This window comes from Geodermatophilus normandii (genome assembly GCF_003182485.1).
GTDB lineage: Bacteria > Actinomycetota > Actinomycetes > Mycobacteriales > Geodermatophilaceae > Geodermatophilus > Geodermatophilus normandii.
In genome coordinates, this window is record NZ_QGTX01000001.1 from 731,896 (window position 1) to 786,534 (window position 54,639).

The window sequence follows — 54,639 nt, forward strand, 5'->3', positions numbered from 1 at the left end:
CCCGCGTCTCCGCGCTGCGCCTGTGGGCCCGCGGCTGGCTGCTCGCCCGGCCCGCCGTCGACCGGGAGGAGGCCGCCCGGACGGCGACCGCGACACAGCCGACGGTCCCGGTCGCCCGGATCCCGGTCCCGCCGACCGCGCCCCGCTCGGCAGCGCCCGCACCCGCCGCACCCCTGCCGACCGCGGCCACTCCGCGCCCCGCCACGTTCGCCCGTCCGCCCGACTCGGAGACGCCCCGGTGACCTCGACCCTGCACCCCGCACCCGCTCCCCCGTCCGCGGGACGCCACGCCGACACCGACGGCGCCGGCCGCGGAGCCGTGCTCGTCACCGGCGCAGGGGGCCCGGCCGGCGTGGCGGTCATCCGCCGCCTGGTGGCCCTCGGGCACCACGTCGTCGGCGTCGACGCCGACTGGTCGGCCGCCGGCTGCGCCCTGGCCACGGTCGGCGCGATCGTCCCGCGCGCGGACCACGTGCGCTTCGTCGACGCGCTCGTCTCCCTGGCGACGGCGTACGGCGTCGACGCGCTGATCGGCACGGTCGCCGAGGAGCTGCCCGCCCTGGCCGCCGGGGCCGCACAGCTGGCCGAGGCCGGCGTCGCCACCTGGCTGCCGCCGGCGGACAGCGTCGAGGTGTGCTGCGACAAGGCCGCCTTCGCCCGGACGCTGCGCGACGCCGGGGTCCCGCACCCGGCGACCACCGGGACCGCCGCCGGGCTGGCCGCCGTGCCCGGCCCCTGGGTGGTCAAGCCGCGCGCCGGCCGCGGGAGCCGCGGGGTGCGCCTGCTCGACAGCCGGGCCGCGGTCGCCGAGGCCCTGAACGACGACGCCTCGCTCATCGCGCAGACCCGGCTGCAGGGACGCGAGTTCACCGCCGACAGCCTGGTCGGCCGCGACGGGGGCCTGCTCACCGTCGTGCCGCGCTGGCGCGACGACACGAGGGCGGGGATCTCGGTCAAGGGCACCACCTTCGACTCCCCCGCCGTCACCGACGTGGTCGCGGCGGCTCTCGAGGCGGTGCGGCTGACCGGCCCGGCGAACGTGCAGGGCTTCGTCGCCGACGACGGCCGGGCGACCGTCGTGGAGATCAACCCGCGCTTCTCCGGCGGGCTGCCGCTGACGCTGGCCGCGGGCGCCGACGTCGTCAGCGCCTACCTGACCGGCATCCGGGACCCGCGGGCCGCGCTGCCGCACCTGTGGTTCACCCCCGGCGTCCGCATGAGCCGCTACTTCGCCGAGACCTACACCGGACCGGACGGCGCGCCGGTGGCCGACCCCTCCGCCGCACGGGCGGTGTCCGCGTGAGCCGCAGCCGGCACGTCCTCGTCCCCTTCGGCACCCGGCCGGAGGTGGTCAAGCTCGCGCCCGTCGTGGCGGCCCTGACCGCCGCCGGGCACCGGGTCGACGTCGTCGACACCGGGCAGCACACCGACCCGGCGCTCTCCACGCGGCTGCAGGAGACCCTCGGCCTGGCGCCCACCTGGCGCTTCTCCCTCCCGACCGGCGACCCCGCGGCCCGGCACGGCGCCCTGCACGCCGACGCCGCGCGGGCGGTGGCCCGCTCGCGGCCGGACGTCGTGCTGGCCCTCGGTGACACGAACACCGTGCCCGCCTACGCCCTGGCCGCGCGGGGCGCCGGCGTGCCCTTCGCGCACCTCGAGGCCGGGCTGCGCAGCCTCAACCCGCGCAGCGTCGAGGAGGTCAACCGGCGGGTGGCCGCGGCCGTGGCCGCCCTGCACCTCGCCCCGACCCGGCGGGCCGCGGCGTTCCTCGCCGCCGAGGGCGTCCCCGCCGAGCGGGTGTTCGTCGTCGGCAACCCGGTGGTGGACACGCTCGTGGCCCGCGGCGTCCGGCCGGTGCCGGTGGCGCAGCGGCGCGGCGTCCTGGTGACCGCCCACCGCCCCACCAACGTCGACGACCCGGTGCGGCTCAAGCGGCTGGTGGGCGTGGTCCGCGCGCTGGCCGACCAGGTCGGGCCGGTGACCTTCCCGGTGCACCCGCGGACCGCGGCCCGCCTCGCGGCCACCGGCCTCGACGCCGAGCTCGAGCACCCGGCGATCACGCGCAGCGGACCGGTCGACTATGACACCCTGCTGGCCGCGCTAGCCTCCGCCCGGCTGGCGGTCACCGACTCCGGCGGCATCCAGGAGGAGGCCGCCTACCTCGGGGTCCCCGTGGTCGTGTTGCGCGGCTCGACGCCGCGGTGGGAGGGCGTCGAGGCCGGCACCACGACCCTGGCCGGCCTGGCCGACGACTCCGCCGCCGACGCCGTCCTGGCCGCCGCCGCGGCGCACACCGGCGCCGAGGGCCAGGCCCGCGCCGCCGGGCTGCCCTGTCCCTACGGCGACGGCACGACCGGGCCGCAGGTCGCCGCCGTCCTCGCCGACGAGGCGACCGACGCGCTGCTGGCCCTCGACGAGCCCGACTTCACCGACGGCCGGCTCCCGTGGTGAGCGCCGCGCCCTCCTGGGACGGCCCGCCGCCCCTGGCCGTGGTCGTCGACCTCGACGACACGCTGTACCCGCAGGCCGCCCACCTCGCCGCGGCGGCGGCCGACGTCGGTGCCGCCGCCGCGGCGGCCGGCCTGGACGGTCCCGCGGTGCGCGCGGCGCTGGCCGCGGAGCTCGCGGCCGGGTCCGACACCGGCGGCACGATCGACCGCGCGCTGCTCGCCGCCGGCGTGCCGGCCGCCGACCTCCCCCGCTGCGTGCCCCCGCTGGTCGCCGCGTTCACCGCCTGCGCGCCCGACCGGCTCGCGCCCCATCCCGGCGTGCCGGAGGCCCTCGCGACGCTGGCCGCCGCGGTCCCCGTGGGGTGCCTGACCGACGGCAACCCGGTCATCCAGCAGGCGAAGCTCGCCGCGACCGGGCTGGGACCGCTGCTGCGCGAGGTCCTGGTCACCGACGCGCTCGGCGGGCGGGCGGCGCGCAAGCCCGCGCCCGCGGGACTGCTCGTCCTCGCCGCCCGGCTCGGCGTCCCCGCCGACCGGGTGCTGGTGATCGGGGACCGCCCGGGCAAGGACGTCGCCGTCGCGGCCGCGGTGGGCGCCCGGGCGATCCGCGTCCGGCAGGGCGAGTACGCGGCGGCGCCGGACGTCCCGGCGCCGTGGGCGACGACCGCCACGTTCCCCGAGGCCGCCGCGCTGGCCCTGGCCCTCGTGGGCGCCGCCGTCCCCGTGGCCGGCTGAGCGCACCCGTTCCCCCGCCGGGGTGATCCCCCCGGCGGCCACCTGCAGCCGCCCGCCCGGCCCTCCGATGGCCCTTCGGCGGGGCGGCGTGCGCCCCGGTCCGGAGGGGGGTGCACATGACAGGCAGGACGCGGCGGCGCAGGACGCCGCTCGGTGCCCGGCTGGCGGTGGTCGCCGGGATCGCGCTGTCCGTGGTGCTGCTGACACCCGGCCCGGCCAGCGCCCACTACGGCTGGATCCGACCGCTGGTCACCTGCGTGACCCCCGTCCAGGACGGCTCGTGGACGGCGGTCTTCGGCTACACGAACACGACGTCGGCGACGGTCACGGTCGGCCGGGGCAGCCTCAACGACATGACGCCCGACCGGTTCGACGGCGAGCAGGTCACCCGCTTCTCACCGGGGACCCGCCAGGGCGTCTTCTCCGTGCAGGTGCCGGCGTCGATCACGACCGTGCAGTGGCAGGTCCACGGCGTGTACGGCATCGCCCGGCGGGACGGCGGCACCCGCTGCCCGGCCTCGACCGAGCTGCCGGCCGACGGCAACGGCATGGGCGTGGTCATGGCCCTCGCCGCCGCCGGCGCCGTGGGCGGCACGTCGGTGTACGTCTCGCGGCGGCGCCGCGACCGCGGGACCCCGGTCCCGGCCGCGGACTGACCGGTCGTGCACGACCGGATCTCCCCCTCCGGGGGGAGGTCCGGTCGCCGCACTGGAGGACGCCGTGAACGGCGCCGATGGACAGGTGCCGGGCGGGGAGACCGCCCCGGACGAGGAGAGGACGGCGGCCGTGGACGGCGCGACGACGAGGACCCCCGGACGCAACGTCCTGGCCATCGGGGCGCACCCCGACGACGTCGAGCTCGGCTGCGGCGCGGCGCTGATCGCGCACGTGGCCGCCGGCGACACGGTGACCGTCCTGGTCGTGACCGGCGGCGAGAACGGCCCCGGCGACGACCGCCAGGTGGCCGGCCGGCGCGCCGAGCAGCAGCGGGCAGCGGAACTGATCGGCGCCCGGCTGGTGTGGGGCGGCCTGCGCGACTGCGAGGTCGTGGCCGACTCGGCCACCGTCCGCCGCATCGAGGCCGTGCTGCAGGACACCGCCGCCGACCTCGTCTACGTGCACGCCCCCGACGACAGCCACCAGGACCACCGCGCCATCGCTGCCGCCACCCTCGGCGCGGCCCGGCGCCTGCCGCGGGTCCTGCACTACCAGAGCCCCTCGACGCTGACCTTCACGCCGAGCGTCTTCGTCGACGTCACCGCCTTCCTGGCCGGCAAGCTCGACGCCCTCGCCGCGCACGCGTCGCAGGTGGAGCGCTCGGCCATGGTGGAGCCGGACGCCGTCGTCGCCTCCGCCCGGCACTGGGGGGCGCAGGCGCGGATCGGCTACGCCGAGGCCTTCCAGCCCACCCGCATGGTGCTCGACCTCGCGCCCGCCGCCCGGCCGGTGCCCGCCTCGGTCCCGGCCGCGTGGTCGCTGGTGCCGGCGCACACCGCGTCGATGCCGGCCCGCGGCCGCTGACCCCCTTCGGCACACGGGTCGTCACCTGAACACCTGACCTGCGATGCCGATGATCATCGGCGCGATCCCGAGGCACACGAAGGCCGGCAGGAAGCACAGCCCCAGCGGTGCCAGCACCCACACCCCCGCCCGCCGCACGCCCGCCTCGGCGCGGCTGCGGGCCGCCGCACGCGCCTCCGCGGCCAGGGTCCGCAGAGCCGGTGCCGCCGCCGCGCCCGACTCCCCCGCCCGCACCAGGACCCGGCCCAGCCCGGCGAGCTCCGGCGGTGCGTCGTGCCAGGCCGTCCGGGGCGCCGCGCCGAGCCGGAGCCGACCGGCGACGGCGGCCAGTGCGTCCCCCAGCGGCCCGGGCAGCGCGGTGGCGACGGCGGCTAGCGCCCCGCCCACCGTCAGCCCGGCTGCGAGACACACCCCCAGCAGGTCGCAGGCGACCGGCAGCTCCTCGGCCGGGAGCGCACCGGCGGGCCCGCTGCCGGGCACCCGCCGCAGCCACCGGTCGGCCAGCACCCCCACCACCGCCCCGAGCGCCACGCCGGTCCCGCCGCCGACCAGCAGCGCCACGGCCAGGCCGGCGAGGACCGGCAGCACCGGGCGCCGGCCCCGCGCGGCCGGCCGGGTCCTCCGCACCGTCGGCGGCAGGCCCACCGCGCGCAGCCGGGCGCTCCGGCCGGCACCGGGGGACGGCCAGGCGACCAGCGCAGCGGCGACGGCCAGCAGCGCGGCGACCGAGGTCATCGCAGCGCCCGGCGGACCAGCCGGGCCGACCAGGCCAGACCGGCCGCCTCCAGGGCCACCCCGGCGACGAGCAGGACCTGGCCGACGGGAGTCGTGGTGAGCACGGTCCACGGACGGGCACCGATGCCGCCGCCCATGGCGAGCGCCAGCAGCGGCAGGCCCGCCAGAAGGGCGGCGCTCGCCCGCGGCCCGGCGGTCACCGAGCCCAGCTCCTCCCGCTGACGCCTCCGGGCGCGCAGGTCGTCCTCCACCGCGCCGGCCACGGCGGCGAGGGAGCACCCCGTGCGGTTGCTCAGCCGCACGGCCGCCGCGAGCCGCTCGTGGGCCCGCCCCAGCTCGGCCGCAGCCGCCGAGGGGACCGCCTTGGACGGGACGCCCTCCGGAGCCCGCAGGGCGCGCGCGAGGCCGCGGGCCGCGCCGGCGTCGGGGACGACCGCCACGGCCGACGCCGTGGCCGCCGCCAGCGTCCGGCCGCTGCGGAGCTCGGCGGCCAGCGCGGCCAGGGCGTCGGCGAGGACGTCCAGCGACTGCTCCTCCCGGGCGCGCTCGCGCTGCCGGAGCACGGCGCGGGCCGCGACCGCGGCGAGCACGGCCGCGAGGACGGCCACCAGCGGTGGACCGGCCAGCGCGCCGGCGGCCAGCCCCGCGGTGCCCGCCGTGAGGGGCCAGGCGGCCGGGGCGACGGCCGCGGACCACCCGGCGGCTCCCCGGGCTCCGCCGACGAGCCGCCGCAGCCGCGCCCGCCGCCGCGCCGCACCACCCGGCCAGGCGAGCAGCGCGAGGGCGCCGACCACCAGGGCCGCGGTCACGCCGCTCCCCCGTCGAGCAGGTCGGCCAGCCGGGCCGCACCCGGGCACGGGCCGCCGTCGGCGCGCCAGCCGGCGTCGACGGCGACGAGGTCGCCGTCGCGGCGCACCACGCCGATCTCGGCCACCTCCCGCCCGCCCGGACCGCGCCGGAGGTGGACGACGACGGCGAGGGCGGCCGCGGCCTGGCTGTGCACGGCCCGCCGGTCCAGGCCCGCCGCCACACCGAGCGCCTCCAGGCGGGCCGGCACCTCCGCCGGCCGGTTGGCGTGCAGCGTGCCGCAGCCGCCGTCGTGCCCGGTGTTGAGCGCGGCCAGCAGGTCGGTGACCTCCGCGCCGCGCACCTCTCCGACGACCAGGCGGTCGGGCCGCATGCGCAGCGCCTGGCGCACCAGGTCGCGCAGGGTCACCTGACCGGCGCCCTCCACGTTCGGCGGCCGGGTGAGCAGCCGGACGACGTGCGGGTGCGCCGGGGTCAGCTCCGGGGCGTCCTCGCACAGGACCACCCGCTCGCCCGGCGGCACCTCTCCCAGCAGCGCCGAGAGCAGCGTCGTCTTGCCCGACCCGGTGCCGCCGGTGACCAGGAAGGCCAGCCGCCGGCGCACGACCGCCCGCAGCAGGGTGTCGGACTCCCCCGGCAGCGTGCCGCGCGCGGCGAGGCCGGCCAGGTCCAGCGTGCACCGGCGCAGCACCCGCAGCGACAGGCAGGTGCCGCTCCCAGACACCGGCGGCAGCACCGCGTGCAGCCGGGTGCCGTCGGGAAGGCCGGCGTCGACCCACGGCGCGGCGTCGTCGAGCCGGCGGCCGGCGCTGGCGGCCAGCCGCACCGCCAGCCGGCGGACGGCCTCTTCGTCGGGGAAGCGCACCTCCACGGGCTCCAGACCGCTCCCCCGGTCCACCCACACCTCGCCGGGGCCGTTGACCAGCACGTCCGTGACACCGGGCGTTCGCAGCAGCGGCTCCAGCGGCCCGGCGCCTGCCAGCTCGGCCACCGCGTCGCGCACCGCGTCGAGGACGTCGGTCTCGCCGAGCAGACCTGCCTCCTCCCGCACGAGCGCCGCGACCGCCGCCCGGCTCGGCGGCCCAGGCTCCAGCGCCAGCCGGGCGCGTACCCGCTCGACCAGCGGCAGGCCGCTCACGCCGCGCGCCCCGGCCGCGCGAGCTCCCCGAGCAGCAGGCGGGTGAGCGCACCCAGCGGGCTGCGCGGCGCCACGTGGGGCGGCTCCCCGCGCTCGCCGCGGGACGGCGCGCCGCGGTCGTGTCCCAGCTCGGCGAGCACCGGGGAACCCGTCACGGCCGCGACCTCCGCGGCCGACAGGCCGCCCGGCACGGAGCGCAGGACGACCCGGGCCGCCGACCAGGGCCCCCTGGCGACCAGCGACCGCGCGGCCGAGGCGGCCCGCAGCCGGGCCGGCACGACGAGCACGGCGAGGTCGGCCTCGGCCAGCACCGCCTCGGCCACGGCGTCGGGGCCGGTCCCCCGCGGGAGGTCGACGACCACGGGCAGGCCGCAGCCGCGCGCGGCCTCGACCACGGCGGCGAGCGCCTCGGCCGGCACCGGCGCCGGATCGTCGCGGGCGGCGGCGAGGACGTGCACGCCGGCGGCCTCGGGCAGGGCCGCCAGGAGCGCGTCGCCCGCCGGCCTGCCGCGCACCCCTGCCAGCGCGGGCCAGCGCAGGCCCTCGGCGTCCTCGGCGCCGAGGAGCAGGTCCAGCCCGCCGCCCCACGGATCGGCGTCGACCAGCAGGACGCCGTCGCCGCGGGCCGCGGTGGCGACGGCGAGTGCGGTGGCCAGCGTGCTCGCGCCCGCTCCCCCGCACGCGCCCCCGACCACCGCGAGCCAGCCGCGGTCCACCGGCGAGCGCACCGCATCACCGGCCCGGGCGGCCAGCCACGCCTCGTCGTCGGGCAGGACGGCGACCCGCTCGGCCCGAGCTCGACCGCCGCCGCCCACGCCGGTGCCGGCAGCGCGCCCGCCGCGACGACGACCACGCCCGGGCGCCGGGGCAGCGCGCGGACGGCCGGGGCGGCGAGGACGTCGGCGCCCAGCAGCACCAGCCCGGCCTCGCGGTGCGCGCGGCGCAGCGCCGGACCGCCGGTGGCGACCTCGGCCTCGGTGCCGGCGGCGGCGAGGACGCGCAGGACGTCGTCGAGCAGGTCCTCGTCGGTGCTGACGACCAGCGGGCGGGAGGGCGGGGGACGGGACGCGGGTGCACGCGCCGAGCGCAGCGCACCGCGGGGACGCCCGGCCGGCGCGGCGCTGACCTGTGGACGACCCGTACGGGTGTGGACGGCGCGCGGGTGCCCGTCACCCCCCTCGCGTGCCCTTACAGTCGTGAGCTGTGACCCGCGCCGCGGCGTTCTTCGACCTGGACAAGACGGTCATCGCCAAGTCCAGCACCCTGGCCTTCGGCCGCCCCTTCTTCGCGGGCGGGCTGATCAACCGCCGCGCCGTGCTCAAGGGCGCCTACGCCCAGTTCGTCTTCTCCCTGGCCGGTGCCGACGCCACGCAGATGGAGCGGATGCGGGCGCAGATCACCGACATGGCGACCGGGTGGGACGTCGCGACGGTGCACGAGATCGTCTCGGAGACGCTGCACGAGGTCGTCGACCCGCTGGTCTACGCCGAGGCCGCCGACCTCATCGAGTTCCACCGGGCCGCCGGGCGGGAGATCGTCATCGTCTCCAGCAGCGGGGCGGAGATGGTCGAGCCGATCGGCGAGATGCTCGGTGCCGACCGGGTGGTGGCCACCCGCATGGTGACCGCCGAGGGCCACTACACCGGCGAGATCGCGTTCTACGCCTACGGGGAGAACAAGGCCGAGGCGATGCGGCAGGTGGCCGCCGACAGCGGCTACGACCTGGCCGACTGCTACGCCTACAGCGACTCGGTCACCGACCTGCCGATGCTCTCGGCGGTCGGGCACCCGACGGCGGTCAACCCCGACCGGGCGCTGCGCAAGGTGGCCGCCGAGCGCGGCTGGCCGGTGCTGGAGTTCACCCGGCCGGTGTCGATGCGCTCGCGCTTCGCCGTGCCGCCGGCCCCCGTGGTCACCGGCGCCGCGATGGGCGTGGGCGCGGCGGTGGCCGGGCTGGCCTGGTACGCCCGGCGGCGGGCGCTGCGGGCGGTGGCCGCCGCGGCCGCCACCGCGGCCCCGGTGGCGGTCCCGGCCGGCCGGTGGCGGCACCGGGGCGCCTGAGCCCCCGGCCGCAGCCCTGCGGCTCAGACCCCCAGCCGCTCGCGCACGCCGTCGAGCCGCTCCCGCACGCCGTCGGCCAGCGTGCGCACGGCCGACACCGGCGTGAACGCCCGCGCCGCCGAGGTCAGCGCCTGCTGCTCGTCGGGCCGCAGGTCGATGTCGCCGGCCGCGGCGTTGGCCTCCATCTGCTCCACGCCGGAGGCACCGGGGATCACCACCACCTGCGGCAGCGAGACGAGCCAGGCCAGCGCGATCGCGCCCGGCCGGACGCCGTGGGCGTCGGCGACCTCGCGCAGGACGTCGAGCAGCGGCCGGACCCGGCGCAGGTTCTCCGTGCCGAACAGCGGGTTGGCCGCGCGCACCCCGCCGGGCCGGTTGCCGACGTCGTAGCGCCCGCCGAGCAGCCCCTGCGCCAGCGGGCTGTAGGCGATGACGATCCGCCCCTCGCGCTCGGCGAAGGGCACCAGGTCCTCGAGCGCCCCGGGCCGGGCGAGGGAGAACTGCACCTGGTTGCTCAGCACGGGCCGGCCCAGCGCGGCGTCGGCCGCGCGCCAGCGGGCCAGCGAGTAGTTCGAGACACCGGCGGCGCCGATGCGGTCCTCGTCGAGCAGCTGCCGCAGGCCCGGCATGATCACGCTGTCGGGGACCACCGGGTTGGGCTGGTGCACCTGGTAGAGCGGGATCCTCCGCAGCCCGAGCCGCCGGGCGCTGCCCTCCAGCCGGGAGCGGACCACCGGCGGGAACGGCGCCACCGGGAAGACCTTCGAGGCGACGACGACCTCGGTGCGCTCCTCGCCCAGCGCCTCGCCGAGGATCCGCTCGCTGCGGCCGAACCCGTAGACCTCCGCGGTGTCGAACAGCGTCACGCCGAGGTCGCGGGCGCGGCGGACGATGTCGCGCGCGGCGCCCTCGGCGTAGCCCTCGCCGTAGCCCCACTCCCGGGAGCCGAACTGCCAGGTGCCCAGCCCGATCCGGCTGACCCGGCCGATCCCGTCGACGTCGAGGTAGCGCATCACCCCACTCTCCCCCGCACCCCCCCGGAGCGCAGGACGGGCCGGTCAGCCGCGCAGGATCGCCTCGGCGATCGCCAGGCCCTCCCGGGCGCCGAGCTCGGTGGCGCGGCAGCAGTGCACCAGCCACGCCGCGACGCCGTCGGGGCCGCCCGAGGCGTAGCCCGCCAGCCGCTCCCGGTAGGCGTCGACACCGAGCTCGGCGAAGCCGACCTCGGGCACCGAGACGGCCTTGGGGTCCAGCCCGCGGCCGATGGTCGTCAGCCGGCCGGCGGCGCGGGCGACGACGCCGTCGGCGGTGCCGAAGGGCGCCAGCGCCGCGAGCTCCCCGTGCACCAGGCCGGCCACCAGGACCGCCGGGACCGTCGACGTGCCGGTCACCACCTGGAACAGGCCGTTCAGCCGCGGCCCGGCGTGCGGTCCGGGCCGGCCGAGGTCGGCCCGGTCGGCGACGTCGGCGGCGGCGAGCACGTGCAGCCGGGCCAGCACCTGCCCCGGGGCCCTCGCCCACGTGTCGACCATCGCGCCCAGCCCCACCGAGACCCGCAGCGACCCCTGCACCACCGGGTCGTCCACCGAGCCGGCCCGCAGGTCGGCCAGCGGGACGTCGACGCCGTCGAGCGCGGCCGACGCGCGGGCGCCCCGCAGCGCCGACTCGCTGCTGACCTCGGCCGACCGGTTGCGCATGAGCCGGTGCGCCAGCAGCCGGTCGATGCCGGAGCGGGCGGCCTCGGCGGCGTCGCGGACGCCCGGCAGGTCGAGCAGCGGCGCCAGCGGGTCGGGCCCCGCCGACGCGGCGGGACGGGCGGCACCGGGGCGGGCGGCACCAGGACGGACGGGGATGCTCACCCCTGCGACGGTACGAGCACCGGCTCGGGCACCCGCCGTCGCCTGTCCTACGCTCGGCGACCACCATGGCCCGCCCGCTCACCCTCCTCCTCGTCCGCCACGGCCAGAGCGAGTGGAACGCCGCCGGGCTCATGCAGGGCCAGACGGCGCACGTCCCGCTCACCGCCCTGGGGCACGAGCAGGCCGCCGCCGCGGCGCGCGCGCTGGTCCCGCTCCGGCCCGGGGCGGTGCTGTCGTCGGACCTGCTGCGGGCGGTGCAGACCGCCGAGCACTGCGCCGCCACCACCGGACTGCCGTTCACCACGACGCCGGCGCTGCGCGAGCAGGGCTACGGGGTGCTGGAGGGCCGGCCCTCGCGCGAGCTGTGGGACGTCGTCGACTGGACCGATCCGCACTGGGCGGCCGAGGGCGGCGAGAGCCTGTCCGCCCTGCACGCCCGGGTCGCGGCTCTCCTGGCGCGGCTGCGGGAGGACCCGCCGGCCGACGTCGTCGCGCTGGTCACCCACGGCGACACCATCCGCGCCGCGCAGGCGGTGGCGGCCGGGCTGGGCCCGGCGGAGATGCCGGCGGTGACGCCGCACAACGGCACGGTCACCCCGCTGGAGCTCACCGCGGCGGTCGCCCGGTGAGCAGGGTGCTGGTGCTGGGCGGCTCCCGGTCGGGCAAGTCCGCGCACGCCGAGTCGCTGGTCGCCGGCCGGGCCGACGTCGTCTACCTGGCAACGTCCGCGGCCGCGCCGGGGGACGCCGAGTGGTCCCGCCGCGTCGCCGCCCACCGCGCCCGCCGGCCGGCCGCGTGGACGACGCTCGAGACGACGGCGCCCAGCGAGCTGCTGCGCGGCGGGACCGTGCTCGTCGACAGCGTGACCACCTGGGTCGCCGCGCTCATGGACGAGACCGGCGTGTGGACCGGCGAGCCCGGCTCCTCCGACCGGCTGGCCGGGCGGGTCGACGCGCTGGTCAACGCCTGGGCGATGACCCCGGCGCACGTGGTCGCGGTCAGCGACGAGGTGGGGCTGGGCGTGGTGCCGGAGTCCCGGTCGGGCCGGCTGTTCCGCGACACCCTCGGCGAGGTCAACCAGCGGCTGGCCGGGACCGCCGACGAGGTCTGGTTCGTCGTCGCCGGACTGCCCCAGCGGCTGCGGTGAGCGACCGGCGCTCGTGGTGGGCCGGCCCGCTGGAGTCGGTCGCGCTGCTCACCGCGGTCCGCGTGCCCGCCGCCGGGACGACGTCGACGCGCGGCGTGCTGCCGTGGGCGCCGCTGGTCGGGCTGGCGCTGGGCGGGGTGGCGGCCGGCACCGGCGTCCTCGGCGCGCACCTGGTGTCCCCGCTGACCGGTTCGGTCGGTGCCCTGGCCGTCCTCGCGGCGCTCACCCGCGCGCTGCACCTCGACGGGCTCGCCGACACCGCCGACGGCCTGGGGCCGCTGCGCGGCCGGGAGCGGGCGCTGCAGGTGATGCACCAGGGCGACGTCGGCCCGTTCGGGGTGGTGACGCTCGTCCTCACGCTGCTGCTGCAGGCGTCGGCGGGCGCGGCGCTGCTGGCCGGCGATGGCGGCTGGCCGGCGCTGTGGACCGCGGTGGTGGTCGCGCGGCTGTCGATGGCCCGCACGGGGCTGCCCGGGACGCCGACGGCGGAGGGCTCGTCGCTGGGGCGGGCGGTGGCCGGCACCGTGTCGCGGCCGTGGCTGGCCGGGTGGACGGCGCTCACCGCGGCGCTGGCGGCGACCACCGCCTGGCTGAGCACCGGTCCGGCCGCGGCGGCGGTCCTGGTCGGGGCCGCGGCGGCGGGGCTGCTGGCGGCCGAGGCCGTGCGGGCCCGCGCGTCGGCGCGCCTCGGCGGGGTCACCGGGGACGTGATGGGGGCGATGGGCGAGGCGGCGGCGACCGTCGTCCTGCTGGTCGCCGCCGCCTGCGCCGGGATCGTCTAGCGGCGGACCGCCGACCACGCGACCCCGCTGCAGGGACCCGCCTCGAACTGGCGAGGGGGGCAGCGGGGTCCTCGCCTCAGCGGCGGCCGGTCAGCGAGCCGAGCAGCCGGCCCAGCCCGCCGGAGGCGGCGGTCGTCGGCGCACCGCGGCCCATGCGCCGGGTCGGGGTGCCGGCCGACATGCGGGTCCGGCCCGTGCCGGCCGCCATGCCGCGTCCGCTCATGCCCCGTCCGCCCATGCCGCGGCCCATGCCGCGTCCAGTCGTGGCACGTCCTGCGGCGGCGCGGCCTCCGGCGGCGCCCCGACGAGCCGTGGTCTCAGCAGTTCCGAGGAGTCGGTTCAGGATGCCCATGGACGTGGGGTACCCACCCGGCCGGGCCCACGCCCCGGGGACGCGGCCGGACGGCGCGCCGTCACGCAGGACACCCTCGTGATCACGCGGGCGCACCGGACTGCGCCGGGGTCTCGCCGCCCTCCAGGTCACCCTCCGTGTCGAGGTAGGCCTGCTGGAGCTCGGCCAGCAGCGCCGGGTCCGGCTCGGCCCACATGCCCCGGTCGACGGCCTCGAGTAGCCGCTCGGCGATGCCGTGCAGCGCCCACGGGTTGGACCGCTCCATGAACTCCCGGTTCTCCGGGTCGAGCACGTAGGTCTGGGTGAGCTTCTCGTACATCCAGTCGGCCACGACGCCGGTCGTGGCGTCGTAGCCGAACAGGTAGTCGACGGTCGCCGCCAGCTCGAAGGCGCCCTTGTAGCCGTGCCGGCGCATCGCCGAGAGCCACTTGGGGTTGACCACCCGCGCCCGGAAGACGCGCGAGGTCTCCTCGGTCAGCGACCGGGTGCGCACCTGCTCGGGCCGGGTGGAGTCACCGATGTAGGCACGCGGCGCGGAGCCGGTCAGCGCGCGGACCGTCGCCACCATCCCGCCGTGGTACTGGAAGTAGTCGTCGGAGTCGGCGATGTCGTGCTCGCGGGTGTCGACGTTCTTCGCCGCCACCGCGATCCGCCGGTAGGCCGACTCCATGTCGGGCCGGGCCTGCACGCCGTCGAGGTCGCGGCCGTAGGCGTAGCCGCCCCAAACCGCGTACACCTCGGCCAGGTCGGCGTCGCCGCGCCAGTTCCGCGAGTCGATCAGCGACAGCAGGCCCGCGCCGTAGGCCCCGGGCTTGGAGCCGAACACCCGGGTCGTCGCCCGCCGGCGGTCGCCGTGGGAGGCGACATCGGCGTCCACGTGCGCCCTCACGAAGTTCTGCGACGCCGGCTCGTCGAGTCCCGCCACCAGCGTCACCGCGTCGTCGAGCATGGTCACCACGTGCGGGAAGGCGTCCCGGAAGAAGCCGGAGATGCGCACCGTGACGTCGATCCGCGGCCGGCCGAGCTCCTCGAGGGGCACCGGCTCCAGCGACGTCACCCGCCGCGAGGCGTCGTCCCACACCGGCCGGACCCCGAGCAGGGCGAGCACCTCCGCGACGTCGTCACCGGAGGTGCGCATCGCCGAGGTCCCCCACACCGACAGGCCGACGGACGGCGGGTACTCCCCCGTGTCGGCCAGGTAGCGCTCGACCAGCGACTCGGCCATCGCCTGCCCGGTCTCCCACGCCAGCCGCGACGGGACCGCCCGCGGGTCGACCGAGTAGAAGTTGCGCCCGGTCGGCAGCACGTTGACCAGCCCGCGCAGCGGCGAGCCCGACGGACCGGCGGGCACGTAGCCGCCGTCGAGGGCGTGCAGCGTGGCGTCGAGCTCGTCGGTGGTGCGCTCCAGCCGGGGCACCACCTCGTCGACGGCGAACCGCAGCACGTCGGCCACGCCCGCGTCCTCGCGCCCGAGCACCTCCCGCACGACCGGGCCGACGGCGCCGGTCGTCCAGCCGGCCTCCTCCATGCCCGCCACCAGCGCGAGAGCCTGCGCCTCGACGGCGTCGGTGGCCTTCAGCCCCGCGGAGCCGTCCTCGGTCAGGCCGAGCGCCTCCCGGAGGCCCGGCAGCGCCACCGACCCGCCCCAGATCTGCCGCGCCCGCAGCATCGCCAGCACCAGGTCGACCCGGTCGGAGCCCGACGGCGGCGTCCCCAGCACGTGCAGGCCGTCGCGGATCTGCGAGTCCTTGATCTCGCACAGCCAGCCGTCGACGTGGAGGATCATCTCGTCGAAGTGGTCGTCCTCCGGCCGCTCGGCCAGCCCGAGGTCGGAGTCGAGCTTCGCCGCCTGCAGCAGCGTCCAGATCTGCGCCCGCACCGCCGGCAGCTTCGCCGGGTCCATCGCGGCCACGTTGGCGTGCTCGTCGAGCAGCTGCTCCAGCCGCGCGATGTCGCCGTAGGAGTCGGCGCGCGCCATCGGCGGGACCATGTGGTCCACCAGCGTGGCGTGCGCCCGGCGCTTGGCCTGCGAGCCCTCGCCCGGGTCGTTGACCAGGAAGGGGTAGACCAGCGGCAGGTCGCCGATCGCGGCGTCCGGGCCGCAGGAGGCCGACAGTCCCACCGTCTTGCCCGGCAGCCACTCGAGGTTGCCGTGCTTGCCGACGTGCACCAGCGCGTGCGCGCCGAACTCCGACCGGAGCCACCAGTAGGCGGCCAGGTAGTGGTGCGAGGGCGGCAGGTCGGGGTCGTGGTAGATCGCGATCGGGTTCTCGCCGAAGCCGCGCGGCGGCTGCACCATCACGACGACGTTGCCGGCCCGCAGCGCGGCGAACACGACGTCGTCCCCGTCCACGAACAGCGACCCGGGCGCCTCGCCCCAGTGCTCGGTCATCGCCGCGCGGAGGTCGGCCGGCAGCGTGTCGAAGAACCGCCGGTACTCCGCGGCCGGGATGCGCACCGGGTTGCCCGACAGCTGCTCCTCGGTCAGCCAGTCGGCGTCCTGCCCGCCGGCGGCGATGAGCGCGTGGACCAGTGCGTCGCCGTCGAGGTCGGCCAGGCCGGGCAGCGCGTCGGGCCCGTCGAACGGGCCGACGTCGTAGCCCTGCCCCTGCATCGCGGCCAGCAGCCGCACCACCGACGCCGGGGTGTCCAGGCCGACGGCGTTGCCGATCCGCGCGTGCTTGGTCGGGTAGGCGCTCAGCATCACCACGACGCGGCGCTCGGCGGGCGGGGTGGACCGCAGCCGGGCGTGGGCCACCGCGGTCCCGGCCACCCGCGCGGCCCGCTCGGGGTCGGCGACGTACTGCGTCAGGCCGTCGTCGTCGGTCTCCTTGAAGGAGAACGGCACGCTGATCAGCCGGCCGTCGAACTCCGGGATCGCCACCTGGTTGCCGACGTCGAGCGGGGAGAGGCCGTCGTCGTCGGCCAGCCAGTCCGCGCGCGACCGGGTCAGGCACAGCCCCTGGACCACCGGCACGTCGAGCGCGGCGAGCCGGCCGACGTCCCAGGCGCCGTCGTCGCCCCCGGCCGACGCGGTGGCCGGCCGGGAGCCGCCGGCGGCGAGCACGGTGACGACGAGGGCGTCGGCGGTGCGCAGCACGTCGAGGAGCTCGTCGGACACCGAGCGCAGGGAGCTCACGAACACCGGCAGCGCCTGCCCGCCGGCGTCCTCGACCGCGCGGCACAGCGACTCGACGAAGGCGGTGTTCCCGGCCAGGTGGTGCGCCCGGTAGTAGAGGACGGCGACCCGCGGGCCGGCGGCCGTCCGCGCGGCCCGCTCCACGACGCCCCACTCCGGCGCCACCGACGGGGGCTCGAACCCCTCACCCGTGAGCAGCACCGTGTCGGAGAGGAAGCGGTGCAGCTGGACGAGGTTGTCCGGGCCGCCCTGCGCGAGGTAGCCGTGCGCCTCGGTGGCCACGCCCATCGGGACGGTGGACAGCTCCATGAGCTCGGCGTCGGGCACCTGCTCACCGCCCAGGACGACGACCGGCGCCGGTCCGGCGAGCAGGGGAGCGAGCATCTCCTCGTACTGCCGCCGCACACCGAGGATCCGGACGACGACGAGCCGGGCGCCGTCGGTCAGGGCCGCGATGCCGTCGTCGCCGAGCCGGACGGGGTTGCCCAGCCGCCAGTCGGCGCCGCTGGCGCGGGCGGAGAGGAGGTCGGTGTCGCTGGTGGAGAGCAGGACGAACACGCGGGCAGACGCTACCCGCCGGGACCGGGCCGGCCCGGTCAGCCGGCGGAGGCCCGGGGGCCGTCGCCGGACACCTGTCCCAGGCGGGTCAGGACCGCCGAGCGCAGCCGGAGGTACTGCTCGGCGCCGTATCGGGGCAGGCCCTCGGGACGGGCGACGACCCGGGGCGCCTGCACCACCTCGGTGGGCGCGAACTGGTCGAGGGTGAGGTCGACCTCCCGGCCGTCCGGCAGCCGGTTCCACCAGTGCACGCCCTGCCGCGACCCGTCGGGCAGCAGCACCTCCGCGAGCAGCAGGTCCCCGCCGTAGAGGTCGTGCAGGACCAGCGCGGTCGGGCCGCACTGGCCGCGCGCCGGGTTCGCCGGCGTCCAGTCGGTGACGTCACCGGGGTCGCAGGTCTCCCGGCACCAGGAGGCGCGGAGAGCGGCGGTCACCTCGTCGAGCGTCGGCACGGGCAGCAGCCTGCCAGCACGGGACGACGGGTCACCGCAGCAGCAGCCGCTCGACCGCGCCGGGCAGCCAGTCGGCGTAGCGCTGCGGGGTCCAGCCGCACCCGCGGATCAGCCGTGACTGCGTCTGCGGGGAGAAGACGGACCAGACGACGTCGACGGCGGACTCCGGGTCGAGGTCGGCGCGCAGGTCGTCGGCGAAGGCGCGCACGAGCAGGGTCATGTCGGCACGCCGCCGTCGCTCGTACTCGGCGTAGGGGGCGGCGACCTCGGGATCGGCCGCGGCCGCGGCCGCGAAGGCGTCCTGCATCGCCAGGGTGCCCGCCGCGCTCTCCGACGCCAGCCGGTGCAGGGCGGCCAGCCGGGTGGACCGGTCGGCCGCCGCGAGCAGGTCGGCGAACGGGCCGAGCTCCCGCACGGCGCGGTCGTCGTCGGTGCCCACCAGCGCCCGGTCGACGCAGGCGAGCAGCAGCGCGGCCTTCCCGCCCTGGGCGAAGACGGTGGGGACCGAGACGCCGGCCGCCTCGGCGACCTCCCGCATGGTCGTCGCCGCGTAGCCCCGCTCGAGGAAGCAGCGGGTGGCCGCCTCCAGCACCTGGACGCGGGTGCGGCGGGCCTGCTCCTGGCGCAGATCGGAGCGGTAGACCCTCTTGCCCTCGGTCACCGGTTCACCATACCGTGCCGCTGTTCGTTTGATCGGTATTCAACCGAAAGGGCACCCCGTGACCACCACCTCCGCTCGCCCCGTACAGGTCCGCCTGGAGGGCCAGGCCGCCGCGCCCGACGGCCCGATCGACCTCGTGGGCATGTTCGTCATGCACCGCGGCTTCCGGCGCGACTTGGAGGCCTTCGCCGCGGTCGTCCCGACGGTCGCGCCGACCGACCGCGCCCGCTGGCGCGGGCTGTCCCGCCGCTTCGCGCGCTTCGCCCGCTACCTGCACGCGCACCACTCCGGCGAGGACGCGGGGCTGTGGCCGCTGCTCGCCGAGCGGGGCGCGGACGCCGCCGTCCTCGACGCGCTGGAGGCCGAGCACGCCGGCATCGACCCCGCGCTCGCCGCGGTCACCGCGGGGCTGGCGGCGCTGGCCGCCGGGCGCGGCGACGAGGCCACCCGGGCGGAGCTCGCCGCGCAGACCGCCGCGCTGCGCGACGGGCTGGCCACGCACCTCGCGCACGAGGAGAGCGACGGCATGGAGCAGGTGCAGCGGCACCTCACCCCGGCCGACTGGGACCGGCTCGAGCGCGAGGTGTTCGCGAAGGAGTACCGCCCGCACGAGATGCTCGGCGCCCTCGGCTGGACGGTGTCGGCGATCCCCGACGAGGTGGTCGACCGCCTGCCGGTGCCGCACCCGGCGATGCTCGCCGTCGCCCGCTTCCTCGGCCGCCGCGCCGCCCGTGCCGACGCGCGCCTGTTCGGGACCGCCCGGTGACCGCGACGACGACCACGACGACCGCGACGACCACGGCGACCACGACCCTGTCCCGCGCCGACCGCGCGGCCACGGTCCTGTCCCGGCGGGTGGCGGCGCTGCACACCGCGCTGCTGCGCCGCACCGGCGGCCGGCTGGGCAACCGGTTCCGTGGCGGCGACGTCGTCCTGGTGACCTGCCGCGGGCGGGTGTCCGGGCTGCCGCGCACCACGCCGCTGCTCCACGTGCGCGACGGCGCCGACCTGGTGGTCGCGGCGTCCAACGGCGGCATCGACACCGAGCCGCAGTGGTGGCTGAACCTGCGGGCCGACCCGCGCGGGGAGGTCGAGGTGCGCGGCCGGCGCTGGGCGGTCACCGCCGCCGAGGTGGACGACGCCGACCGGCCCCGCCTGTGGGCGGCGCTGATGGCCCGGTGCGACGCCTACGACGGCTACCAGGCCAGGGTCTCCCGGCGGATCGCGGTGGTGCGGCTCTCGCCGGTCGCCGGCTGACCTACGCCACGGCCACCGGCCGGCCGAACTGGGTGCGGTACAGCTCGGCGTAGCGCCCGCCGAGGGCCAGCAGGTCCTCGTGGCGGCCGCGCTCGACCACCCGGCCGCCCTCCAGCACGAGGATGCAGTCGGCGGCGCGCACGGTCGACAGCCGGTGCGCGATGACGATCGCCGTCCGCCCCTCCAGCGCCTCGTCGAGGGCCTCCTGCACCGCGGCCTCGCTCGTCGCGTCGAGGTGGGCGGTCGCCTCGTCGAGCAGCACCACGCGCGGGCGGGCCAGCAGCAGCCGGGCGATGGTCAGCCGCTGCCGCTCGCCGCCGGAGAACCGGTAGCCGCGCTCGCCCACCACGGTGTCCAGCCCGTCGGGCAGCGCGCGGACGAGGTCGGCCAGCCGGGCGCGGGCGAGGGCGTCCCACAGGTCGTCGTCGGTCGCCTCCGGTGCGGCCAGCAGCAGGTTGTCCCGCAGCGACTCGTGGAACAGGTGCCCGTCCTGGGTCACCACGCCGACCGTGCGCCGGATCGAGGCGGCGGTCAGGTCGCGCACGTCGACCCCGCCCAGCCGCACGGCACCGGCGTCGGCGTCGTAGAGCCGCGGCACCAGCGAGGCGATCGTCGACTTGCCGGCGCCCGAGGACCCGACCAGCGCGACGACCTGGCCCGGCTGCACGGCGAAGGACACGTCGTGCAGCACGTCGACGCCGCCCCGGCCGTCGAGCCGGGCCACGTCCTCCAGCGACGCCAGCGAGACCCGGTCGGCCGACGGGTAGGCGAAGGTGACGCCGTCGAGCTCCACCGACACCGGCCCGTCGGGGACCTCGCGGGCGTCCGGGCGCTCCCGGACCAGGGGCACGAGGTCGAGCACCTCGAAGACCCGCTCGAAGCTGACGACGGCCGAGGCGACGTCGACCCGGGCGCTGGCCAGCGCGGTCAGCGGCGCGTACAGCCGGGTGAGCAGCAGGGCCAGCGCGACGACGGCGCCCGGGTCGAGCGAGCCGGCCAGCGCGTAGGTGCCGCCCAGGCCGTAGACCAGCGCGAGCGCCAGCGCCGACACCAGCGTGAGCGCGCTGATGAACGCCCACTGCACCATCGCCGTCCGCACGCCGACGTCGCGGACCGCGCGCGCCCGGGCGGCGAACCGGGCCGACTCGGCGTCGGGACGGCCGTAGAGCTTGACCAGCGTCGCGCCGGGCGCGGAGAAGCGCTCCGTCGTCTGACCGGTCATCGCCGCGTTGGACTCCGCGGCCACGCGCTGCAGGCCGGCCAGCTGCCGGCCGATGCGGCGCGCCGGGAGCAGGAACACCGGCAGCAGGAGCAGCGCGAGGACGGTGACCTGCCAGGACAGCGTCAGCATCGCCGCGAGCGCGAGCAGCAGCGTGACGGTGTTGCTGACGATCCCGGACAGGGTGTCGCTGAAGGCGCGCTGGGCCCCGAGGACGTCGTTGTCCAGGCGGGACACCAGCGCGCCGGTGCGGGTCCGGGTGAAGAAGGCGACCGGCATCCGCTGCACGTGGTCGAAGACGGCGGTGCGCAGGTCGAGGATCAGCCCCTCGCCGAGCGTGGACGACAGCCACCGGCCGAGCAGGCCCAGTGCCGTCCCGGCGAGGGCGAGCCCGGCGATCAGCACGGCCAGGCCGACGACGGTGGAGGCGCTCCCGCCGCCGACGATCGTGTCCACCACCCGGCCCGCCAGCAGCGGGGTGGCCACCGCGAGCACCGCCTCGACCACGCCGACCGTCACGAAGGCGGCGATGCGACCGCGGTGTGGCCGCGCGTACGTCATCACCCGCCGCAGGGTGGCGCGGGAGATCCCGCGCCGCTCGTCGCGGGCGTGCGTGGCCCGCGAGAGCGCCGACCACGCCGTCATCTCCATGCTCACGCCGCGGACGCTAGGACCTCATGCCGACTGGAGGTCAACGTCCGTGCCGATGCAGCAAGACCGGTCAGTCGGCGCCGAGGGCGTCGGCCACCCGGTGGTGCGCGAGGGCGTCGTCGTGCCGGCTCTGCCGCTCCAGCGTGCGCGCCAGCGCCCGGCGCGCCCACCCGTCGGCGGGGGCCAGCTCGACCAGCCGCCGCAGCGCGTCCTCCGCCCGCTGCAGCTGGGCCGAGCCGAAGTAGCTGCGCGCCAGGAGCTCCAGCGCGGCCTCGTTGCCCGGCTCGGCCGCCACGAGCGGCTCCAGGACGCGCGCGGCCTCGACGGGCTGCCCCATCGAGAAGAACAGGTCGGCGCGCAGGTACTCGGAGTGCAGGTCGGTCTCGAACGGCTGGATCACGCCGGCGGAACGGCGCGCGGCCCTCCGGTCTTCCCGAGATCACGACACGCCCGGCGGTCGAACGGACGAGGAAGGACGGAACCAACTGCATCCGGGTGCCATCGAGTTGGGAACAACCGGTGTCAGCAGTCCTCCACTCCGAGGGAGCACGACCATGGCCCTGTCGCTGCACCGCCACCGGACCGCCGACCGCGCACCGGCGACCACCCGTCCGCAGACCCCGCCGCGCGCGCCGGAGGAACCCGGCCACCGCGTCCTCGTCGTCCACCGCACCGGCGCGTTCGTCGTCGCCGGCATCATCGCCGTCTTCGGCGTCCTCGGGCTCGCCAACGGCCTGGACTTCTTCTCCACCGACGGCGAGCGCGTCCTCGGGTTGTCCTCCAACGGCCTGCTGTCGACCATCTCGCTGGTCACCGCGGCGGTGCTGGTCTTCTCCGCCTTCCGCAGCCCGCGCACGGCGTCCACCGTGATGATCGTCATCGGCGTGCTGTTCCTGGTGTCGGCGCTGGCCAACCTGGCGGTGCTCAACACCGAGCTGAACTTCCTGGCCTTCGGCCTGAGCAACGTCGGCTTCTCCGTCGTCGCCGGGCTCGTGCTGCTCTTCGTCGGCGCCTACGGCCGGGTGAGCGGCAACCTGCCGCCCGACAGCCCCTATGCCCGGGAGCGTGACGACGACGGGGTGTCGCCGGTCTCGCCCGACGAGTACCCCTCGACGCCGGCCGAGTTCGCCGCCGAGCGGGCCATGCGCGAGGCCGAGGTCGCCGTCGTCCAGCACGTGGCGTCCTTCGAGCAGCGCCGCCGGGTCGACGCGATGTCGAAGGTGCAGACCCGCAAGGAGCGCCGCGAGGTCTGGATGTCCTTCGACCGCGCCCGCCGCGACGCCTGACCCCGCGGGGACCGGCACGATGCCCGCGTGACCGTCCCCTTCTCGTCCTGGCCCACCCCGCTGCACCCGGCGCCGCGGCTGTCCGCGGCGCTGGGTCTCGCGCCCGGCGACCTCGCCGTCAAGCGCGACGACCTCACCGACCTCGGCGGCGGCAACAAGGTGCGCAAGCTCGAGCACCTGGTCGCCGAGGCGCTGGCCGCCGGTGCCACCGTCCTGGTCACCTCGGGCGGCGTGCAGAGCAACCACGCGCGGATGACCGCCGCGGCCGCCGCCCGGCTGGGCCTGCGCGCCGTCCTCGTCCTCGGCGGGACCCCTGCTGCGGACCGGCCCGGCAACCTCGCCCTCGACGCGGCGCTCGGCGCCCGCGTCGTCGTGGTGCCCGACCCGGCCGGCGTCGGGGAGCGGGTGGCATCGGTCGTGGAGGAGCTGCGGGCCGACGGCGAGGTGCCCGCCGTCCTGCCGCTCGGCGGCTCGTCGGTGACCGGCGCACGCGGCTACCTCGCCTGCGCGGCCGAGCTGCAGGAGCAGGCGCCCGGTGCGCGGCACGTCGTCGTCGCGGTCGGCTCGGGCGGCACGATGGCCGGGCTGGTCGCCGGGCTCGGCGCGGACCGGGTGCTCGGCGTGGACGTCGGCGCCGTGCCCGACCCGGCCGAGCGGGTGGCCGGCCTGGTGACGGCGCTCGGCGGGTCGCCCGGGGCGCTGCGGCTGCGCCGGGACCAGGTGGGCGACGGGTACGGCGCCCGTACCGACGCCGCGGTCACCGCGCTGGGCACCGCCGCCCGCACCGAGGCGCTGCTGCTCGACCCCGTCTACACCGCCAAGGCGCTGGCCGGGCTCGCCGCCGCGGTGGCCGACGGCTCGGTCCGGCCCGGCGAGCCGACGGTGTTCGTGCACACCGGCGGGCTGCCGGGGCTCTTCGGGCACCCGCTGGCCGCCGAGCTGGCCGCCGGGGTCCTGGCGCCGTCGTAGCCTCGCGGGCGCGATGACCACCGCCCGACTCCGCCCCGACGCCTGCCCCGGCGCCCTCCAGACGCACCCCGCCGCCGACGGGGAGCTCGCCCGCGTGCGGGTGACCGGCGGCCTGCTGACCGCCGTGCAGCTGCGCGCGCTCGCCGCCGCGGCGCGCGACCTCGGCGACGGCGCGCTGGAGATGACCAGCCGGGGCAACCTGCAGCTGCGCGGCCTGGCGCCCGGCGCCGCCCGCGACCTCGGCGACCGGCTGGCCGCGGCCGGCCTGCTGCCCAGCGAGACGCACGAGCGGGTGCGCAACGTGCTGGCCAGTGCGCTCAGCGGCCGCGCCGGGGGGCTGCTCGACGCCCGCCCGTGGGTGGCCGCGCTCGACGCCGGCCTGTGCGCCGACCCCGCCCTGGCCGCGCTGCCCGGCCGCTACCTCGCCACGCTCGACGACGGCCGCGGCGACGTGTCCGGCCTCGGCGGCGACGTCGGCCTGCTCGCGCTGTCGCCGTCGTCGGTGGCGCTGCTGCTCGCCGGCGAGGACAGCGGGCTGCGCGCCGGCCCCTCCGACGCCGTCGGCCTGCTGCTGGCCGCCACCCGCGCGTTCCTCGCCGAGCGCGACGCCCGGGGCGGCACCGCCTGGCGGCTGGCCGAGCTCGACGACGGCGTCGCCCGCGTCGCGGCGCGGCTGGACGGTGCCCGCTCCGCGCCGGTCGCCGTCCCGCCCGCGCCGGACACCGGCCCGGTCGGCGCGGAGACCCAGGCCGACGGGCGGACGGCGCTCGTCGGCGTCGTCCCGCTCGGCCGGGTCACCGCCGGCCAGGCCGACCTGCTCGCCTCGCTCACCGGGGAGGTCCAGCTGACGCCGTGGCGCAGCGTCGTGGTGCCCGACCTCGCCGAGGACCGCGTGGACGACGCCGCCGTCGACCTCCACCGCACCGGGATGGTGTTCGACGCCGCCAGCCCGTGGGTGCGGGTGACCTCGTGCGCCGGCCGGCCCGGGTGTGCGAGGTCGCGGGCCGACGTGCGCGCCGACGCCGCCGCCGCGGTCGCGTCCGGGGCGGTGCCCGAGGGCTCCCGCGTGCACTGGGCCGGGTGCGAGCGCCGCTGCGGCCGGCCGCGCGGCGACGTCCTCGACGTCGTCGCCACACCGGCCGGCTACCGCGTCGCTCAGTCCTCCGGGTAGCGCGCGCCCGCGGCGACCTCGGTGCCCTCGGCGACGGCCACCGCCCGGCCGACCAGCGTGACGTCCCCCTCGCCGCCCACGGTGGCGCCCCGGCCGACGTCGACCCGGTCGTCGACCACCGAGCGGGTCACCGTCGCCCCCGAGCGCACCCGCACGCCGGGCAGCAGCACCGAGTCGACGACGGTCGCCCCGGCCTCCACCACCACGCCCGGCGAGATCACCGAGCCGCGCACGTCGCCGGAGACCCGGGTACCGCCGGAGAGCAGGCTGTTCTCGATCTGGCCGTCGTCGAGCACCCGCGCCGCGCTGTGCCGGCCGCCGCGGGTGTGGATCGGCCACGCGGGGTCGTCGAGGTCGATCGGCGGCTCCTCGGACAGGAACTCCTGGTGGGCCTCCCAGTACGACTCGACCGTGCCGACGTCGCGCCAGTAGCCCTCCAGCGGGTACGCCCGGGCCAGCCCGTCGCGCGTCTGGGCGGGCAGCAGGTGGCTGCCGAGGTCCTCGAGCCCCTCCTCGCCCACCTCCGACCGCAGCTGCTCGAGCCGGTCGAGCGTGGGGCCGGGGGTGAACACGAACACCTCGTTGGTGGCCGTGGTGGTCGCCGGCTCGTCGGGCTTGTAGGCGTAGCCGGTGACCCGGTCGCCGTCGACCTCGACGATGCCGTAGCGGGCGGCGTCGTCGGCGGCGACCTCGGTGGTCACCATCGTCACCTCGGCCCCCGACTGCAGGTGCGCCTCGGCGACCTCCCGGTAGTCGAGCTCGTAGACGGCGTCGGAGCTGACCACCACCAGCGCGTCGGCGCCGAACCCGCGGATGAGCTCGGCCTGGCGCCACAGCGAGTTCGCCGTCCCGGTGTTCCACCCGCCCCGCTCGGTCCCCTGGAACGGCGGCAGGGTCATCAGCCCCCCGCTGGTGCGGTCGAGGTCCCACGGCCGGCCGTTGGCCAGGTGGTCGGCCAGTGACGTCGGGTGCTGCTGGATCGACACCCACACGTCGGGGATCCCGGAGTGCTGGCAGTTGCTCAGCGGGAAGTCGATCAGCCGGTAGACGCCGGCGAAGGGGACGGCGGGCTTGGCGCGGTGCTCGGTGAGCAGCTGGAGGCGGCCACCGGCGCCACCGGCCAGCACGAGGACGAGCAGACGGGGAAGGGCCATGCTGCCCGGCTACCCCGCCGCGGCGGCCCGTAGCCTCCACGGCGATGTACGAGTACGAGAAGGACGGCGCCGAGATCTACCGGCAGTCGTTCGCGACGATCCGCGCCGAGGCGGATCTCACCGGCCTGCCCGAGGACCTCGCGCGGGTGGTGGTCCGCATGATCCACGCCTGCGGCCAGGTCGACCTGGCCGCCGACGTCGCGGCCGGCCCCGACGTCGTCCGGCGTGCCCGCGAGGCCCTCGACGCCGGCGCCCCGGTGCTGTGCGACGCGCAGATGGTCGCCTCGGGCGTCACCCGGCGCCGGCTGCCCAAGGACAACGACGTCGTCTGCACCTTGGACGACCCGCGGGTCGCGGGCCTGGCCGCCGACCTCGGCACCACCCGCACCGCCGCGGCGCTGGAGCTGTGGCGCGACCGGCTCGGCGGCGCCGTGGTGGCCATCGGCAACGCGCCCACCGCGCTGTTCCACCTGCTCGAGATGGTCGCCGCCGGCGCCCCGCGCCCGGCCGCCGTCCTCGGGATCCCGGTCGGCTTCATCGGCGCCGCGGAGTCCAAGGAGGCGCTCGCCGCCTCCGACCTGGACTTCCTCGTGGTGCGCGGCCGGCGGGGCGGCAGCGCGATCACCGCGGCGGCCGTCAACGCGATCGCGAGCGACGTCGAGTGACCGGGCGGCTGTACGGCGTCGGGCTGGGGCCCGGCGACCCCGAGCTGGTCACGGTCAAGGCCGCCCGGCTGATCGGCGCCGCCGACGTCGTCGCCTTCCACGCCGCGCGGCACGGCCGCTCGGTGGCCCGCGCGCTGGCCGCGCCCTACCTGCGCGAGGGGCAGGTCGAGGAGCTGCTGGTCTACCCGGTGACCACCGAGACCCCCGACCACCCCGGCGGCTACCAGGGCGCCATCGACGAGTTCTACGAGGCCGCCGCCGCCCGGCTGGCCGCGCACCTCGACGCCGGCCGCGACGTCGTCGTGCTCGCCGAGGGGGACCCGTTCTTCTACGGCTCCTACATGCACATGCACAAGCGGCTCGCGCACCGCTACCCGACCGAGGTGGTGCCCGGCGTGACCAGCGTCAGCGGCGCCGCGGCGGTGGTCGGGCGGCCGCTGGTGGAGCGCGACGAGGTGCTCACCGTGCTGCCCGGCACCCTGCCCGCCGAGGAGCTGGCCGAGTGGCTGGCCACCACCGACTCCGCCGCGGTGGTGAAGCTCGGCCGCACCTTCGGCCGGGTGCGCGAGGCGTTCGACGCCGCCGGCGTCCTCGACCGCGCGCTCTACGTGGAGCGGGCCACCACCGACCGGCAGCGGGTCGCCCCGCTGGCCGACGTCGACCCGGACACCGTGCCGTACTTCTCGCTGGCGCTGCTGCCCTCGCCGCTCACCGGGCCGGGGAACCCGCCCGTCGCGGAGGAGCCCGCGGTGCGGGTCGGCGAGGTGGTCGTCGTGGGCCTCGGCCCCGGCGCGCGGGGGTGGACGACGCCGGAGGTCGCCGACGCCCTCGCCTGCGCCGACGACCTGGTGGGCTACGGCCCCTACCTCGACCGCGTGCCGGCCAACCCGCGCCAGACCCGGCACCCCAGCGACAACCGGGTGGAGGCCGAGCGGGCCGCGCACGCCCTGGAGCTGGCCCGGTCCGGACGGCGGGTCGCGGTCGTCTCCAGCGGCGACCCCGGCGTCTTCGCGATGGCCGCCGCGGTGCTCGAGGTGGCCGCCCGGCCCGAGCACGCCGGCGTGCGGGTGCGGGTGCTGCCCGGGCTGACCGCGGCGCAGGCCGTGGCCTCCCGCGTCGGTGCGCCGCTGGGCCACGACTTCGCCGTGATCAGCCTCTCCGACGTGCTGAAGCCGCTCGACGTCGTCCTCGACCGGCTGCGGTCGGCGGCGGCGGCCGACCTGGTCCTCGCCCTCTACAACCCGCGGTCGAGGGCGCGCCCGCACCAGCTGGCCAAGGCCCTCGACGTGCTGCGCGAGGTGCGCGAGCCGGAGACGGTGCTCGTCGTCGGCCGCGACGTCGGCGGGCCGGAGGAGGAGGTCCGGGTGACCACGCTCGGCGACCTCGACCCGGAGACGGTGGACATGCGGTGCCTGCTGATCGTCGGGTCCTCCCAGACCCGGGTGGCGCCGTCCGGGCAGGTGTACACGCCGCGGCGCCATCCCGGCTGACATCCCGTTGCGGGGAACAACCGGCCCGCGGGGCGGCTTGCCACCATGCGTGCCCCGACTCCCCCGCCCGCTCTCGTTCTGGTCGGTGGCCGGACTCCTCGTGCTGGTGCTGGCCGCCTCCGGTGTCCCGTCGCCGCTCTACCGCGTCTACCAGGAGCAGTTCGGGTTCGGCTCCGGCGTCCTGACGCTGGTGTTCGGCATCTACGCCCTCGCGCTGCTGGCCGCGCTGCTCGTGGTGGGCAGCCTGTCCGACCACGTCGGGCGGCGGCCGGTCCTGGCCGGGGCGCTGCTGCTGCAGGCGGTCGCGATGGTGGTCTTCCTCGCCGCCGACGGCGTGGGCTGGCTGCTGGCCGCCCGCGTGCTGCAGGGGCTGTCCACGGGTGCGCTGACCGGCTCGCTGGGTGCGGCCCTGCTCGACCTGCAGCGCCGCGACCGCCCGCTCGGCGCGCTGCTCAACAGCGTCTCGCCCGGCCTCGGCCTGTCCCTCGGTGCCGTCGGCGCGGGGCTGGCCATCGAGACCATCGTCAGCCCGACGCCGTGGGTGTTCGGCGTCCTGACCGTCGTGTTCGTGCTCGGCTCCGTCGTGGCCTGGGCGCTGCCGGAGACCTCCCCGCGGCTGCCCGGCGCGCTGGCCTCGCTGCGCCCCCGCGTCGAGGTGCCCCGGCCGCAGCGGCGGGCGTTCCTCGTGGCCACCCCGGCGCTGGTCGCGCTGTGGGCGATGGGCGGGCTGGTGCTCTCCCTCGGCCCGTCGCTGACCGCCGGGGTCTTCGGCGTCGACGACCACCTGGTCGGGAGCCTGCTGATCCTGTGCATGCAGGGCTCGGCGGCCGTCGGCGGCCTGCTGGCGCGCGACCTCGCCCCGCGCCGGGCCATGGGCGGTGGCTGCCTGGTGTTCGCCACCGCCGTCGTCGGCCTGCTGGTCGCGCTGGTCACCGGCACGCTCTGGCTGTTCTTCGTCGCCGCCGGGGTGGCCGGCCTCGGTTTCGGCGCGGCCTTCTTCGGCTCCGTGGCCACCGTGACCGCGGGCGTCTCGCCGGGCCACCGTGCGGGCCTGCTGTCGAGCGTCTTCGTCGTCGGCTACCTCGCCTTCAGCATCCCGGCCATCGTCGCCGGCCTGGCGGTGAACACGCTCGGGCTGCGGGCGGTCGCGGAGGTCTACGGCGTGGTCGTCATCGCGCTCGCGGTGGTCGCCGCGGTGGGGCTGCGGCTGTCCCGCCCCCGGCGGTCGGCCGCCGTCACGGCCCAGGAGCCCGCGGAGTCGCTCGCGGCCTGACCCGGCTCGCTGCCCGGCCGCGTTCCCGCCGCCGCCTCCGACGGCACGTCGCCGTCCAGCCGTCGTCGCACCGACGCGCCTCCCGAGCTGTTGGTGGTCTGTCGTGGCTTCGTCCATCGCAGCTCGAGGTGGGCGTCTCGGGCCGGCGCGCCGGGTGTCGCCTGACCGATGACTGCGGTCCAGCAGCGCCCGACGTCGACCCGAGATTTCTCCGTCGACTTCCCGCCTGACCTGCGGGAACTGTCGTACCCGGTGCGTGGGTTCGGGGTCGTGCAGGAGGTCACCGGATCGCTCGTGGAGCGGGCGCTGGCGGGCTGGCTGGTGGAGCAGCCCGTCCGTGCTCAGCGGCTCCCGGTCGCCCTGCTGCCCCGGCAGCAGAAGGCCGCGGAGCTGCAGCGCCTGCAGGCCCGCAAGGCGATGGACGCCGCCTACGAGGCGGAGCTGATCCTGGGTCTGGCCGACGACTCCCCCGATGACGACGACCCGCCGGCCGGGACGCCGGGGGCGCGGTCGTGGAAGCCCGATCCCGAGCTGCCGGGGGTGTCGGAGTTCTTCTCCGCCGAGCTGGCCGTGATCCTCAACTGCGGGCGGCTGTCGGCGGGTCAGCTCGCGCACCGCGCCTGGACCTACCGCAGCCACCTGCCCGCGACCTGGGCGGCGATGGCGGCCGGGCAGCTGGACGAGTACCGGGCCAGCACGCTGGTCGACGTGCTGGAGCACACCGATCCGGTCATCGCCCGCCGGGTGGAGGCCCAAGTGCTGCCCGAGGCCGCGCAGCTGACGGTGGGGAAGCTGAGGAAGCGCGCCCTGGCGTTGTTGCTGCACCTGGATGCCGAGGCCGCCGACCGGCGGCGGGAGCAGGCCAGGCGGCGCGCGGACGTGCGGGTCTACCCCGCCCCGCAGGAGGGGATGGCCACGTTGGCCGCCGACCTGCCCGCGGACGTCGCGGCGGCCTGTCACGCGCTGGTCGATGAGCTGGCGCGAATGCTCGAGGCCGACGGTGACCCCCGCCCGATCGGGCAGCTGCGCACGGCGGTGTTCGCCGATCTGCTGCAGCGCCCGTGGGACGAGTCCCGCCCGCCGGTGACGGCGCACCTGCAGGTCATCGCCACCCTCGCCTCCCTGGCGGGGCGGTCCGATGAGGCCGGTGAGGTCGACGGGCTGCCGATCACCGCTGCGCAGCTCCGGGAACTGCTGCAGCAGCTCGACGCCCTCGGCGTGCGCACCCCGGAGGGCGGATCGGTCACCCTCGCGCTGACCGAGGAGGACGGCACGCTGCGGGCCACCAGCACCCTCGACCAGCTGCGCCGCATCGCCCACCGCGGCTGCCCCGACCACCCCGCCGCCTCGGATGCCGGCGCCGACTGCGGGTGTGCGGTGCTCGACCGCCCGCAATCCGTCGACCGCTACGCCCCCTCGGCCGCGCAGCAGCGCTTCGTGCGCACCCGCGACCGCACCTGCCGCTTCCCCACCTGCGGCCAGCGCGTGGGATGGGCCGACGCCGACCACGTCGTCCCCCACGCCCCCGGCGGCGCCACCGACTGCGCCAACCTGTGCTGCCTGTGCCGCAGCCACCACCGGCTCAAGACCCTCGCCCGCGGCTGGCGGTTCACCATGAGCCCCGACGGCGTCCTCACCGTGACGACTCCGTCGGGGATCACCCGCACCACCCGGCCACCGGGCATGCGGCCACCACCGGCCGAGGACACCGGGCCACCCCAGGACGAGCGCGACGCCCCGGACAGCGATCCGCCGCCGTTCTGAACCAGCAGCTCGCGACGCCTCACCGGCCCGGGTAGGGCTGCACCTCCCACCCCTCCGCGCAGGTCAGGACGCGGCCCGGCTCACCGCCGCGCAGTAGCGGTCGTGGTCGGCGCGCGCCTCGGACAGGGGCGCGAGCACGTCGGAGTCGGCGACCTCCGCGACCCGGGCGGTGAGCCTGCGCCGCGCCGTCCGCGCCCGGCGTCTGGCCCCCATCGCCACCAGCGGCCGGCACAGCAGCGCCAGCAGCAACCCGGCCAGCAACCCGCCGACCAGCAGCAGCGTGGGCAGCGGGATGCCCTCCACCCGCGGCAGCGGGACGACGTCGTCGAGCTGCAGCAGTCCCAGCCCCACGAGGGCGAGCAGCCACAGCGCCCCCACCAGCGCGGTCAGTGCGAGCAGCCACTGCAGGCCCCCGACGGCGCGCTGCCAGATCGGCGTGCGGTCCGGGCCGAGGTCGGTCCCGGCGACGGCGCGGTCGAGCCGGTCGGGCAACCGCTCCTCCGTCTCCTCGGACGTGCGCCGCAGTTCGTCGCGCCAGGCCTCCGGCAGTCCCCGGCCCGCGGCGTCGCGGGCCCGGCGCAGCGCGGCGTCCATCCCGGCCCGCTGCACCACCCCGGCCTGCGGCAGCGAGGTCCGCGAGCGCTCGTCGCCCAGGTGCAGCCGGTCCAGCGGGTCGGCGCGCAGCTTCGACGTCCACCGCAGCACGGGCCAGCCGGTGTGCGCGGTGCCGTTGCGGCGGGCCGAGCGCTCCACGGCCGCGACCACGGCCGGCACCCCGGCGGCGCTCGCGAGCGCGCCGGCGAGCTCCTCGCGCGCCGCCCGGTCCGGCCCGCGGTCACGGCCGGCGTCGGGAGCGCAGTGGGCGGCCAGCGCCCCGGCGGCGGCGCGGGCGTCGGCGGTGAGCCGGTCGGTGGCCGCCTTGCGCGCGCCCACGCGCCGGGCCAGCTCCGCCCGCAGCTCCGGCAGGCCGAGCCCGGTGCGGGCCGCGGTGGGCAGCACCGGCGTGCCGGCCAGGCCCTCCTCGTCGAGCAGCCGGCGCAGGTCGGCCAGGCACGCCACCGCCGCGGCCTCGTCGAGCCGGTCGACCTGGTTGAGCACCACCAGCAGCACGCCGGAGTGCCCGGCCAGCGGCGCCAGGTAGCGGGTGTGGACGGCGTCGTCGGCGTACTTCTGCGGGTCGAGCACCCAGACCAGGACGTCGACGAGCTGCACCAGCCGGTCGACCTCCAGCCGGTTCTCCAGCCGCACGCTGTCGTGGTCGGGCAGGTCGAGCAGCACCAGCCCGTCGAGCGCGGGGTCGGCGTCGGCCACCCGGTGCCGCCGGGGCACCTCCAGCCAGTCGAGCAGCCGGTCGGCGCCCTCGTCCCCCCAGACGGTCGCGTGCGCGACGCCGGTCGTCGGCCGGCGCACGCCCGGGGTGCTCACCTCCGCGCCGGACAGCGCGTTGAACAGCGTGGACTTGCCGCTGCCGGTGGCGCCCGCCAGCGCGACGACGGTCGCGTCGCCCAGCGCCTCGCGGGCACCGGCCTTGGCCAGCAGCGAGCGCGCGGCCCCCACCTCGGGGACCTCCAGCCGCCCCTCGGCCACCCCGACCGCCTCGCGCAGCGCCGCCAGCCGGTCGGCCAGCGACAGCTCGCGCGCCCTCACGCCGAGCTCCGCGCCGCGGCCAGCGCCGCCACCGCCGCCCGCAGCCGCCCCGCCGCACCGGGTGCCTCCGCCGCGACGGCCAGCAGCTCGTCGAAGCGGTCCTGCTCGGCGGCCAGCAGCCGGTCGGCGCGGGCGTCGAGGTCGGCACGCGCGCGGGCGGCCAGCGCCCGCACGGCGGCGTCGCCGAAGACCGCCTCGAGCACCCGCTGCCCCACCGCGGTCGTCCCGCCGGCGATGGCGATCTCGGCACCCGACAGGCCCGCCGTCGAGGCGAAGACGGCGACCATCACCAGCGCGCCGGCCCCGTTGACGCCCCAGGACAGCAGCCGCGCCTGCGAGCGCTTGCCCGCGCCCTCCTCGCGCACCAGGTCGAGCACGTACCCCTGCCAGTCGCGCACCTCGTCGGCGGCCGCGGGCCCGAAGTCCGGCGACACCGTCCCCAGCTCCTCCTCCCGTCCCGCGACCAGCGCCCCGCCCCCGGGCAGCGAGCGCCACGCCGTCACCGTGCGGTCGGCGGCGCGCTCGGCCTCGGCGCGCAGCAGCGTCTCCACACCCGACTCCAGCGCCCCGTGCAGGGAGTCCGCCGACGACGGCCGCCCGCTCAGCGCCGCCCCCAGCCGGTCGCGCAGCCGGCCCACCCGGCTCTGCAGGGAGCGCATCCACTCACCGGTCCCCACGAAGTCCTGCCAGCGGGCCAGGACCTCCCCGCGCAGCAGGCTGCCGTTGCCCACGCCCTCGCCGACCGCCTGGCGCGCGCCGTCGTACGCGGCGTCGGCGGCGTCGCCCAGGGCGGTCGCGGTGGCCGCCTGCTCCTCGACCCCGGCCGCGACCGCGGCCACCCGCCCGTCGAGGCTCTCCAGCGCCCCGGCCAGCGTCTGCCGGACGACGGCCGCGCGCTGCTCCTGGTCGGCGGCCAGCCCGCGCAGCCAGTCGCGCAGCGGGGCGACCTGCCCCTCGGGCAGGAACCCGTCGGACAGCGGCCGCTCCTCGACGACGAACAGCCGCGCCGACCCCAGGCCGCCGCGCTGCAGCATCCCGGCGAGGTCGGCGGCCACCTCGGTCACCGCCTCCGGCGGCGTGCGGTCCAGCACGACGGCCAGCGCCGTCCCCCGCTCCTGCGCCGTCCGCAGCAGGTCCCACGGGACGGCGTCGGCGTAGCGGGCCGCCGTCGTCACGAAGACCCACAGGTCCGCCGCCGACAGCAGCTGCCCGGCGAGGTCGCGGTTGGCCTCGACCACCGAGTCGACGTCGGGGGCGTCGATGAGCGCGAGCCCCGGTGGCAGCGCCCCGGTGGGGACCAGGCGGAGCCCGCCCGCGACGTCCCCCTCGCCGGTGGTGCGGGCCATCCCCGGCAGCACGCGGTCGCCCGAGAACGCCGGCAGGTCGGCCGGCGAGCACACCAGCACCGGCGCGCGGGTGGTCGGCCGCAGCACGCCGGGGGTGGTCACCCGCGCCCCGAGCACGCTGTTGACCAGCGTGGACTTGCCCGCACCGGTGGACCCGCCGACGACGGCGAGCAGCGGGGCGTCGAGGTCGCGCAGCCGGGGCAGCAGGTAGTCGTCGACCTGGTCCACGACCGCGCGAGCGGTGCGCACGGTGGCGTCCCGCCCGGGCGTGGCCAGGCCGAGGGGAGCCGCGGCGACCGCATCGCGCAGCTCCTGCAGGGCATCGGTCAACAGCACGGGCGCGGTCACTCCCGGTTCCTTGCCCGGACGGCGCCGGGCTACCCCTCCAGTGCGGCCAGCGCCCCCGGCACCTCCCCCGGCGCCGCGACGACGACGGCGGCGCCGGCCGCGGTCAGCTCGCCGGCGCCGCCCGGTCCCCAGCCCGCGCCGACGCACGGGAGCCCGTGCGCCGCGGCGCCGAGGACGTCGTGCTCCCGGTCACCGACCAGCGCCACCGGGCGGGTGTCCGGGTGGGCGGCCAGCGCGGCGGCGACCACCTGGTCCTTGTGCCGGACGGCGCCGTCGAGGCTGGCGCCGTGGACCCCGGCGAAGGCGCGCAGCAGGCCCACGTGCCCGAGCACGCGGACGGCGAACACCTGCGGCTTGCTGGTGGCCACGGCGAGCACGGCACCGCCGTCGCGGAGGGTCCGCAGCAGCCGGGGCACGCCGTCGTACACGGCGACGTCGAGCAGCGCCCCGGAGGAGTAGTGCGCGCGGTAGGCGGCCACCGCGCGGTCGACGTCGCCGCCGGTCAGGCCGAACACCGTGGCGAAGCCGTCCTGCAGCGGCGGGCCGACCATGGCGCGCAGCTGCGCCGGTGTGGGCTCGGGCAGCCCGAGCCCGGCCGCGGCGACCCGCACCGACGCCCAGATGCCCGGCGTCGAGTCGACCAGCGTGCCGTCGAGGTCGAACAGGACCAGCCCGGGACGACTCGGCATCCGACCCCCTCGCTGCGGCATCGGACGTCAGCCTGTCACCCCGCCTCCCGGAGCCGCGGCGGCGTCCACCCCGGCGACGGGCCCGGCACGCCCGGGCGGACGACGGCCGCCCAGCCGGGCCCGGCGGCGGTCACCGCTCCGACCAGACGCCGAGCTCGTTGCCCGACGGGTCGGCGAAGTGGAAGCGGCGCCCGCCGGGGAACGCGTACGGCTCCTCCACGACCGTGCCGCCCGCGCGCCGCACCGCCGCCACGGACGCGTCCAGGTCGGCCGAGAACAGCAGGACCAGCGGCCCGCCGGGACGCGTCTCGTCGCCCCGCCGCAGGCCGCCCACCTCCTCGCCCTCGTCCCGCGGGTCGCGGATGCCGGAGTACTCCGGCCCGTAGGAGGTGAACCGCCAGCCGAACGCCTGGCCGTAGAAGCGCTCCGCCGCGGCGAGGTCGGTGACGGTCAGCTCGACGTGGTCGATGGCGTGGTGGCGGTGCGCGGGCTGCCGGTGTGCGGGGTCCTCGGCCATGGCGGCGATCCTCCCGCCGCGGGCGCCGCCGGGGAACGGGTCACCGGCCGGAGCCGGCGACCCGCAGGCCCAGCCCGAGGAGGACCGCGCCGCTGACGCCCTCCAGCCACGTCCGCACCCGCGGACGGCGGAACCAGGCGCCGGCGCGCGCCACCCCGGCCGCCAGCGACAGGTACAGCACCGTCTCCAGCGCCACCTGCACGAGCGCGAGCACCGCGGTGGTGGCGAACAGCGGCCGGTCCGCGGGCACGAACTGCGGATAGAAGGCGATCATGAAGACCGCGGCCTTGGGGTTGGCCAGCTGCACGACGACGCCCTCGCCGAAGCCCGCCCAGCCGCCGCGCCGCGGTGCCGGGAGGGCCAGCCCCCCGGACCGGCCGGCGCGCCGCTCGCGCCAGGCCGCGCGCAGCGCCTGGACGCCGAGCCAGCACAGGACCGCGGCTCCGACGACCCGCAGGACGAGGAACGCCGCCTCGGAGGCGGCGACCAGGCCGGCGAAGCCCGCCGCGGCCAGCAGCGCCCAGGCGTAGAGCCCGAGCTCCAGGCCCAGCACCGTCGGGACGGCGGCGCGGTACCCGCCGAGCGCGGCGCGGCGCAGGACCAGGGCCATCGCCGGCCCCGGGGACGCCGCGACGAGCACGACGGCGACCAGGAACGCCGGCCACGAGGGGATCGCGTCCACGCCGCGGATGGTGGCACCGGGCCGCGGGGCGGTCGACCGCGTTACCGCAGCACGGCGTCCAGGAAGGTCCCCACCCGCTCCCGCAGCTCGGCGGCGCGCTCGTCGGCCACCTCGGCGGGGTCGCGCTCGCGCAGCCACGGCGGGATCTCGGTGCGCGCCCGGGCCGCGCAGCCGAGGTCGGCGCACACGTAGGTGCCCACGGTGTTGCCGTTGCGGCCGGCCTCCCCGGCCCGCCTCGCGGTGAACAGCGAGACGGCGTCGCCGGACTGCGCGGACTGGCACAGCAGGCACATGACCGTGCGGCGGGCCGACATCCTCGTGTCGGCCGCGCGCAGCGCCACGCCCACCGGCCGGCCCTCCCGCTGGACGACGAGGTAGCCGCGCAGCGGCGCCCTGGGGTCGCGCCAGCCGAGCACCTCGAGCTCGCCCCACGGCAGGTCGGCCAGGTCGCGCGGGAGGGTGGCGGAGCTCGCCTCGCCCTTCGAGCAGTTCACGAAGGAGCGCCGCACCTGCTGCTCGGTCATCGGTTCCACGAGGAGCCAGTGTCCGTTCCGGCACGGCTGCGTCTCAACCGGTTATCCAGGCGAGCGCCTCCTCCACCGTCGTCACCACCTCCACGCCGGCGGGCAGCGGCGGCCGGCGGACGAGCACGACGGGCAGCCCCAGCTGCCGGGCGGCGACCAGCTTGGCCTCGGTCATGTGGCCGCCCGAGTCCTTGGTGACGACGACGTCGACGCCGTGCTCCCCCATCAGCGCGGTCTCCTCGTCCACGGTGAACGGGCCGCGCGCCAGCAGCAGCACCGCGCCCGCCGGCAGCGGCTCGCCGGGCGGGTCGACCGCGCGCACGAGCACCCGTCCGGGCAGCGCGGCGAACGCGCCCACGCCCTGCCGGCCGGTGGTGAGGAAGACCGTGCCCGCGTCGTGCACCGCCCGCGCCGCCTCGGCCAGCGAGTCGACGTACGTCCACCGGTCCCCCGGCCCCGGCGTCCAGCCCGGCCGCTGCAACCGCAGCAGCGGGGTGCCCTGCCGGGCGGCCGCGGCCGCCGCGGAGGCGGTGATCCGGGCGGCGAAGGGATGGGTCGCGTCGACGACGGCGCGCGGCCGGTGGGTGGCCAGCCAGTCGGCCAGCCCGTCGGCGCCGCCGAAGCCGCCGACCCGCACCTCACCCTCCGGCAGCACGGGGTCGGCCACCCGTCCCGCGAGGCTGGAGAGGACGTCGACGCCCGCGCCCACGAGCGCCGCGGCCAGCCGCCGCGCCTCCCCCGTCCCGCCGAGGACGAGCACCTGCCCGCTCACGCGCGGCCGCCGGGGATCATGGGCCGGTGAGCAGGGACGGCGCCTCCGGGCTGCGGCACGGCTGGACCACCGGCGCGTGCGCGACGGCGGCCACCACGGCGGCCTACACCGCGCTGCTCACCGGCGAGTTCCCCGACCCCGTGACCATCGACCTGCCGAACGACCGGCACCCGTCCTTCGCGCTGGCCCGCGAGGGCATCGACGACGGCGGCGCCTGGGCCGGCGTGGTCAAGGACGCCGGCGACGACCCCGACGTCACCCACGGCGCGCTGGTCAGCGTGCGGGTGACGCACGGGCAGCCGGGCAGCGGCGTGGTCTTCCGGGCCGGCGAGGGCGTGGGCACGGTGACCAAGCCGGGGCTGCCGCTGGCGGTGGGCGAGCCGGCGATCAACCCGATGCCGCGGCAGTTCGTGCGCGAGCACGTCGCGGCGGTGGCACGGCGGCACGGCGGCAGCGGCGACGTCGTCGTCGAGGTGTCCATCGAGGGCGGTGCGGAGCTGGCGCGCAGGACGTGGAACCCGCGGCTGGGCATCCTCGGCGGGCTGTCGGTGCTCGGCACGACCGGCGTCGTCGTCCCGTACTCGTGCTCGTCGTGGATCGACTCGATCCGCCGCGGCATCGACGTCGCGCGGGCCGCCGGGCGCGAGCACGTGGCCGGGTGCACCGGCTCGACCAGCGAGCGGACGGTGCAGGAGCTCCACGGCCTGCCCGAGGACGCGCTGCTCGACATGGGCGACTTCGCCGGCGCCGTGCTCAAGTACCTGCGCCGCCACCCGGTGCCGCGGCTGACGGTCGCCGGCGGCATCGGCAAGCTCGCCAAGCTCGCCGACGGCCACCTCGACCTGCACTCCGGCCGCTCGCAGGTGTCCTTCGACTCGCTGGCCGCCCGGGTGGCCGGCGCCGGCGGTCCGCCGGACCTGGTCGCGGGCGTGCGGGGCGCGAACACCGCCCTCGACGCGCTGCGGCAGTGCCAGGCGGCCGGGCTGCCGCTGGGCGACCTGGTGGCCGCGGGCGCCCGCGAGACGGCGCTCGGCGTGCTGCGCGGAGCGCCGGTGGCGGTCGACGTCGTGGTGGTCGACCGCGCCGGCACGGTGGTCGGCCGCGCCTAGGAGCGGCACCGCGTCGTCGAGTAGAGGTGGCTGTCGGGGAACTGCCCGGCGGTCAGCACCGGGCCCACGACGACGACCGCCGTCCGCCTCACACCCGCGGCCTCGACCTGCTCCGCGATGTCGGCGAGCGTGCCCCGCAGCACCAGCTCGTCGTCGCGGCTGGCCCGGGCGACGACGGCGACCGGGCCGTCGGGGCCGTAGTGCTCGGCCAGCAGCGGGGCGAGCTCGGCCATCCGCTGCACGGCCAGGTGCAGCACGAGCGTGGCGCCGGTGGCGGCGTAGGCGGCCAGCTCCTCCCCCGGCGGCATCGGCGTCGAGCGGGCCGACGTGCGCGTGAGGACGACGGTCTGCCCGACGCCGGGCACGGTCAGCTCGCGCTTGAGCGACGCGGCCGCCGCGGCGAAGGCCGGCACCCCCGGGACGACGTCGTAGGGCACGCCGGCGGCGTCGAGGCGGCGCATCTGCTCGGCCATCGCGCTGTAGACGCTCGGGTCGCCGGAGTGCAGCCGGGCGACGTCGAGGCCGGCCTCGTGCGCGGCGACCAGCTCGGCGGTGATCTGGTCGAGGTCGAGGTCGGCGGTGTCGACCAGCCGGGCGCCGGGCGGGGCGGTGTCGAGCAGCTCGCGGGGCACCAGCGCGCCGGCGTAGAGGCAGACCGGGGCGCTGGCGATGACCCGCGCCGCCCGCAGCGTGACCAGGTCCGCCGCCCCGGGCCCGGCGCCGACGAAGAAGACGGTCACGAGGGGGCTCCCATCGCGCTAATGGCCGCTCACCACCGGGTCACCGACCAGATCGTCACCGGCATCGCGGGCTTCCAGCCGGTGAACGACCCGACCGGCTCGGCGCGCGACACCTCGATCCGCACCAGCTCGCCGCCGACCCTCGCGTGCCACTGGGCGAGCACCGCCTCGCTCTCCACCGTGACCGCGTTGGCCACCATGCGGCCGCCCACCGGGAGGGCGTCCCAGCAGGACTCGACCAGCAGCGGCGTGGTCAGCCCGCCGCCGATGAACACCGCGTCGGGCGCGCCGAGCCGCGACAGCACGTCCGGCGCGTGCCCGTGCACCACGCGCAGGTAGGGGACGCCGAGGCGGGCGGCGTTGCGGGCGATCCGCTCGGCCCGCTCGGCGGAGGCCTCCACCGCCACGGCGCGGCAGGTGGGGTGCGCGCGCATCCACTCGATGCCGATCGACCCGGCGCCGGCACCGACGTCCCACAGCAGCTGCCCGGGGACGGCGGCCAGGCGGGCGAGGGTGACCGCGCGGACCTCGGCCCTCGTCAGCTGACCGTCGGACTCGTAGGCACCGTCGGGCAGGCCCGGCGTGGTGGGCAGCGGCATGGTGCCTCGGTCGGCCCGGCACTCGACGGCGGTGACCACCAGCGCCGGCGCCGGCTGCGACCAGGTGGCCGCGGTGCCGGTGCGCACCTCCTCGTCGGGGCCGCCGAGCCCGCCGAGCACGGTGACCAGGCTCTGCCCGTAGCCGCGGCCGGCCAGCAGCGCGGCCACCTGCGCCGGCGTCTCGCCGTCGGATCCGAGCACCAGCAGCCGGCGGCCGGGCTGCACGTGCGGGTGCAGCAGCTCGATCGGCCGGCCGACCAGGGTGACCACCTCGGTGTCCTCGACCGCCCACCCCAGCCGCGCGCAGGCCAGCGACACCGACGACGGTGCCGGCAGCACCCGCACGCGGTCGGCGCCGAGCAACCGGGTCAGGGTCGTGCCGATGCCCGACAGCATCGGGTCGCCGCTGGCCAGGACCACCAGCGCCCGCCCCGCGTGCGCCTCGACCAGCCCGGGCAGCGCCTCGGTGAGCGGCGAGGGCCAGGGCACCCGTTCGGCGGGCACCTCGGCGGGCACCAGGTCCAGCTGCCGCGCGCTGCCCAGCAGCACCTCGGCGCGCTCGACCTCCGCCCGCGAGGTGGGCGCGAGCCCCTCCCAGCCGTCCGCGCCGATCCCGACGACGACGACCGGCGCGGCCGGGACCGCCGCCCTGGCCTCCTGGCTGGCCTCCTGGCCGGCCTCCTGGCCGGCCTCCTGGCCGGCCTCCTGGCCGGCCTCCTGGCCGGCCTCCTCCACCGTCCCGCTCACGCCGGCAGCTCACCCTCGGGCCCGGCCGCCTCGGCCAGCAGCCGCTCGCGCAGCTCCTCGGGCAGCCGGTCCACGTAGACGACGCCGTCGAGGTGGTCGACCTCGTGCTGCAGGCAGCGCGCCGCCATGCCGGTGGCCTCGATCGAGACCGGCCGGCCCTTCACGTCGACGCCGTCGACCCGGGCGCGGAAGGGGCGGGCCAGGTCGGCGTAGGGGCCGGGCACCGACAGGCAGCCCTCCTCGGTGACCTCCTCGGCCGGCTCGCCGTCCACCGGCGGCAGGACCGTCAGCCGCGGGTTGACCACGTACCCGACGACGTCCTCGCCGTCGGCGTCGGGGCAGTCGATGACGAACACCCGCGCGTCGACGCCGATCTGATTGGCCGCCAGGCCCACGCCGTCGGCCTCGCGCATCGAGGCGAACATGTCGAGCACCAGCCGGCGCAGCCGCTCGTCGAACTCGGCCACCGGGGTGCACGCGCGGTGCAGCACCTGGTCGCTGCCGTAGGTGACGATCGGCCGGGCGACGCCGTCGTAACGGCCGGGCAGACGCATGGCCGCGATCCTAGGAACCGCGCTCGGCAGGATGGACGCCGTGCTCCTCCGGCGAGATCCCCCGACCGCCCTCGGGCTCGCGCTCGGCGCCGCGGCCGACCTGGCCCTGGCCGACCCGCGCCGCCGCCACCCGGTCGCCGGGTTCGGCACGGTCGCCGCGGCGCTGGAGCGGCGGGTCTGGCGGGACGCCCGCGCCGCCGGCGCCGGGTACGCGGCGGTCCTCGTCGCGGGCGCGGCGACCCTGGGGGCGGCGACGGACCGCGCCACCCGCGACCGTCCGGGCTGCGCACCCTCGCCGTGGCGGCGGCCACCTGGGCGGTGCTCGGCGGCACCTCGCTGGGCCGCGCGGCGACGGCGATGGCCGGGGCCCTGGAGGCCGGCGACCTGCCCGCCGCCCGCGCCCTGCTGCCCACCCTCGCCGGGCGGGACCCGTCCGCGCTCGGAGCCGGGGAGCTGGCCCGCGCCACCGTGGAGTCGGTCGCGGAGAACACCTCCGACGCCGCCGTCGCCCCGCTGGTGTGGGGAGCGCTCGCCGGGCTGCCCGGCCTGCTGGGCTACCGCGCGGTGAACACCCTCGACGCGATGGTCGGCCACCGGTCCGCGCGGTACGCCCGGTTCGGCTGGGCGGCCGCGCGCACCGACGACGTCGCCAACTGGCTGCCCGCCCGGCTCACCGCGGCGCTGACCGTGGCCTGCGCGCCGCTGGCCGGCGGGTCGGCGGGCGCGGCGCTGCGGACCTGGCGCCGCGACGGCGCCGCCCACCCCAGCCCCAACGCCGGCCGCTGCGAGGCCGCGGCGGCCGGCGCCCTGGGACTGCGGCTGGGCGGGCGCAACGTCTACGGCAGCAGGGTGGAGGACCGGCCGGTGCTCGGCGACGGCCGGGCGCCGGACAGCAGCGACGTCACCCGCGCGGTGCGGCTCTCGCGCGCGGTGTGGCTGGCCGCCGCGGCCCTCTGCGTGGCCGGCCGAGCGGCGGGGAGCAGGGCCGCCCGCCGGCGCTGAGCGGGCCCCGCCGGTGCAGGGCGCCGCGCGGCGCGGGGAGCACCGGGAAGCCGGACGGGTCCACCCGGAGGTGGCTGGCCGGCGGGTCGGCCGGCCCGCGGCCACCGCGGACGGAGACGACGAGCGTGGCCACGGCGAGCCCGGCCATGGCGAGCAGGAGGAACAGGACGAGGACGGCACCAGGAGTCATGGCAGGAACAGTGGCACCATCCGGCCTGGACGGAAGCGGTCCAATCCGGCATGGTGGCCTGCATGCCACCGCAGCCCGATCAGTCCACCGCGGCGGAGCTGGCCGGCCTGGTCGGGCCACTGGGGAACCTGCCCGGACCGCGGTACGCCGCCCTGGCCCGCCGCGTCCGCGAGCTGGCCGCCCTCGGGCAGCTCCCGCCGGGCACCCGGCTGCCGGCCGAGCGCGACCTCGCCGCCGCGCTCGCGGTCAGCCGGGTGACCGTCGCCTCGGCCTACCGGCTGCTCCGCGAGGAGGGGCACGCCAGCACCCGGCACGGCGCCGGGACCGTCGTCGAGGCGCCCGCGGCCGACCCGGTGTGGACCACCCCGAGCACCGACCCGACGATCCTCGAGCTGGCGCACGCCGCTCCCGAGGCCGCGCCGCAGCTGTTGCCGGCCTACCGCGAGGCGCTGGACCGGCTGCCCGCGGTGGCCGCCGGCCACGGCTACGCGCCCAGCGGGCTGCCGGAGCTGCGCGCGGCGGTCGCCGACCGCTACACCGCCCGCGGCCTGCCCACCGACCCCGAGCAGGTCGTCGTCACCGCCGGCACCGGCGACGCCACCGCGCTGGTCCTCGAGACGCTGCTGCAGCCCGGCGACCGCGTGCTGGTCGAGCACCCCACCTACCCGGGGGCCCTGGCCATGGTCACCGCGGCCGGCGCCCGCTGCGTCCCCGTCGCCGTGGACGCCGGGGACCCCGACGCGCTGGTCGGCGGCGCCTCCATCGCGGTCCGGCAGAGCAGCCCCCGGATGGCGTTCCTCATGCCCGACTTCTCCAACCCCAGCGGCGCCCGGCTGTCCGCGGCCGGGCGCCGCCGCCTGGCCGCGACCTTGTGGCAGCAGGGCGTGCTGACCGTCGTCGACGAGGTCACCGCCGAGCTGTACCTCGACGACGGGCCGCTGCCGCCCTACGCCGCCGGGCTCCCCGACGCCGCGACGGTGACCGTCGGCGGGCTGTCGAAGGCGGTGTGGGGCGGGCTGCGGGTCGGCTGGCTGCGGACCGACGCCGCACTGGCCGCCTCGCTGGGCACCGCGCTCGGCCGGCGCCAGCTCTCCGTCGGCCTGCTCGACCAGCTCGCCGCCGCCGTCCTCGTGCGCGACCTCGACGCCGTGCTCGAGGGCCGGCGGGCGCTGCTGCGCGAGCGGCGCGACGTGCTGCTCGCCGAGCTCACCGACCGGCTGCCGGCCTGGAGCGCGCCGCGCCCGCGCGGCGGCCTGTCGGTGTGGTGCCGCCTGCCGCCGGGGAGCAGCTCGGCCGCGCTGGTCGCCGCCGCCGCGCCGCTCGGGCTGGTGCTCGCCGAGGGCCGCGCCTTCGGCACCGGGACGGCCTTCGACGACCACCTGCGGCTGCCGTTCACGCTCCCGGCCGCCGACCTGCGCACCGCCGTCGCCGGGCTCGCCGCCGTCGACGCCGCGCTGCGCAGCGGTCCCGCGGTGCGGTCCCCGGCGCGGCCGGTGACCGTGGTCTGACCGGTCCCGGGCGATCCGTCCCGACGGCTCGCGCGCACCGGGGACGGCGACTAGCGTCGGTGTGGTCCCGAGCGGCCGGGCTCTCCCGGCAGATCCGCAGATGGTCGAACAGCCGGCTGCGCGGCGCTCCCCCCGGGCCCCGCCCGGAGCGCGTCCACCGGAGCTCGTCATGACGTCCACCCAGTCACGAGTCGCCCCCCGTCCCCACCCCACCTCGGGGCGGGCCACGGCCGCCCCGTCCCTGCCGCGCCCGCCCGCCCCGTCGCCGCTGCCCGTGCGGCGGACCCGGGTGGCCGGTCGGTGGCGCTACGACCGGCAGAGCGGCGACTGGTGGTGGTCGCCGGAGATGTCGGCGCTCTACGGCCTGACCGCCGACGGCCGCCGCCCCTGCACCGAGGTCCTGGTCGCCGCCGAGCACCCCGACGACCGACCGCGCACGATCGACGCCCTCTCCGCCGCGGTCACCGGTGCGGAGGGGTTCTGCCTTCAGATCCGCCTGCTGACCGACGGCGGCGAGGTGCCCGTCGTCTTCATCGGCGAGCCGCAGCTCGACGACGAGGGCCGGGTGACCGCGGTCGAGGGCCTGGTCGTGGAGGCCCCGCGGCCGGCCGAGGACCGCGTCTCCGCGCTGGAGACCGAGGTGGCGCAGCTGCGCACGGCGATGGCCGGCCGGGCGCCCATCGAGCAGGCCAAGGGCGTGCTCATGCTCCTCACCGGGTGCGGCGAGCAGGTGGCCTTCGACCTGCTGGCGCACATCTCCAGCCACACCCACCGCAAGGTGCGCGAGGTCGCCGTCGACCTGGTCGCCTCGGCGTCGGGCCAGCGCCCGCTCCCGGCCGAGGTGCGCGCGATCCTGCGCGACGCCTGCCCGCCGGGGTCCGGGGGGCACTGACCCCGGAACAGGGTCCGCAGGGGAGGATGCCCGGGGCCGGACCGGCGAGCAGACGCCGGCCCGGCTCCTGGGAGGGGGCGGACGCGTGATCTACCTGCTCGCGCGGTTGCTGCTGCGGCCGCTGTTCCGGATCGTGTTCCGGCCCCGGGTGAGCGGGCGCCGGAACGTCCCGGCCACCGGGGCCTTCATCATCGCCAGCAACCACCTGTCGTTCATCGACAGCATGGTGATCCCGCTGTCGGCCCCGCGGCGGGTCCGCTACCTCGCCAAGCACGAGTACTTCAGCGGCCGCGGCGTGGGCGGGTGGGCCACCCGCACGCTGTTCACGGCGCTGGGCGCGATGCCGGTGCAGCGGGAGGCCTCCCGGGCCGCGCAGGAGGCGCTCGACACCGCGCTCGGCGTGCTGCGCGCCGGTGAGGGCTTCGGCATCTACCCCGAGGGCACCCGCTCGCGCGACGGCCTGCTGGCGCGGGGCAAGACCGGCGTGGCCTGGCTGGCGCTCACCGCCGGCTGCCCGGTCGTGCCGGTCGGTGTCGTCGGCACCGACCGCATCCAGCCGGTCGGCGCACGCTGGCCGCGCCCGCACCGCTTCTCGGTCACCTTCGGCGAGCCGATGACCTTCCCCGAGCACGCCGGCAAGGCGCGCAACGGCCCGGCCCGCCGCGAGGTCACCGACCGGATCATGGAGGCGATCGCCGAGCTCTCGGGCCAGGAGAAGGCCGGCTGGGGCGCTCCCCGTCCCGCCGCATGAGCGGCGCGCTCCTCGTCGCCGGGACGACGTCGGACGCCGGCAAGTCGGTGGTGACCGCGGGCATCTGCCGGTGGCTGGCGCGCCAGGGCGTGCGGGTGGCGCCGTTCAAGGCGCAGAACATGAGCAACAACTCGGTGGTGACCGCCGACGGCGCCGAGATCGGCCGGGCGCAGGTCATGCAGGCCGCCGCCGCCCGGGTCGAGCCCGAGGCCGCGATGAACCCGGTGCTGCTCAAGCCCGGCGGCGAGGACGCCAGCCAGGTCGTGGTGCTCGGCCGGCCGGTCGCCGACGTCACGGCGCTGTCCTACCGGCCGATGAAGGCGGCGCTGCTGGAGCAGGCGCTGGCGTGCCTGGCCGACCTGCGCAACCGCTTCGACGTCGTCGTCTGCGAGGGGGCGGGCTCCCCCACCGAGATCAACCTGCGCGCCGACGACATCGCCAACATGGGGCTGGCCACCGCCGCGGGGCTGCCGGTGGTCGTCGTCGGCGACATCGACCGCGGCGGTGTGTTCCCCGCCCTCTACGGCACCGTCGCGCTCATGCCGCCGGCCGACCAGCGGCTGGTCGCCGGGTTCCTGGTGAACAAGTTCCGGGGCGACGTGCGGCTGCTGCGGCCCGGCCTCGAGCAGCTCACCGCGCTGACCGGCCGGCCGACGCTGGGCGTGCTGCCCTGGCTGCCCGGCGCCGCGCTCGACGTCGAGGACTCCCTCGGCATCCCCACCGGCGTCTCCTCCGCGGGCCCACCGCACGGCGAGGAGGTGCTGCGGGTGGCCGTCGCGCGGCTGCCCCGGCTGTCGAACTCCACCGACGTCGACGCGCTGGCCACCGAGCCCGGCGTCCTCGTCCGGTTCGTCACCCGCCCCGAGGAGGCCGCCGACGCCGACCTCCTGGTGCTGCCCGGCACCCGGGCGACGGTGGCCGACCTGGCCTGGCTGCGCTCGACCGGGCTGGCCGGGACGGTGGCCCGCCGCGCCGCCGAGGGCCGCCCGGTGCTCGGCATCTGCGGCGGGCACCAGATGCTCGCGCGCACCGTCACCGACGACGTCGAGTCGCGGGCGGGGACGGTCGAGGGGCTCGGGCTGCTGCCCGCCGACGTCCGGTTCGCGCGGGAGAAGACGCTCGGCCGCCCGTCGGGCACCGCGCTCGGGCACCCGGTGCACGGCTACGAGATCCACCACGGCGTCGTCACCTACGACCGTGACTCGAGCCCGCCCACCCAGCCGTTCCTCGACGGCGGCCGGGCCGGGTCGGTGTGGGGCACCACGTGGCACGGGGCGCTGGAGAACGACGGCTTCCGCCGCGCGTTCCTCGCCGAGGTCGCCCGCGCCGCCGGCCGGCGGTTCACCCCGGCGCCGGACACCTCCTTCGCCGCGGTCCGCGAGCAGCGCCTCGACGCCCTCGGCGACCTGGTGGCCGAGCACGCCGACACCGACGCGCTCTGGCGGCTGCTCGAGGGGGGGCCGCCGGCGGACCTGCCGCTGCTGCCGCCGGGGGACGCGCTCACCCCGCGCTGAGCGCCGCCTCCAGCCGCTCGCGGACGTCGTCGGGCCACGGCGTCGACACCCCGCCGGAGGTGCCGACGTAGGTGTTGCGGACGACGCAGCACACCCGTTCCCCCACGCGGACGGTGAACCGCACGGTCACGCTGGTGCGCCCGAGCCGCTCGGCCACGGCGTCGACGGTGACCGTGTCGCCCCAGCGGGCCGACGACGACCACTCCAGCGAGCTGGCCTTGACCACCGGATCGGTCGTGAGCTCGTCCCACGGCAGGCCGGTCGAGGCCCACCAGAGGGTCGAGGCCTCGTCCGCCCAGACGAGGTAGTGCGCGTTGAAGACGACGCCCTGCTGGTCGCACTCGACGAAGCGGACCGGGGAGCTCCACGTGACGGCCACAGGAGGCGACGCTAGCCCCGGCTACCGTGCTGCCCATGCACCACGACGGCGCCGACCCGGTCCTCGCCTCCTACCGCCCGCCCTCGCAGCTGGTGGTGGACAAGGAGATCGACCACCTCGACGTCCACTGCCGCGCCTTCATCGGGCTCGCGCCCTTCCTGACGCTGTCCACCGCCGACGCCGACGGCTGGCCCGAGATCTCTCCGCGCGGCGGCGACCCGGGCTTCGTCAAGGTGCTCGACGAGCACCGGCTGGTGCTGCCCGACCGGCAGGGCAACAACCGGCTCGACAGCCTGCGCAAGGTCGCGGTCAACCCGCGGGTGGCGCTGCTGTTCTTCGTGCCCGGCGTCGAGGAGACGCTCAAGGTGTTCGGCACCGCGGAGCTGCTGGCCGCCGACGCACTCGACGTCGACCTCACCGAGTTCGGCCGGGCGCCGCGCTCGGTGCTGGTCGTGACCGTCCAGCGCGCCTACCTGCAGTGCGCCAAGGCGGTGATGCGCTCGGGCCTGTGGGACCCGGCCAGCCGCATCGACCGCGACGCCCTGCCGCCCTTCGGCACGATGATCCGTGACCACTGCCGGCTGGAGTCGCCGCTGCCCGACGACGCCACCATCCGCGCGGAGCTGGCCCTGGAGCTCTAGTCCTGTCGGCGGGCCCTGCCAGGCTGCGCCGCATGGCGACCGACTTCCAGGTGACCGTGGACTGCGCCGAGCCGCACGTGCTCGCCGACTGGTGGGCCGAGGCGCTCGGCTGGCGGGTCGAGCCGCAGGACGAGGCGTTCATCCGGCGCACGGTCGAGGCCGGGCACGCGACCGAGGCGCAGACGACGACGCACCGCGGCCGCCTCGTGTGGGCCACCGGTGCGGCGATCACCTCACCGGACCCGGACCGGCCGCGGGTGCTCTTCCAGTCCGTGCCGGAGGCCAAGACGGTCAAGAACCGCGTGCACCTGGACCTGCGGGTGGGCGACGAGCGGCGCGAGGCCGAGGTGGCCCGGCTGACCGGCATGGGCGCCACCGAGCTGTGGCGCGCCGCCCAGGGCCCGTTCTCGTGGGTGACGATGGCCGACCCCGAGGGCAACGAGTTCTGCGTCGCCTGACGCCGGGTGGCTGCCGTGCCCCCCGGGGTTCAGACCGGGAGGTCGCGGGCCAGGCGGCGGGAGTCCACGGTGCGCTGCACCAGGCGGCGGGCCCGGCGGCGGCGCGGTCGGCCGCCGCTGCCGAGGTATCTCGCGTCCTCCACCAGTTGGAAGGCGGCGAGCACGCTGGCGCGCGGCTCGCGCGCCAGCGGGATCGTGGCGACGACGGGCTGGGCCGAGGTCATGGGAGCCCCCCTCTCCCGGGACGCGGTGGCTGCGCGTCCCGTGACGCAATGGTGCCCAGGAACGACTCTCCGGAACCAGAACCGGGTCGAATAGGTACCGATGTGACGAACGGGACTGGTGTGACGGCATGTCGCCCGGCCGGTCCGTACCGTGCGCCCATGGCCCGCTCGCGCCGTCTCGTCGACGCCGTCCTCTCGGTGCTGCGCGCCGCCACCGCGCCGGCCGCCCGCCGTTCCCCCGCGCGGCCCACGGCCCGGCGCACCGCGCGGCGCACCGCGCCCGCCCGGCGGGCGCCGTCCGGCACCGGCACCGATGTCGACGTCGACTACCGCCCCTGCGCGGACGGCCGACCCGACCCCGGTGAGGTGGTCTGGGCCTGGGTGCCCTACGACGAGGGCGACGGGCGCGGCAAGGACCGCCCGGTGCTCGTCATCGGGCGCCGGGGCGGGGACCTGGTCGGGCTGATGCTGACCAGCAAGGACCACGACCGCGACGCCGACGACGAGGCGCGGCACGGCCGCAGCTGGATGGACGTCGGCACCGGCGGGTGGGACCCCCGGGGCCGGCCGAGCGAGGTGCGGCTGGACCGGCTGCTGCCCCTCGACCCGGCGGGGGTGCGGCGGGAGGGCGCGGCACTGGACCGGGCGCTGTTCGAGCGGGTGGTCGAGGCCGCCCGGCGCACGCAGGGCTGGTGAGGGCTCAGGCGGGAGCGGCCGCGGCCAGCCGGCGCTTGGCCAGGGCGATCGGCAGCTGACCGGCGAGGGCCGGCAGCACCCAGGCGACCGGGTTCCCCGTCGCGGCGACCAGCAGGCCGGTGGTCAGCGCGATGTAGGAGCCGCCCAGCAGGTGCGGCTGCAGCGTCCGCCAGTGCGGCCAGCCGCGCCTGCGGGCCACGGCGCCGGTGCCGGCGAGGGCCGCGCTGAGCACGCCGACTCCGACCAGCCACCCGAGTCCCGGCGCGGTCAGCGCCAGCGCGCAGCCGGTGACGGCCACCGCCCCGACGGCGGCCAGGTAGGCGGTCGCCGTCGCCGTCCCCCGCCGCCCGCCCAGGCGCAGGAGCAGCCACAGCGGACCGAGCAGCAGGCCGGCCGTGCCGGCCGCGACGTGCAGGAGCAGCACCGTCTCGCGCATGCGTCCACGGTGGCCGTGCGGCGGGACGCCGCGGCAGTGCCGGCCGTCACCGGCCGCCGGTGACGGCTGTCAGTCGGCGGGGTGCTCGTCACGGTCGGGCTGCCGGACCGGCGGGCGCAGGTGGTAGACGCCGGCCGCGCCGGGCAGCGGCTGCAGGTCGTAGCGGGAGACGACCTTGGGGCCGCCGTGCAGGTGCACGTGCGTGACCGTGGGCAGCGGGGCGCCGTGCCGGGCGGCGCGGACCTCCACGCGCCCGTCGAGGGGGCCGCCGACGAACAGCAGGACGGCGTCCTGCTCGTCGCTGCCGGCCTCCACCAGCGCAGTCTCCACGTCGGACAGCTCCGTCTCCTCCCTCGGCGCACGGCTCACCCGGACGAGGGTAGGCGTCGCGCGCTCGCGGTCAGGCCGGTCCGCGGCGCAGCCTGCCGGCGATGAGCGGTGCGGCGAGCAGCATGACGAACAGCCGCAGCACCTGGACGGCGAGCACGAACGTCGCGTCGGCGCCCGTGCCGGTGGCCGTGGCGAGGACCGCGTAGAGGCCGCCGGGCGTCGTCGCGAGGTAGGCGTCGAGCTCGCTGACCCCGGTGGCCGCCGACAGCACCACCCCGAGCCCCGCGCAGGCGAGGACCAGCCCGACGATGACGGCCAGCGCCGGCAGCAGGGCGCGGCCGACCGTGCGCAGGGCGGCCACGGTGAACCGCACGCCCACCTGCAGGCCGATGAGGACGAACGCGGCCGCCTCGACCGGGCCGGGCACGGTCGCACCGCCCGACAGCCCCCCGAGGTCCACCGCGGCGGCCACCAGGAGCGGCCCGAGCAGCGCCGGCACGGGCAGCCGGACCAGCCGGGCGAGCAGCACGCCGCCCCCGGCGCAGCCGGCGGTGACCAGGAGTCCGGCCGGCCAGCCCGGGGCGGCCTCCTCCGTGACGGCGGTCCCGGCACCGGGGTCGGCCCCGTAGACCGTCGTCGCCACGACCGGCATGGCGACGACGATGAGCACCACGCGCAGGTACTGCAGGACGGCGACCATGCGGTCGTCGGCGCCGAGGTCGCGGGCCATCGCGGTGATCCCCGACGCCCCGCCCGCGATCATCGCGAACGCCCCGGTCACCGGGCTGATCCCGGGCTGGCGGCGCAGCAGCAGCCCGGCGCCGACGGTGAGCAGCAGCGTGGCCAGGGTGACGAGCACGACCGGCAGCCAGTCCTCGCCGAGCGCCGCCAGGGTCCCGGGGTCGACCAGCACCCCGATCGAGACGCCGACGACCGCCTGCGACGCGGCGACGGCGGGCCGGGGCACGCCGAGCGGCCGGCGCCCGGCCAGCCCCCGGACCAGGCCGGCGAGCAGTCCGCCGAACAGGGCGGCGGAGGGGACGCCCGCCCGGCCGAGCAGCCAGCCGGCCAGGGCGGCACCGGCGAGGACGAGGGCTGCGTCGGCGAGGAGGCGCGGATCCGGTCGGGGCCTCCTCACAGACCGGCGATGCGGCGCAGCTCGGCGACGTGGGCGTCGAACGCGCGCCGCCCGTCCTCCGTGAGCGCCAGGCTGGTCCGCTGGCGCGCGGCCACGGTCGCCTTCCTGACCTGCACGTAGCCGGCCTCCTCGAGCTGCTTGACGTGCTTGGACAGCACGGAGTCGCTGACGCCGACCCGGTCGCGCACGGCGGCGAACTCCATCGTGTCCACGGCGGCGAGCAGTCCGCAGATCTGCAGCCGCGGCGGCGGGTGGATCACCGCGTCGAAGTGCGGCGCCACCGCGGTCACAGCCCGCTCCCGCTGCGCAGCTCGGCCACCCACCGGCGGCTCCACACCCGGCTGAGCACGCCGGCGGCGACCCCCAGGACCGCACCGGCCACCACCATGACCCAGTGCCGGCCGGCGCCCTCCGCGAGCAGGAACGCGGGCACCAGGACGACCAGGACGACCACCGCCCACAGCGCGACGAACCGCGGGGGCGCGGTGACCCAGACGCCGGTGATCCGCCGGTAGGCCGCCACCAGACCTCCCAGGCCGGCGCCGAAGAGGACCAGCGCCGGGAGCGTCACCCAGGGGGAGTCCGCGGCGTAGGACGCCAGGAAGCCGAAGAGCAGCAGGCCGAGCGCGACGTCGTACCACCACGGCTGCAGCACCCGGTCGGCCAGCGCCTCCCGGTCGGCCCGCAGCGCGGCGAGCTGCGCAGCCGCCTCCGCCGATCCGGGGTGCCGGTCGCCGGCGCTCACAGCCCGCCCCGCAGCTCGGCGACGTAGAGGCGGGCCCACCAGCGGCTGACCAGCACGAGGCCGGCGCCGATCACCACCCCGGCCACCACCATGGCCCCGCGCACCTGCATGAGGAACTCGGCCACCGCGCCCGCGGCGAGGACGACCGCGTAGAGCACCGCCCAGGCGCGGATCGCCCGCTGCGTCGCCCCCGGCCGCAGCCCGCTCACCCACAGGCCGGTCCTCCGCCGGTACACCTGCACCAGCCCGAGGCCGCCCAGCGCGAGGACGACGAGGGCCAGGGTGATCCAGCGGGCGTCGCGGGTCGCGTAGCTGCTGACGAACCCGGCCACGAGCAGGCCGAGCAGCGCGTCGTACCACCAGGGCTGGACGACGCGGTCGGCCAGCGCGCTGCGCTGGTCCTGGAGGGCGGCGAGCTGCTCGGCCGCGGTGGTGCGGTCCGTGGTGCCGTGGCTTTCCATGTCGGAAAGTCTGGCCCGTCACTTTCCGATCCGTCAAGTCACCGCCCCGGCCTGTCGACCGCGCGTTCCGCGTGGTTGCATGGGCGCCGCCACAGCGACGGCAGTGGAGGAAGCCCGGTGCGACTCCGGCGCGGTCCCGCCACTGTGACCCGGCCACCCGGGGAGTCAGGAACTCCCGCCGTCGCCTCCTGCCACCTCCGGGCGTGGACACCCGGGGAGAGGATCCCTGCCGCATGACCTACCCCTTCGGTGCCGTCGTCGGGATGGACGACATGCGGCTCGCCCTGCTCCTCAACGCCGTCTCCCCCGCCATCGGCGGCGTGCTGGTGCGCGGCGAGAAGGGCACGGCCAAGTCGACGACGGTGCGCGCGCTGGCCGCCGTCCTCCCCTCCGTCGCCGTCGTCCCCGGGTGCCGGTTCGCCTGCGACCCCGCCGCGCCCGACCCGGCCTGCCCCGACGGCCCGCACGAGCCCGCGGCGCCCGCGCAGACCCGCCCCGCCCGGCTCGTGGAGCTGCCGGTGGGTGCCTCGGAGGACCGCGTCGTCGGCTCGCTGGACCTCGAGCGGGCACTCACCGAGGGCGTGAAGGCCTTCGAGCCCGGCCTGCTCGCCGCCGCACACCGGGGCGTCCTCTACGTCGACGAGGTCAACCTGCTGCACGACCACCTCGTCGACCTGCTGCTCGACGCCGCCGCCCTGGGCACCGCCTACGTCGAGCGCGAGGGCGTCTCGGTGCGGCACGCGGCGCGCTTCCTGCTGGTCGGGACGATGAACCCCGAGGAGGGGGAGCTGCGCCCGCAGCTGCTCGACCGGTTCGGGCTCACCGTGGAGGTCGCCGCGCCGCGCGACCCGGCGGTGCGCGCCGAGGTGGTGCGCCGGCGGTTCGCGTACGACGCCGACCCGGCCGGCTTCGGGACCGCGTGGGCGACCGAGGAGGCGACGCTGGCCGCGCGGATCGCCGACGCGCGCGCCCGCCTGCCGCGCGTCGTCCTCTCCGACGACGCGCTGCGCCAGGTCACCGCCGTCTGCGCCGCCTTCGACGTCGACGGCCTGCGCGCCGACCTGGTCACCGCCCGCGCCGCGATCGCGCACGCCGCCTGGTGCGGCCGCGAGGAGGTCACCGAGGACGACGTCCGGGTCGCCGCCCGCCTGGCGCTGCCGCACCGCCGCCGGCGCAACCCGTTCGACGCGCCGGGCCTCGACGACGACACCCTCGACCGGGCGCTGGAGGACTCGCGCCCCGACGACGACCCGCCGCCCCCCGACGGCCCCGGCGACGGCGGCGCTCCCCCGCCTCCGCGGGGTGACGACGCCGGCCCGGACGACGCCGGCCCGGACGACGCCGGCCCGGACGACGCCGGCCCGGACGACGCCGGCCCGGACGACGGCGGCCCGGACGACGGCGGCCCGGGTCCCCAGGAGGGTCGTTCCCGCGACGAGGGCTCACCGGAGAGCGGCGAGGAGACCCCGGGCGCGCCGGCGCGGGAGAAGGCCGCCGTCGCGCCGTCGGACCCGTTCCGCACCCGCCGGCTCGAGGTGCCCGGCACCGGTGCGGGCGCGGCCGGACGGCGGTCGAAGGCGCGAGCCGAGCGCGGGCGCGTGGTCGGCTCGGTCCGCCCGTCGGGGCCGGTGTCGCGGCTGCACCTGGTCGACACCGTGCTGGCCGCGGCACCGCACCAGGTGGCGCGCGGGCGCAGCGGCCCGG

At 77.7% G+C, this 54,639-nt stretch carries 60 protein-coding genes, 1 pseudogene and 1 riboswitch (2 of these 62 cut by a window edge); of the genes and pseudogenes, 29 read left to right on the plus strand and 32 right to left on the minus strand.

Annotated features, from left to right (window positions below; all coding sequences use genetic code 11):
• From JD79_RS03680 to JD79_RS03705, 6 genes are all read left to right on the plus strand, one after another.
• On the plus strand, nucleotides 1-242 hold the final stretch of the coding sequence (locus JD79_RS03680) for an exosortase/archaeosortase family protein (RefSeq protein ID WP_110004431.1). Its footprint begins 940 nt before the window's first position; only the last 242 of its 1,182 coding nucleotides appear in the window; its start codon lies beyond the left edge, outside the window; the stop codon is at nucleotides 240-242.
• Nucleotides 239-1,303 carry an ATP-grasp domain-containing protein gene (locus JD79_RS03685; RefSeq protein ID WP_170149100.1) on the plus strand — a complete coding sequence of 355 codons (1,065 nt, stop codon included), beginning with the start codon at nucleotides 239-241 and terminating at the stop codon, nucleotides 1,301-1,303. Before JD79_RS03680 ends, JD79_RS03685 begins: the two co-directional genes overlap by 4 nt.
• A complete protein-coding gene (wecB, locus tag JD79_RS03690; protein WP_110004432.1) occupies nucleotides 1,300-2,451 on the plus strand; it encodes a non-hydrolyzing UDP-N-acetylglucosamine 2-epimerase in 1,152 nt (383 codons plus the stop codon). The genes JD79_RS03685 and wecB overlap by 4 nt, the downstream gene beginning before the upstream one ends.
• On the plus strand, nucleotides 2,448-3,185 hold the full coding sequence (locus tag JD79_RS03695; RefSeq protein ID WP_110007394.1) for an HAD family hydrolase: 738 nt from the start codon (nucleotides 2,448-2,450) through the stop codon (nucleotides 3,183-3,185). The genes wecB and JD79_RS03695 overlap by 4 nt, the downstream gene beginning before the upstream one ends.
• A gap of 116 nt (nucleotides 3,186-3,301) precedes the next feature.
• Nucleotides 3,302-3,841, plus strand: coding sequence for a hypothetical protein (locus tag JD79_RS03700; protein WP_146220380.1), 540 nt, complete (start codon nucleotides 3,302-3,304; stop codon nucleotides 3,839-3,841).
• 64 nt (nucleotides 3,842-3,905) lie between these two features.
• Nucleotides 3,906-4,706 (plus strand): PIG-L deacetylase family protein, encoded by an 801-nt coding sequence (locus JD79_RS03705; protein WP_245899636.1) that lies wholly within the window; start codon nucleotides 3,906-3,908, stop codon nucleotides 4,704-4,706.
• A 21-nt stretch (nucleotides 4,707-4,727) separates the two neighbouring features.
• On the opposite strand, the gene JD79_RS03710 is transcribed toward JD79_RS03705, so the two are convergent.
• The 5 genes and pseudogenes from JD79_RS03710 to JD79_RS24620 all read right to left on the minus strand — a co-directional run.
• Nucleotides 4,728-5,441 (minus strand): type II secretion system F family protein, encoded by a 714-nt coding sequence (locus JD79_RS03710; RefSeq protein WP_110004434.1) that lies wholly within the window; start codon nucleotides 5,439-5,441, stop codon nucleotides 4,728-4,730.
• On the minus strand, nucleotides 5,438-6,250 hold the full coding sequence (locus JD79_RS03715) for a type II secretion system F family protein (protein ID WP_110004435.1): 813 nt from the start codon (nucleotides 6,248-6,250) through the stop codon (nucleotides 5,438-5,440). Before JD79_RS03715 ends, JD79_RS03710 begins: the two co-directional genes overlap by 4 nt.
• Nucleotides 6,247-7,386, minus strand: a complete 1,140-nt coding sequence (locus JD79_RS03720) for a TadA family conjugal transfer-associated ATPase (RefSeq protein ID WP_110004436.1) — start codon at nucleotides 7,384-7,386, stop codon at nucleotides 6,247-6,249. The genes JD79_RS03715 and JD79_RS03720 overlap by 4 nt, the downstream gene beginning before the upstream one ends.
• Nucleotides 7,383-8,201, minus strand: a complete 819-nt coding sequence (gene ssd, locus JD79_RS03725; RefSeq protein ID WP_245899638.1) for a septum site-determining protein Ssd — start codon at nucleotides 8,199-8,201, stop codon at nucleotides 7,383-7,385. Before ssd ends, JD79_RS03720 begins: the two co-directional genes overlap by 4 nt.
• 35 nt (nucleotides 8,202-8,236) lie before the next feature.
• Nucleotides 8,237-8,476, minus strand: a pseudogene (locus tag JD79_RS24620) (septum site-determining protein Ssd); the annotation flags it as partial.
• Between the two features lie 113 nt (nucleotides 8,477-8,589).
• On the opposite strand from JD79_RS24620, the gene JD79_RS03730 reads away from it, so the two are divergent.
• Nucleotides 8,590-9,447 carry an HAD family hydrolase gene (locus JD79_RS03730; protein ID WP_110004437.1) on the plus strand — a complete coding sequence of 286 codons (858 nt, stop codon included), beginning with the start codon at nucleotides 8,590-8,592 and terminating at the stop codon, nucleotides 9,445-9,447.
• Between the two features lie 23 nt (nucleotides 9,448-9,470).
• Here the strand turns inward: JD79_RS03730 and JD79_RS03735 are convergent, their stop codons facing one another.
• Nucleotides 9,471-10,460 carry an aldo/keto reductase gene (locus tag JD79_RS03735; protein WP_110007396.1) on the minus strand — a complete coding sequence of 330 codons (990 nt, stop codon included), beginning with the start codon at nucleotides 10,458-10,460 and terminating at the stop codon, nucleotides 9,471-9,473.
• A 45-nt stretch (nucleotides 10,461-10,505) separates the two neighbouring features.
• Complete coding sequence (locus JD79_RS03740) at nucleotides 10,506-11,306, minus strand: Fic family protein (RefSeq protein WP_110004438.1); 801 nt, start codon at nucleotides 11,304-11,306, stop codon at nucleotides 10,506-10,508.
• A 65-nt stretch (nucleotides 11,307-11,371) separates the two neighbouring features.
• Between JD79_RS03740 and JD79_RS03745 the strand changes: the two genes are divergently transcribed.
• From JD79_RS03745 to JD79_RS03755, 3 genes are read left to right on the plus strand one after another with little or no spacing between them, the layout of a single operon-like run.
• The gene (locus tag JD79_RS03745; RefSeq protein WP_110004439.1) at nucleotides 11,372-11,935 is read left to right on the plus strand and encodes a histidine phosphatase family protein; all 564 of its coding nucleotides are present in this window, start codon (nucleotides 11,372-11,374) and stop codon (nucleotides 11,933-11,935) included.
• A complete protein-coding gene (gene cobU / locus JD79_RS03750) occupies nucleotides 11,932-12,453 on the plus strand; it encodes a bifunctional adenosylcobinamide kinase/adenosylcobinamide-phosphate guanylyltransferase (RefSeq protein WP_110004440.1) in 522 nt (173 codons plus the stop codon). Before JD79_RS03745 ends, cobU begins: the two co-directional genes overlap by 4 nt.
• On the plus strand, nucleotides 12,450-13,235 hold the full coding sequence (locus tag JD79_RS03755) for an adenosylcobinamide-GDP ribazoletransferase (protein WP_110004441.1): 786 nt from the start codon (nucleotides 12,450-12,452) through the stop codon (nucleotides 13,233-13,235). The genes cobU and JD79_RS03755 overlap by 4 nt, the downstream gene beginning before the upstream one ends.
• Before the next feature lie 76 nt (nucleotides 13,236-13,311).
• Here JD79_RS03755 and JD79_RS23350 read toward each other — a convergent pair whose 3' ends face one another.
• The 4 genes from JD79_RS23350 to JD79_RS03775 all read right to left on the minus strand — a co-directional run bounded on the left by JD79_RS23350 (nucleotide 13,312) and on the right by JD79_RS03775 (nucleotide 18,397).
• Nucleotides 13,312-13,458: a hypothetical protein gene (locus tag JD79_RS23350; protein ID WP_245899639.1), complete on the minus strand. Its 147-nt coding sequence runs from the start codon at nucleotides 13,456-13,458 to the stop codon at nucleotides 13,312-13,314.
• A gap of 211 nt (nucleotides 13,459-13,669) precedes the next feature.
• On the minus strand, nucleotides 13,670-17,284 hold the full coding sequence (gene cobN / locus JD79_RS03765) for a cobaltochelatase subunit CobN (protein WP_110004442.1): 3,615 nt from the start codon (nucleotides 17,282-17,284) through the stop codon (nucleotides 13,670-13,672).
• Nucleotides 17,285-17,322: 38 nt separating this feature from the next.
• Entirely contained in the window at nucleotides 17,323-17,736 is a 414-nt protein-coding gene (locus tag JD79_RS03770) for a YunG family protein (RefSeq protein ID WP_211307852.1), read from the minus strand.
• A gap of 31 nt (nucleotides 17,737-17,767) precedes the next feature.
• Nucleotides 17,768-18,397 (minus strand): TetR/AcrR family transcriptional regulator, encoded by a 630-nt coding sequence (locus JD79_RS03775; protein WP_170149101.1) that lies wholly within the window; start codon nucleotides 18,395-18,397, stop codon nucleotides 17,768-17,770.
• 58 nt (nucleotides 18,398-18,455) lie between these two features.
• Between JD79_RS03775 and JD79_RS03780 the strand changes: the two genes are divergently transcribed.
• Together JD79_RS03780 and JD79_RS03785 are read left to right on the plus strand one after the other, a co-directional pair.
• Nucleotides 18,456-19,163, plus strand: coding sequence for a hemerythrin domain-containing protein (locus JD79_RS03780; protein WP_110004445.1), 708 nt, complete (start codon nucleotides 18,456-18,458; stop codon nucleotides 19,161-19,163).
• Nucleotides 19,160-19,654 (plus strand): nitroreductase/quinone reductase family protein, encoded by a 495-nt coding sequence (locus tag JD79_RS03785; RefSeq protein ID WP_170149102.1) that lies wholly within the window; start codon nucleotides 19,160-19,162, stop codon nucleotides 19,652-19,654. The genes JD79_RS03780 and JD79_RS03785 overlap by 4 nt, the downstream gene beginning before the upstream one ends.
• A 1-nt stretch (nucleotide 19,655) precedes the next feature.
• On the opposite strand, the gene JD79_RS03790 is transcribed toward JD79_RS03785, so the two are convergent.
• Nucleotides 19,656-21,524 carry an ABC transporter ATP-binding protein gene (locus JD79_RS03790; RefSeq protein ID WP_211308123.1) on the minus strand — a complete coding sequence of 623 codons (1,869 nt, stop codon included), beginning with the start codon at nucleotides 21,522-21,524 and terminating at the stop codon, nucleotides 19,656-19,658.
• 70 nt (nucleotides 21,525-21,594) lie between these two features.
• Nucleotides 21,595-21,924: a tetratricopeptide repeat protein gene (locus tag JD79_RS03795; RefSeq protein ID WP_245899641.1), complete on the minus strand. Its 330-nt coding sequence runs from the start codon at nucleotides 21,922-21,924 to the stop codon at nucleotides 21,595-21,597.
• Between the two features lie 154 nt (nucleotides 21,925-22,078).
• On the opposite strand from JD79_RS03795, the gene JD79_RS03800 reads away from it, so the two are divergent.
• The 3 genes from JD79_RS03800 to cobG are packed head-to-tail and all read left to right on the plus strand — an operon-like array spanning nucleotide 22,079 to nucleotide 24,950.
• Nucleotides 22,079-22,810: a DUF4383 domain-containing protein gene (locus JD79_RS03800; protein ID WP_110004447.1), complete on the plus strand. Its 732-nt coding sequence runs from the start codon at nucleotides 22,079-22,081 to the stop codon at nucleotides 22,808-22,810.
• A 27-nt stretch (nucleotides 22,811-22,837) separates the two neighbouring features.
• Nucleotides 22,838-23,779 carry a pyridoxal-phosphate dependent enzyme gene (locus JD79_RS03805; RefSeq protein WP_110004448.1) on the plus strand — a complete coding sequence of 314 codons (942 nt, stop codon included), beginning with the start codon at nucleotides 22,838-22,840 and terminating at the stop codon, nucleotides 23,777-23,779.
• A gap of 13 nt (nucleotides 23,780-23,792) precedes the next feature.
• The gene (cobG, locus tag JD79_RS03810; RefSeq protein WP_110004449.1) at nucleotides 23,793-24,950 is read left to right on the plus strand and encodes a precorrin-3B synthase; all 1,158 of its coding nucleotides are present in this window, start codon (nucleotides 23,793-23,795) and stop codon (nucleotides 24,948-24,950) included.
• On the opposite strand, the gene JD79_RS03815 is transcribed toward cobG, so the two are convergent.
• Nucleotides 24,935-26,104, minus strand: a complete 1,170-nt coding sequence (locus JD79_RS03815) for a glucose-1-phosphate adenylyltransferase family protein (RefSeq protein ID WP_110004450.1) — start codon at nucleotides 26,102-26,104, stop codon at nucleotides 24,935-24,937. The genes cobG and JD79_RS03815 overlap by 16 nt on opposite strands.
• Before the next feature lie 44 nt (nucleotides 26,105-26,148).
• Here JD79_RS03815 and JD79_RS03820 point away from each other — a divergent pair, with 44 nt between their 5' ends.
• The 4 genes from JD79_RS03820 to JD79_RS03835 all read left to right on the plus strand — a co-directional run bounded on the left by JD79_RS03820 (nucleotide 26,149) and on the right by JD79_RS03835 (nucleotide 31,296).
• The gene (locus JD79_RS03820; RefSeq protein WP_110004451.1) at nucleotides 26,149-26,769 is read left to right on the plus strand and encodes a precorrin-8X methylmutase; all 621 of its coding nucleotides are present in this window, start codon (nucleotides 26,149-26,151) and stop codon (nucleotides 26,767-26,769) included.
• Complete coding sequence (locus JD79_RS03825; protein WP_110004452.1) at nucleotides 26,766-28,259, plus strand: precorrin-2 C(20)-methyltransferase; 1,494 nt, start codon at nucleotides 26,766-26,768, stop codon at nucleotides 28,257-28,259. The genes JD79_RS03820 and JD79_RS03825 overlap by 4 nt, the downstream gene beginning before the upstream one ends.
• A 49-nt stretch (nucleotides 28,260-28,308) precedes the next feature.
• Nucleotides 28,309-29,532, plus strand: coding sequence for an MFS transporter (locus tag JD79_RS03830; protein ID WP_110004453.1), 1,224 nt, complete (start codon nucleotides 28,309-28,311; stop codon nucleotides 29,530-29,532).
• Between the two features lie 168 nt (nucleotides 29,533-29,700).
• Nucleotides 29,701-31,296, plus strand: a complete 1,596-nt coding sequence (locus tag JD79_RS03835; protein ID WP_110004454.1) for an HNH endonuclease signature motif containing protein — start codon at nucleotides 29,701-29,703, stop codon at nucleotides 31,294-31,296.
• 63 nt (nucleotides 31,297-31,359) lie between these two features.
• Here JD79_RS03835 and JD79_RS03840 read toward each other — a convergent pair whose 3' ends face one another.
• The 7 genes from JD79_RS03840 to JD79_RS03870 form a co-directional block, all read right to left on the minus strand.
• The gene (locus JD79_RS03840) at nucleotides 31,360-32,943 is read right to left on the minus strand and encodes a YfjP family GTPase (protein ID WP_110004455.1); all 1,584 of its coding nucleotides are present in this window, start codon (nucleotides 32,941-32,943) and stop codon (nucleotides 31,360-31,362) included.
• On the minus strand, nucleotides 32,940-34,637 hold the full coding sequence (locus JD79_RS03845; RefSeq protein WP_110004456.1) for a GTPase family protein: 1,698 nt from the start codon (nucleotides 34,635-34,637) through the stop codon (nucleotides 32,940-32,942). Before JD79_RS03845 ends, JD79_RS03840 begins: the two co-directional genes overlap by 4 nt.
• Before the next feature lie 29 nt (nucleotides 34,638-34,666).
• Complete coding sequence (locus tag JD79_RS03850) at nucleotides 34,667-35,326, minus strand: HAD hydrolase-like protein (RefSeq protein WP_110004457.1); 660 nt, start codon at nucleotides 35,324-35,326, stop codon at nucleotides 34,667-34,669.
• 130 nt (nucleotides 35,327-35,456) lie between these two features.
• A complete protein-coding gene (locus tag JD79_RS03855) occupies nucleotides 35,457-35,843 on the minus strand; it encodes a VOC family protein (RefSeq protein ID WP_110004458.1) in 387 nt (128 codons plus the stop codon).
• A gap of 40 nt (nucleotides 35,844-35,883) precedes the next feature.
• The gene (locus JD79_RS03860) at nucleotides 35,884-36,525 is read right to left on the minus strand and encodes a LysE family translocator (RefSeq protein WP_211307854.1); all 642 of its coding nucleotides are present in this window, start codon (nucleotides 36,523-36,525) and stop codon (nucleotides 35,884-35,886) included.
• Nucleotides 36,526-36,566: 41 nt separating this feature from the next.
• Nucleotides 36,567-37,049 (minus strand): FBP domain-containing protein, encoded by a 483-nt coding sequence (locus tag JD79_RS03865; RefSeq protein WP_245900308.1) that lies wholly within the window; start codon nucleotides 37,047-37,049, stop codon nucleotides 36,567-36,569.
• A 43-nt stretch (nucleotides 37,050-37,092) separates the two neighbouring features.
• Nucleotides 37,093-37,821, minus strand: a complete 729-nt coding sequence (locus tag JD79_RS03870; protein WP_110004460.1) for a cobalt-precorrin-6A reductase — start codon at nucleotides 37,819-37,821, stop codon at nucleotides 37,093-37,095.
• A 26-nt stretch (nucleotides 37,822-37,847) separates the two neighbouring features.
• Here JD79_RS03870 and JD79_RS03875 point away from each other — a divergent pair, with 26 nt between their 5' ends.
• Nucleotides 37,848-38,930 carry a cobalt-precorrin-5B (C(1))-methyltransferase gene (locus JD79_RS03875; RefSeq protein ID WP_110004461.1) on the plus strand — a complete coding sequence of 361 codons (1,083 nt, stop codon included), beginning with the start codon at nucleotides 37,848-37,850 and terminating at the stop codon, nucleotides 38,928-38,930.
• Here JD79_RS03875 and cobM read toward each other — a convergent pair.
• From cobM to def, 3 genes are read right to left on the minus strand one after another with little or no spacing between them, the layout of a single operon-like run.
• A complete protein-coding gene (gene cobM, locus JD79_RS03880; protein ID WP_110004462.1) occupies nucleotides 38,927-39,670 on the minus strand; it encodes a precorrin-4 C(11)-methyltransferase in 744 nt (247 codons plus the stop codon). The two genes, JD79_RS03875 and cobM, sit on opposite strands and share 4 nt — an antisense overlap.
• A gap of 29 nt (nucleotides 39,671-39,699) precedes the next feature.
• A complete protein-coding gene (cbiE, locus tag JD79_RS03885; RefSeq protein WP_245899643.1) occupies nucleotides 39,700-41,016 on the minus strand; it encodes a precorrin-6y C5,15-methyltransferase (decarboxylating) subunit CbiE in 1,317 nt (438 codons plus the stop codon).
• A complete protein-coding gene (gene def, locus JD79_RS03890; RefSeq protein WP_110004463.1) occupies nucleotides 41,013-41,570 on the minus strand; it encodes a peptide deformylase in 558 nt (185 codons plus the stop codon). The genes cbiE and def overlap by 4 nt, the downstream gene beginning before the upstream one ends.
• 297 nt (nucleotides 41,571-41,867) lie before the next feature.
• Between def and JD79_RS03895 the strand changes: the two genes are divergently transcribed.
• The 5 genes from JD79_RS03895 (at nucleotide 41,868) to JD79_RS03915 (ending at nucleotide 47,427) form a co-directional block, all read left to right on the plus strand.
• Nucleotides 41,868-42,572 (plus strand): CobD/CbiB family cobalamin biosynthesis protein, encoded by a 705-nt coding sequence (locus JD79_RS03895; protein WP_245899645.1) that lies wholly within the window; start codon nucleotides 41,868-41,870, stop codon nucleotides 42,570-42,572.
• A gap of 252 nt (nucleotides 42,573-42,824) precedes the next feature.
• Nucleotides 42,825-44,270: a MocR-like transcription factor YczR gene (yczR, locus tag JD79_RS03900; protein WP_110007402.1), complete on the plus strand. Its 1,446-nt coding sequence runs from the start codon at nucleotides 42,825-42,827 to the stop codon at nucleotides 44,268-44,270.
• A gap of 289 nt (nucleotides 44,271-44,559) precedes the next feature.
• On the plus strand, nucleotides 44,560-45,162 hold the full coding sequence (locus tag JD79_RS03905) for a PAS and ANTAR domain-containing protein (protein ID WP_146220381.1): 603 nt from the start codon (nucleotides 44,560-44,562) through the stop codon (nucleotides 45,160-45,162).
• Nucleotides 45,163-45,247: 85 nt separating this feature from the next.
• The gene (locus JD79_RS03910; RefSeq protein ID WP_110004465.1) at nucleotides 45,248-45,913 is read left to right on the plus strand and encodes a lysophospholipid acyltransferase family protein; all 666 of its coding nucleotides are present in this window, start codon (nucleotides 45,248-45,250) and stop codon (nucleotides 45,911-45,913) included.
• Nucleotides 45,910-47,427 (plus strand): cobyric acid synthase, encoded by a 1,518-nt coding sequence (locus JD79_RS03915; RefSeq protein ID WP_110004466.1) that lies wholly within the window; start codon nucleotides 45,910-45,912, stop codon nucleotides 47,425-47,427. Before JD79_RS03910 ends, JD79_RS03915 begins: the two co-directional genes overlap by 4 nt.
• Here JD79_RS03915 and JD79_RS03920 read toward each other — a convergent pair.
• A complete protein-coding gene (locus JD79_RS03920; RefSeq protein WP_110004467.1) occupies nucleotides 47,414-47,806 on the minus strand; it encodes an acyl-CoA thioesterase in 393 nt (130 codons plus the stop codon). The genes JD79_RS03915 and JD79_RS03920 overlap by 14 nt on opposite strands.
• Before the next feature lie 35 nt (nucleotides 47,807-47,841).
• Between JD79_RS03920 and JD79_RS03925 the strand changes: the two genes are divergently transcribed.
• Nucleotides 47,842-48,447 (plus strand): MSMEG_1061 family FMN-dependent PPOX-type flavoprotein, encoded by a 606-nt coding sequence (locus tag JD79_RS03925; protein WP_110007403.1) that lies wholly within the window; start codon nucleotides 47,842-47,844, stop codon nucleotides 48,445-48,447.
• Between the two features lie 32 nt (nucleotides 48,448-48,479).
• Nucleotides 48,480-48,905 (plus strand): VOC family protein, encoded by a 426-nt coding sequence (locus JD79_RS03930; protein ID WP_110004468.1) that lies wholly within the window; start codon nucleotides 48,480-48,482, stop codon nucleotides 48,903-48,905.
• A gap of 29 nt (nucleotides 48,906-48,934) precedes the next feature.
• On the opposite strand, the gene JD79_RS03935 is transcribed toward JD79_RS03930, so the two are convergent.
• Nucleotides 48,935-49,129 (minus strand): hypothetical protein, encoded by a 195-nt coding sequence (locus JD79_RS03935; protein WP_110004469.1) that lies wholly within the window; start codon nucleotides 49,127-49,129, stop codon nucleotides 48,935-48,937.
• 159 nt (nucleotides 49,130-49,288) lie between these two features.
• On the opposite strand from JD79_RS03935, the gene JD79_RS03940 reads away from it, so the two are divergent.
• Nucleotides 49,289-49,825 (plus strand): type II toxin-antitoxin system PemK/MazF family toxin, encoded by a 537-nt coding sequence (locus tag JD79_RS03940; RefSeq protein WP_110004470.1) that lies wholly within the window; start codon nucleotides 49,289-49,291, stop codon nucleotides 49,823-49,825.
• Between the two features lie 4 nt (nucleotides 49,826-49,829).
• Here the strand turns inward: JD79_RS03940 and JD79_RS03945 are convergent, their stop codons facing one another.
• The 6 genes from JD79_RS03945 to JD79_RS03970 form a co-directional block, all read right to left on the minus strand.
• On the minus strand, nucleotides 49,830-50,261 hold the full coding sequence (locus tag JD79_RS03945; protein ID WP_110004471.1) for a hypothetical protein: 432 nt from the start codon (nucleotides 50,259-50,261) through the stop codon (nucleotides 49,830-49,832).
• Nucleotides 50,262-50,330: 69 nt separating this feature from the next.
• A complete protein-coding gene (locus JD79_RS03950) occupies nucleotides 50,331-50,630 on the minus strand; it encodes a hypothetical protein (protein ID WP_245899647.1) in 300 nt (99 codons plus the stop codon).
• A gap of 31 nt (nucleotides 50,631-50,661) precedes the next feature.
• The gene (locus JD79_RS03955; RefSeq protein ID WP_110004472.1) at nucleotides 50,662-51,729 is read right to left on the minus strand and encodes an AbrB family transcriptional regulator; all 1,068 of its coding nucleotides are present in this window, start codon (nucleotides 51,727-51,729) and stop codon (nucleotides 50,662-50,664) included.
• Nucleotides 51,726-52,019, minus strand: a complete 294-nt coding sequence (locus tag JD79_RS03960; RefSeq protein WP_110004473.1) for a transcriptional regulator — start codon at nucleotides 52,017-52,019, stop codon at nucleotides 51,726-51,728. The genes JD79_RS03955 and JD79_RS03960 overlap by 4 nt, the downstream gene beginning before the upstream one ends.
• The gene (locus JD79_RS03965; RefSeq protein ID WP_110004474.1) at nucleotides 52,016-52,474 is read right to left on the minus strand and encodes a hypothetical protein; all 459 of its coding nucleotides are present in this window, start codon (nucleotides 52,472-52,474) and stop codon (nucleotides 52,016-52,018) included. The genes JD79_RS03960 and JD79_RS03965 overlap by 4 nt, the downstream gene beginning before the upstream one ends.
• Nucleotides 52,471-52,935, minus strand: coding sequence for a hypothetical protein (locus JD79_RS03970; protein ID WP_110004475.1), 465 nt, complete (start codon nucleotides 52,933-52,935; stop codon nucleotides 52,471-52,473). Before JD79_RS03970 ends, JD79_RS03965 begins: the two co-directional genes overlap by 4 nt.
• A 64-nt stretch (nucleotides 52,936-52,999) precedes the next feature.
• Nucleotides 53,000-53,132: riboswitch (cobalamin riboswitch) on the plus strand.
• 36 nt (nucleotides 53,133-53,168) lie between these two features.
• On the opposite strand from JD79_RS03970, the gene JD79_RS03975 reads away from it, so the two are divergent.
• A protein-coding gene (locus JD79_RS03975) for a putative cobaltochelatase (protein WP_110004476.1) crosses the window boundary here: on the plus strand, nucleotides 53,169-54,639 show its 5' portion. Its footprint extends 614 nt past the window's final position; the window shows 1,471 of its 2,085 coding nt (coding positions 1-1,471); its start codon is at nucleotides 53,169-53,171; its stop codon lies beyond the right edge, outside the window.

Excerpts from the sequence above, each read along its gene's own strand:
- JD79_RS03700 (WP_146220380.1), top strand. The coding sequence starts at position 3,302 with ATGACAGGCAGGACGCGGCGGCGCAGGACGCCGCTCGGTGCCCGGCTG.
- JD79_RS03710 (WP_110004434.1), bottom strand. The coding sequence starts at position 5,441 with ATGACCTCGGTCGCCGCGCTGCTGGCCGTCGCCGCTGCGCTGGTCGCC.
- JD79_RS03735 (WP_110007396.1), bottom strand. The coding sequence starts at position 10,460 with ATGCGCTACCTCGACGTCGACGGGATCGGCCGGGTCAGCCGGATCGGG.
- JD79_RS03745 (WP_110004439.1), top strand. The coding sequence starts at position 11,372 with ATGGCCCGCCCGCTCACCCTCCTCCTCGTCCGCCACGGCCAGAGCGAG.
- JD79_RS23350 (WP_245899639.1), bottom strand. The coding sequence starts at position 13,458 with ATGAGCGGACGCGGCATGGCGGCCGGCACGGGCCGGACCCGCATGTCG.
- JD79_RS03790 (WP_211308123.1), bottom strand. The coding sequence starts at position 21,524 with ATGGAGATGACGGCGTGGTCGGCGCTCTCGCGGGCCACGCACGCCCGC.
- JD79_RS03800 (WP_110004447.1), top strand. The coding sequence starts at position 22,079 with ATGGCCCTGTCGCTGCACCGCCACCGGACCGCCGACCGCGCACCGGCG.
- cobG (WP_110004449.1), top strand. The coding sequence starts at position 23,793 with ATGACCACCGCCCGACTCCGCCCCGACGCCTGCCCCGGCGCCCTCCAG.
- JD79_RS03815 (WP_110004450.1), bottom strand. The coding sequence starts at position 26,104 with ATGGCCCTTCCCCGTCTGCTCGTCCTCGTGCTGGCCGGTGGCGCCGGT.
- JD79_RS03820 (WP_110004451.1), top strand. The coding sequence starts at position 26,149 with ATGTACGAGTACGAGAAGGACGGCGCCGAGATCTACCGGCAGTCGTTC.
- JD79_RS03835 (WP_110004454.1), top strand. The coding sequence starts at position 29,701 with ATGACTGCGGTCCAGCAGCGCCCGACGTCGACCCGAGATTTCTCCGTC.
- JD79_RS03850 (WP_110004457.1), bottom strand. The coding sequence starts at position 35,326 with ATGCCGAGTCGTCCCGGGCTGGTCCTGTTCGACCTCGACGGCACGCTG.
- JD79_RS03855 (WP_110004458.1), bottom strand. The coding sequence starts at position 35,843 with ATGGCCGAGGACCCCGCACACCGGCAGCCCGCGCACCGCCACCACGCC.
- JD79_RS03865 (WP_245900308.1), bottom strand. The coding sequence starts at position 37,049 with ATGACCGAGCAGCAGGTGCGGCGCTCCTTCGTGAACTGCTCGAAGGGC.
- def (WP_110004463.1), bottom strand. The coding sequence starts at position 41,570 with ATGCGTCTGCCCGGCCGTTACGACGGCGTCGCCCGGCCGATCGTCACC.
- yczR (WP_110007402.1), top strand. The coding sequence starts at position 42,825 with ATGCCACCGCAGCCCGATCAGTCCACCGCGGCGGAGCTGGCCGGCCTG.
- JD79_RS03915 (WP_110004466.1), top strand. The coding sequence starts at position 45,910 with ATGAGCGGCGCGCTCCTCGTCGCCGGGACGACGTCGGACGCCGGCAAG.
- JD79_RS03925 (WP_110007403.1), top strand. The coding sequence starts at position 47,842 with ATGCACCACGACGGCGCCGACCCGGTCCTCGCCTCCTACCGCCCGCCC.
- JD79_RS03930 (WP_110004468.1), top strand. The coding sequence starts at position 48,480 with ATGGCGACCGACTTCCAGGTGACCGTGGACTGCGCCGAGCCGCACGTG.
- JD79_RS03935 (WP_110004469.1), bottom strand. The coding sequence starts at position 49,129 with ATGACCTCGGCCCAGCCCGTCGTCGCCACGATCCCGCTGGCGCGCGAG.
- JD79_RS03940 (WP_110004470.1), top strand. The coding sequence starts at position 49,289 with ATGGCCCGCTCGCGCCGTCTCGTCGACGCCGTCCTCTCGGTGCTGCGC.
- JD79_RS03945 (WP_110004471.1), bottom strand. The coding sequence starts at position 50,261 with ATGCGCGAGACGGTGCTGCTCCTGCACGTCGCGGCCGGCACGGCCGGC.
- JD79_RS03970 (WP_110004475.1), bottom strand. The coding sequence starts at position 52,935 with ATGGAAAGCCACGGCACCACGGACCGCACCACCGCGGCCGAGCAGCTC.